Origin of the sequence: Thermopolyspora flexuosa (assembly GCF_006716785.1) — a bacterium.
In the GTDB taxonomy this organism is placed as follows: Bacteria; Actinomycetota; Actinomycetes; order Streptosporangiales; family Streptosporangiaceae; genus Thermopolyspora; species Thermopolyspora flexuosa.
Genome location: NZ_VFPQ01000001.1, coordinates 2,239,480 through 2,297,150 on the forward strand (window position 1 = coordinate 2,239,480; position 57,671 = coordinate 2,297,150).

The following is a 57,671-nucleotide window of genomic DNA, read 5'->3' on the forward strand; positions in this document are numbered from 1 at the left end:
CCACCCGGCGTCCGGCAGCGCGTCCGGCGTGGCCGCGTAGACGTCCACCCGGCCGTCCGCGTCGGCGAGGGCGAGCGCGGCGCCCGGGCCGACCGCGGCCGTGCAGTGCCCGGCCGCCCGCGCCGCGGCGCCGAGCGCGCCCGCGCTGTACCGGCCGCCGTCGCCGCGCAGCCGGTCGAAACCGGGGACGACCGCGCCCCCGCCCGCGGGCTCGGGAACCGGCGGCACGCCACACCGGCCCCCGGTCGAGGTGCGGATGCCCGCCGACACCGTGAGCCAGCCGTCGTACGGGCAGGTGGCGGTGGCCACCGCGCGCGGTGAGAGCGTGCCGATGGCGCTGCCCTGGGCGAGCCGCCACAGGTTCGGGGTGCGCCGCGGCCCGATGTCGTTCCAGTGCAGCCCGGGTACGCCGATCAGGGCCACCCGCCCGGGCGCCGGTGCGCCCTGCGGCGACCCGGCGGCGTGGGCCGCGGTGGCCAAGAGGCACACCCCAAGCACGATCACGGCCAGCAGTGCCGGCACGCGCCTCACGATTCGCCTCCCTCCCGCCCGTGGCCGTCCCCTTGCCGCGGGCGGCTCCGCCCCGTGGCCCGGGGCGGACGGCTCGCCGCGCCCCGCGGGCACGGCGAAGGGGAGTGCGGCCGCGCCCGTGGCCGATGTCACTGACACCTTGGCACAGAGATCACATATCCCGGGTGATTTGCCAATGGTTGTGCACAACGATTCGGCGAGTGCCCGGGATCGGCGGTCCGGGCCACGGGCGCGGGACGGGTACGGCACAGCCGCCGGGGGCGTGAGGGTACGGCGGCGCGCGCCGTCCGGCCCGCGCCGCCGTACCCGTGCGCCCAGGGCGCGGGCCGCGCCGCCAGGGCTCAGCCGACGTTCGCCACGGTGACCCGGGCCGCGGCGCTCTCGTTGTGCAGGCGGTCGAGGGCGGTCACGTAGTAGGTGCCGGTGGCGCGAATCGTGTAGGACTGCCGCGCCCCGCCGGTGGCCGGGACGACCGCGACGAGGTTGCGCGCCGAGGCGGTCGCGCACGCGTCGCCCTTGCCGCTCACCCGGTAGACCGCGTACGCGCGGGCGCCGGGCGAGGAGCGCCAGCTCAGCGTGGTGCCCTCGGCCGCCAGATCGGTCACCTTCGCGGGCTTCCCGCCGTCCAGGCCCTTGATCAGCGGGAGCAGCGCCGGGCGGCGGTAGTAATCGGCGACGATGCGGTCGAGCACGCCGAGCGGGTTGGTCAGCAGCTGCTTGGCGCTGAAGTAGACGTCGCCCTTCACCTCCGGCTGCTTGCGGTCGAGCGCGATGTGCGCGGGCAGCTCACCGGCCTTGGTCCAGGCCGGCTCGTCCTTGCTGCCCACCCGGTAGAGCGCCTGGCCGATGTACAGGTGCACGTCGGTGCCGCGCACCTCCTTCGCCCACCACGGCAGCAGCACCGAGTAGCTCGCCGCCTTGTGGCCGCGCGACCAGTAGAGCTGGGGCAGGATGTAGTCCACCGTGCCGGATTTGATCCAGTGCCGGGCGTCGGCGTGGATCGCGTCGTAGGCGGACATGCCGTTGGTGGCCGACCCGGTCGGGTCCTGCGCCTTGTTGCGCCAGATGCCGAACGGGCTGATGCCGAACTTCACCCAGCCCTTGGTGCGGTGCACGGCGTCCGACACCTCGGCCACGAGCCGGTTGACGTTGTCCCGGCGCCACTCGGCGAGCGGCTTGCCCTTGCCGTACTTCTTGTACGCGGCGGCGTCGTCGAACCTCGCCCCCTGGACGGGATAGGGGTAGAAGTAGTCGTCGAAGTGCACCCCGTCCACGTCGTAGCGCCGCACCACGTCCGTGACGACCTTGACGACGTGCTCGCGCACCTCCGGCAGGCCCGGGTTGTAGTAGGCGCGCCCGCCGTACTTGACGACCCACCCGGGGTTGCGCCGGGCCGGGTGGTTGGCGGGCAGCGCGGAGATGTTGGCGTCGTCCGCGGCCCGGTACGGGTTGAACCACGCGTGGAACTCCAGGCCGCGCTTGTGCGCCTCGCTGATGAGGAACGGCAGCGGGTCCCAGCCGGGGTCGCCGCCGGCCTTGCCGGTGAGGAACTGCGACCACGGCTCGAGGTCGGAGCGGTAGAAGGCGTCCCCGGCCGGCCGTACCTGGACGAAGACCGCGTTCAGCCGGCGCTTGACCGCCTCGTCGAGGATGCGCGTGTACTCGGCCTGCTGCCGCTGCACGGACAGGCCGGTCTTCGACGGCCAGTCGATGTTGCGTACGGTCGCGATCCACACCCCGCGCAGCTCACGCTTGGGGAAGGCGGCGTCGGCCGGGCAGTTCGGGGAGGACTCGGCCGAGGCGACGCGGGAGGTGGCCACGGCGGTGGCGGGTTTCTTCCCACCCTTCTCCTGCTCGGCCTGTGCCTTCGGTCCGAACACGTAGGCGGCCCCGGTCGTGGCGACGGCGATGACGGTGGCGACAAGCAGCGGACGGTGGTGCATGGTCCCCAAGTCTGGCACCGCGTCCGCCATGGCACGGTACGAAAACCCTATTGGTTGGTGATGACAAACCGGATCGTTGTCCAAAATTTGGGGCGAGCCGGGGCGGCCGCGTCCGGACACGGCCGCCCCTACCTGCCACATCCCGGACGAACCTGGACGGATCCGCCCGAGACCGGCGTCAGCTCGCGGCCTTCGCCTCGCCCGTCACCTTCTCGGCGAGGTGCTGCGGCAGCGGCTCGTAGCGCAGGAAGGACCGGGTGAAGGTCCCGGTGCCGTGCGACATCGACCGCAGGTCGATCGCGTAGCGGATGATCTCCAGCTCGGGGACCTCGGCCTTGATCAGCGTGCGGCCGGTGTTGCCGACCGGCTCGGTGCCGAGCACCCGGCCGCGCCGGGCGGACAGGTCCGACATGATCGTGCCGACGTAGTCGTCGGGCACGAGCACGGAGACCTCGTCCACCGGCTCGAGCAGCAGCATCGGCACCTTGTTCGCCGCCTCCTTCAGCGCGAGCTGCCCCGCGATCTGGAAGGCCATGTCCGAGGAGTCCACCGAGTGCGCCTTGCCGTCGTAGAGCGTCACCCGGATGTCCACCACCGGGTACCCGGCGACGAGCCCGCGCTCCATCTGGGTGCGCACGCCCTTCTCCACCGACGGGATGAACTGGCGCGGGATCACGCCGCCGACGATCTGGTCGACGAACTCGAAACCGCCGCCCGACGGCAACGGCTCGACCCGGATGTGGCAGATGGCGTACTGGCCGTGGCCGCCGGTCTGCTTGACGTTGCGGCCCATCGCCTCGGCCGTGCCGCCGAAGGTCTCCCGCAGCGGCACCCGCAGCTCGACCTTCTCCACCGCCACGCCGTGCCGCTTGGCCAGCCGCTCGAGCAACACGTCCGCGTGCGCCTCGCCCATGCACCACAGCACGAGCTGGCGGGTCTCGGCGTTGTTCTCCAGCCGCAGCGTCGGGTCCTCGGCCACCAGCCGGCCCAGCGCCTGGGACAGCTTGTCCTCGTCGGCCTTCGACCTGGCGCGGACCGCCACCGGCAGCAGCGGCTCGGGCATCGTCCAGGCGGTCATCAGCAGCGGGCGGTCCTTGTCGGACAGCGTGTCGCCGGTCTCCGCCCGGGACAGCTTCGCGATCGCCACCACGTCACCGGCGATCGCCTTCGAGATCGGCCGCTGGTGCTTGCCGAGCGGGCAGGACAGCGCGCCGATCCGCTCGTCGACGTCGTGGTCCTCGTGCCCGCGGTCGGCGAGGCCGTGCCCGGAGACGTGCACCACGGTGTCCGGGCGCAGCGTGCCGGAGAACACCCGCACCAGGCTGATGCGGCCGACGTACGGGTCGCTCGTCGTCTTGACCACCTCGGCGACGAGCGGGCCGTCCGGGTCGCAGGTGATGTCGGTGACCGGGGTGCCGTCGATCGTGGTGATCTCCGGCAGCGGGTGCTCCAGCGGCGACGGGAAGCCCTGGGTGATGCCGTCGAGCAGCTCGATCAGGCCGACCGCGGGGCCGGCGCCGGGGGCCGCGCAGACCGGCAGGACCGGGTAGAAGCCGCCGCGGGCCACCGCCTTCTCCAGGTCCTGGATGAGCATCTTGGGGTCGAGGTCCTCGCCCGCGAGGTAGCGGTCCATGAGGGACTCGTCCTCGCTCTCCTGGATGATGCCCTCGATGAGCTCGCCCCGGTACGTCTCGATCGCGTCGGCGTGCGCGGCGTCCGGCTCGCGCTCGGTGCGCTTGCCGCTCGTGTAGTCGTAGAAGGTCTGGGTGAGCAGGCCGATCAGGCCCTGCACCCGCTGGTCGCCGACGACCGGCAGGTAGAGCGGGGCGACGCCCTCGCCGAACGCGTCCTGGCAGGTGGCGAGGACCTCGTCGAAGTCGGCCCGCTGGTGGTCGATCTTGGTGATCACGACGGCGCGCGGCATGCCCACCGCCGCGCACTCCTCCCAGAGCATCCGGGTGAGCCCGTCGATGCCGTCCGCCGCCGAGACGACGAAGAGCGCCGCGTCGGCGGCCCGCAGCCCGGCCCGCAGATCGCCGACGAAGTCGGCGTAGCCGGGGGTGTCGAGCAGATTGATCTTGATGCCGTTGTGCACGACCGGCGCGAGGGAGAGGTTCACCGAGCGCTGCTGGCGGACCTCGACCTCGTCGTAGTCGCTGACCGTGGTGCCGTCCTCGACCCGGCCGGCGCGCGTGATGGTGCCGGTCGCGGCGAGCAGCGCCTCGACCAGCGTCGTCTTCCCCGCTCCGGAGTGGCCGACCAGCACGACGTTGCGTACCTTCTCGGGCCGGTCGGCCTCCGGTGCCCTGCCGGCGACTCCCGCTGCCCCTGACTTCTCCGCCACTTCGCCTCCTGGTGACTCGGAGGGTCGTGCCCGGTCGCGGAGCCTCGCCTCGCCGTGTGTTTCCCGGCCGTTCTCGTGGCCGCCGCCGCGCGTTCCGGTGGCGCCCGCTACACTTCCGGGAGTCCGCCTCCTTTCCCGTTGGTCCGGCTCGGCTCTTTCGCCCGGACGCGACCACGTTGTCTCGCTGCCACGCCCGGCGCCCCCAGCCGGACGCGCGCAGTGGGGGTATCGCTCGTGTGTCCCACCCTTTACCCATACGGCGGCTATCACAAGAGCCTGACGGTAAAAGTGCGGAATCAGACACGGATATCGGCCCGGCCGCGCGGTGTCCTACGATCGGACGGCAATGCTCAACGTCCTTCGTCCCACCGTGAGCCGCGTGCTGACCCCCCTGGGCCGGGCGCTCGCCGACCGTGGGGTCAGCCCCAACATGGTGACCGCCGTCGGCACCCTCGGCACGGTCGCCTCCGCGCTGTACTTCTTCCCGCGGGGCGAGCTGGTGTGGGGGGCTCTCGCCGTTGCCGTGTTCGCCCTCTCCGACATGATCGACGGGGCGGTGGCCCGCGCGAAGGGGGGAACCGGCAGCAGGTGGGGCGCCTTCCTCGACTCGAGCCTTGACCGCCTCGCGGACGCCGCCATCTTCTCCGCGCTCACCTGGCACTTCTTCACCGACGACCGGCCGGTGCTCGCCGGGGTGACGCTGTTCTGCCTGGTGGCCGGGATGCTCGTGTCGTACGTCAAGGCGCGGGCCGAGGGACTCGGCATGACCTGCAACGTCGGCATCGCCGAGCGCACCGAGCGGCTCGCCGTCGTGCTGCTGTCCGCGCTCCTCGGCGGCCTCGGCGTGCCGTACCTGCCCGACGCCGGGCTGTGGCTGCTCGCCGCGGCGAGCGCGTTCACCGTGGTCCAGCGGGTGCTCCATGTGCACCGTCAAGCGGTGACAGAATGAGGGTCAACTGAGGGTCACGCCGTCGCCGCCGACCACCGGGTACGGCGGCCTCGCCGCGCCGCCGGGGACGCCCGGGAGCGCGGTGCGCACGGCGGGGGAGAGCGCCGTAGGGTCGGACCTGAAAGCCCGCCCGTACGGCCCGGCCGGGCCGCCACGGCGGGCGGGCCGGGGCCGGGTGGACCGCCGGGTGGACAACTGTATGGGGTGAATCGCGCTGATCGATCGCATCGTCGCCGCCGCCCTGCACGCCGGATGGGTGCTGGTGCCGCGCCTCCCCGAGCGGGTGGCCGCCTGGATCTTCCGGCTCATCGCCGACTTCCTGTGGCTGCGCCAGGGCAGGTCCGTGCGCCGGCTGCAGTCGAACTACGCCCGGGTGCTCGGCTGCGCCCCGGACGACCCGCGGGTGCGCCGGCTCGGCCGCGCGGGCGTGCGCTCCTACATGCGCTACTGGATGGAGGCGCTGCGGCTGCCCGCGATGAGCCGGGAGCGCATCCTCGCGGGCACCGTCGCCCACGGTGACGAGATCATGTTCAAGTACCTCGACCGGGGGCAGGGCGCGGTGATGGCGCTGCCGCACATGGGCAACTGGGACCTCGCCGGCGCCTGGCTGGTGCACAAGGGCCACCCGTTCACCACCGTGATGGAGCGGCTCAAGCCCGAGTCGCTGTACGAGCGCTTCGTCGCCTACCGGGAGGGCCTCGGCATGGAGGTGCTGCCGCTCACCCGCAAGGAGGGCGGCAGCGCGGGCGCCTTCGGCGTGCTGGCGCGGCGGCTGCGCGAGGGGCGCCCGGTCTGCCTGCCCGCCGACCGGGACCTCACCGCGACCGGCGTGGAGGTGGACTTCTTCGGCGCCCGCACCCGCATGGCGCCCGGCCCGGCGCTGCTGTCCATCCAGACCGGCGCGCCGCTCATCCCGGCCGCGCTCTGGTTCGAGAAGGACGGCTGGGGGGTGCGGATCTTCGACGAGATCCCCGTCCCCGAGCACGGCACCCGGCAGGAGAAGGTCCAGATCATGACCCAGGCGATGGCGCGGGCCTTCGAGAAGGGGATCGCCGAGCACCTGGAGGACTGGCACATGATGCAGCGCCTGTGGCTCGACGACCTGGAGCCGCGCCCGGCGCCCGCCGGCGGGGCCGCCGAGGCCGCCGCGGACCCCAACCCCCCTGCGAGCGGGACATGAGGATCGGAATCGTCTGCCCCTACACCTGGGACGTGCCGGGCGGGGTGCAGGCGCACGTGCGCGACCTCGCCGAGGCGCTGATCGCCGACGGCCACCACGTGTCGGTGATCGCCCCCGCGGCCGACGACGCGCCGCTGCCGCCGTACGTGGTGCCCGCGGGCCGCGCCGTGCCGGTGCCGTACAACGGGGCGGTGGCCCGCCTGGCGTTCGGCTTTTTGTCGGCGAGCCGGGTGCGCAAGTGGGTGCGCGAGGGCCGCTTCGACGTGCTGCACGTGCACGAGCCGCAGGTGCCCTCGCTCGGCCTGCTCGCCTGCTGGGTGGCGCGCGGCCCGATCGTCGCCACCTGGCACTCGTCGATCCCGCGCTCCCGGATGCTCGCCGTCGGCGCGCCGATGCTGCAGAGCGCCCTGGAGAAGATCACCGGCCGGATCGTGGTCTCCGAGGCCGCCCGAAAGACCCTCGTCGAGCACCTCGGCGGCGACGCGGTGATCATCCCCAACGGGGTCACCGTGGACCGGTACGCGCACGGCGAGCCGCTGCCCGGCTGGCGGGACAAGGGCGAGGTGATCGGCTTCCTCGGGCGCATCGACGAGCCGCGCAAGGGCCTGCCGGTGCTGCTCGACGCGTTCGCCATGCTCGCCCCCGAGCGCCCCAGGCTGCACCTGCTCATCGCCGGGCCCGGCGACGGGGACGAGGTGCGCGAGCGGGTGCCCGCGGAGTACCGCGACCGGGTCGCCCTGCTCGGCATGGTGAGCGAGGAGGACAAGGTCCGGGCGTACCATTCGGTGGACGTGTTCTGCGCCCCCAACCTGGGCGGGGAGAGCTTCGGCATCGTGCTCGCCGAGGCGATGTCGGCCGGGGCCCCGATCCTCGCCAGCGACATCCCGGCGTTCCGCCGGGTGCTGGGGGAGGGGCAGGCCGGGGCGCTGTTCGAGACCGGCAACCCCGCCTCGCTCGCCCGCGAGGCCGCCCGGCTGCTCGACGACCCCGGGCGGCGGGCGAAGCTGTCCGACGAGGCGCGGATCGCGGTGCGCAGGTACGACTGGTCGACGGTGGCGCGGGACGTGCTGCGCGTCTACGAGACGGTGACCGCCGCGCAGGCGGGCGTCACCGAGGACGAGGACCGGTGAACGGGAACCGATGACGACCGCACTGGCCGGGGCACGGCCCCTGAGCGGGTTTGAGCGGGGGCGGCCGTGAACGCGACGCTGATCCTGGTGGTGGGCGTGCTCGTGGTGCTCACCGCCGTGTACATCTCCTGGCGGGCCGGGCGGCTCGACCGCATGCACATCCGGCTGGAGACCGCCCGCGAGGCGATCGACGCCGCCCTGGTACGGCGGGCCGCGGTCGCCCTCGAGCTCGCCGCCTCGCGCATCCTCGACCCGGCGACGAGCCTCGTGCTCGCCACCGCGGCCCACCACGCCCGCACCGCCGGGCCGGAGGAGCGCGAGCTCGCCGAGAGCGACCTGTCGAAGACCCTGCGCGCGGTGGTCGACCAGGACCGGTTCCGCGAGCGCATGGCCGAGGCCCCGGGCGGCCCGGAGCTCATGGCCGAGCTCGACGCCGCGGTGAAGAAGGTCGTCTACTCCCGCCGCTTCTACAACAACGCGGTCGCGGTGACCCGGGCCGCGCACCGGCGCTGGCTGGTGCGCACGCTCCGGCTCGCCGGTCATACCGAATTGCCGCAGTTCTTCGAGATGGACGACGATCCGCCCAAGACGTTTACGACAGAGAAGTAAGGGAACATCAGTAAACTTCTTCCCAATTTCCGAAGATTGGGAGGAGTTCTGCGGTGCGCTTGACCCGGATGGCCTGCGTCGTCCTGGCCGGTGGGGCGTTGCTCGCGCCTGCGGCCTGTTCGTCCGACGAGCCCGCGGCGGCCCCGCCGCAGGCGGCCACGGAGTCACAGACGCCGGCCCCGGAGCCGACGCCGCCGCCGTCCCACCCGTTCACCGGCGCGGCCACCGAGAAGCGCAACCCGGTGCTCGCCGTGAAGATCGAGAACACCGCGGCGGGCAAGCCCCAGATGGGCCTGAAGAGCGCCGACATCGTCTACGTCACCCAGGTCGAGGGCGGGCTCACCCGGCTGATCGCGATCTTCTCCTCGCGGTACCCGGCGAAGGTGGGCCCGGTGCGCAGCGCGCGCATCTCCGACCTGTACATCCTGTCGATGTTCGGCAAGCCCGCGCTGTCGTACTCCGGGGTCCAGACGAAGATGATCCCGTTCATGCAGCGCGCGTCGCTGTTCGACGTCTCCGACAGCGCCGCCCCCGGCGCCTACCAGCGCGAGCCCGGCCGGGTCGCGCCGTACAACCTGGTCGCCTCCCCGCGCAAGCTGCTCGCCAAGGCCCCCGACGCGACCGAGGCGAAGGACATCGGGTTCGTGTTCGGCGACGCCCCCGAGGGCGGCACCGAGCGCAAGACGTTCACCGTGCGCTATCCGGCCGCGCGGTTCACCTTCGGCTGGTCCGAGCGCCGCAAGCAGTGGCTCATCTGGCAGGACGGCAAGCGCAACATGGCGGCCGAGGGCGGCCAGCTCGGCGCGCCCACCATCGTGATCCAGTACGTCAAGACCACCCGGTCCCAGTTCCACGACGTCAACGGCAGCTACACGCCGCTGCTGCACACCGTCGGCAAGGGCCGGGCGGTGGTGCTGCGGGACGGCAAGGCCTACCAGGCCCGCTGGTCGCGGCCGAACCAGAGGTCCGGCACCACCTTCACCACCCCGGACGGCGAGCCGATGCCGTTCGCCAAGGGCCAGGTCTGGGTGGTGCTCGCCGCGCCCAAGCCGGTCGCGCCCTGACGCCCGCCGCGCGAGCCGTACCGCGGCGCCGGTACGGCGTGGCGGCCGGGCGGCCCCGTCGGCCGAGGATCGGCGACCACGTATCCTTGGTGCTTGAGCAAGCATGTCCGTGATGTGAGGTAGGACCGTGTCCAGCAGCCCCGAGACCACCGAGACCACCGACGCCCGCGGCACCGCTCCCGAGGTGGGCACCGCCCGGGTCAAGCGCGGCATGGCCGAGATGCTCAAGGGCGGCGTCATCATGGACGTCGTCACCCCCGAGCAGGCCAAGATCGCGGAGGACGCGGGCGCCGTCGCCGTCATGGCCCTGGAGCGGGTCCCCGCCGACATCCGGGCCCAGGGCGGCGTGGCGCGGATGAGCGACCCCGACCTGATCGAGGGCATCATCAACGCGGTCTCCATCCCCGTGATGGCGAAGGTGCGGATCGGGCACTTCGTCGAGGCGCAGGTGCTCCAGGCGATCGGCGTCGACTACATCGACGAGTCCGAGGTGCTCACCCCGGCCGACGAGGCGCACCACATCGACAAGTGGGCCTTCACCGTGCCGTTCGTGTGCGGCGCCACCGACCTGGGCGAGGCGCTGCGGCGGATCGCCGAGGGCGCCGCGATGATCCGGTCCAAGGGCGAGGCGGGCACCGGCAACGTGGTCGAGGCCGTCCGGCACATGCGCAAGATCCGCCAGGGCATCCGGTGGCTCACCACCCTCGACGAGGCCGAGCTGTACGCGGCTGCCAAGGAGCTGCGCGCGCCGTACGAGCTCGTCGCCGAGGTGGCCAAGACCGGCAAGCTGCCGGTGGTGCTGTTCACCGCCGGTGGCATCGCCACCCCCGCGGACGCGGCGATGATGATGCAGCTCGGCGCCGAGGGCGTGTTCGTCGGCTCCGGCATCTTCAAGTCCGGCGACCCGGCCAAGCGCGCCGCGGCGATCGTGAAGGCGACCACCTACTACGACGACCCCGACGTGATCGCGAAGGTGTCGCGCGGGCTCGGCGAGCCCATGGTCGGCATCAACGTCACCACGCTGCCGGAGAGCGAGCGCCTCGCCAACCGCGGCTGGTGAGATCCGGCGGGTGACGGGTAAAGCCGGGATCCGGGTCCGGTAAAGGTTCCGGAGGTCCCGTCCCGACGGGGCACGCACGGCGGCGATCTTCGAGAGGCTGCGGTCGTCCGACCGCAGCGATCGTCTCGGAGGTCGTGCCGTGCCCGCCCAGCCCTCCAGGAGGTCTTTGCTCCTCGCCGGCCTCGGCGGCGTCGCCGGACTCGGCGGGGTGGGGGCGCTGACCGGCGGCCCCGCCCGCGCGGCCCGTGCCCGGAGCGAGGACGGGTGCGGGCCGGACCCCGGCCCGCCGCCGCCCGCCGCGCCGGTGCGCCCCGACCCGTTCACCCTCGGCGTCGCGTCCGGTGACCCGGCCCACGACGGCTTCGTGATCTGGACCCGGCTCGCCCCCTGCCCGGACGCCGAGGACGGCCGCGGCGGCATGCCGTACCGGGCGGTGCCGGTGTTCTGGGAGGTCGCCGCGGACGGCCGGTTCCGCGACGTGGTGCGCAGCGGGATGTACCTCGCCCGGCCGGAGTGGGCGCACAGCGTGCACGTCGAGCTGCACGGCCTGCGGCCCGGCCGCGACTACTGGTACCGGTTCAAGGCCCTCGGGCACATCTCGCCGGTCGGGCGGGCGTGCACCGCCCCCCACCCGGGCACGTACGGCCCGCCGCTGGTCATGGCCTTCGCCTCGTGCGCCCACTACGAGCACGGGCTGTTCACCGCCTACCGCCGCCTCGCCGAGGACGAGCCCGACCTCGTGGTCCACCTCGGCGACTACATCTACGAGAACGCGGCCACCCGCAAGTGCACCGCGGTGCGCCGCCACGACGGCCCGGAGGCGGTCGACCTCGCCGGCTACCGGCTGCGGCACGCCCTCTACAAGCGCGACCCCGACCTGCAGGCCGCCCACGCCGCGGCCCCCTGGCTCGTGGTGTGGGACGACCACGAGGTCGACAACAACTGGGCGGGCGACATGCCCGAGGAGCGCTCGCCCACGCCGCCGGAGGAGTTCCCGCTGCGCCGCGCGGCCGCGTTCCGCGCCTACTACGAGCACATGCCGCTGCGCCGCTCCTCGCTGCCGCGCGGGCCGTACATGCCCGTCCACCGGCGGGTGCACTGGGGACGGCTCGCCGTCTTCCACGTGCTCGACACCCGGCAGTACCGGCACGACCAGTGCTGCGGCGACGGCTGGCGGCACTGCCCCGAGTCCGCCGACCCGGCCCGGTCGATCCTCGGCCCGGAGCAGGAGCGGTGGCTGCTCCGCGGCCTCGCCGCGGGCCTGGCGCGCTGGGACCTCATCGCCCAGCAGGTGTTCTTCGCCCAGCGGGACGCCGACGCCGGGCCGCTCAAGCTCACCAGCCAGGACGCCTGGGACGGCTACGCCGCCTGCCGCGACCGCATCACCCGGGGCTGGGTGCGCGCCGGGGTGCGCAACCCCGTGGTGCTCACCGGCGACGTGCACACCCACTGGGCCGCCGAGCTCAAGGCGGACTACGACGATCCCGGCTCGCCGAGCGTCGGCGTCGAGCTCGTCACCACCTCGATCAGCAGCGGCGGCGACGGCCGCGACATCGACCCGTCCGCCGACCCGTTCCTCGCGATCAACCCGCACCTGCGCTACCACGACGCGCGCCGCGGCTACGTGCGCACCCGGCTCACCCCCGAGACCCTCACCGCCGACTTCGTGGCCGTGCCGTACGTCAGCCGGCCGGGGGCCCCGGCCGAGGTGCGGGCGCGGTTCGTGGTGGAGGACCGCGTGCCCGCGCTGCACTGCGTCCACCGGAAGCCGCCGGCGCGCGGGGCGTTCCGGTCCGGCGAGGATCTGATCCGGTGGACGATCGAGGAGGAGACCCGGCCGTAGCGGTACGGCGCGGCATCCGATACGGCATCGGGGGACGAGACGCCGGGATGGTCCCGTTCGCCGGCCTCGCCGGGAGCGTCGCGATGTGCCCTCGGCGGCCGTGCGGGCGATACGCCGTTGCGGAGCACGCCCGGCGTGGCCTTAGGCTGTCTGGCGGATTTCATGACGGGCACAGGGCCCGCGGCGTGCCGTCGCACGCCCGGCCCTGGACGAGAGGTGAAGGGACCGTTTGTGGCGACTGCGCCTGCCATCGGGGTGCTCGCCCTCCAGGGCGACGTGCGCGAGCACGTGCGCGCGCTCGAGGCGGCCGGGGCCCGGGCCACGACCGTGCGCCGCCCGGCCGAGCTCGCCGCCGTGGACGCGCTGGTGATCCCCGGCGGGGAGTCCACCACGATGTGGAAGCTGGCCGAGGCGTTCGAGCTGCTCGAGCCGCTCCGGCTGCGGGTGAAGGAGGGCATGCCCGCGTACGGCTCGTGCGCCGGCATGATCATGCTCGCCGACCGGATCGAGGGCGGCATCGAGGGACAGCGCACGATCGGCGGCATCGACATGACCGTGCGCCGCAACGCGTTCGGCCGCCAGGTCGACTCCTTCGAGGCCGACATCGACTTCGCCGGCCGCGGCCCGCTGCGCGCCGTCTTCATCCGCGCGCCGTGGGTGGAGTCGGTCGGCGAGGACGTCGAGGTCCTCGCCCGGGTCCCCTTCGGCGGCCGCGCGCAGGCGGATTCAGGCCCCTTCGATGACGGTAGGATCGTCGCGGTCCGGCAGGGACCGCTGCTCGCCACGGCGTTCCATCCGGAGCTCACCGGGGACGGGCGAGTGCATTCGTACTTTGTCGAGATGGTAAGGGAGCTCTAGGCGATGGCCGGCCACTCCAAATGGGCGACGACGAAGCACAAGAAAGCCGCGCTCGACGCCAAGCGGGGCAAGCTGTTCGCCAAGCTCATCAAGAACATCGAGGTGGCGGCGCGGACCGGTGGTCCGGACCCCGACGGCAACCCCACGCTGTACGACGCGATCCTGAAGGCGCGCAAGAACAGCGTGCCGCTCGACAGCATCGAGCGGGCCCGCAAGCGGGGTGGCGGCCTGGAGGCCGGCGGCGCCGACTACCAGACGATCACCTATGAGGGCTACGGCCCCGGCGGCGTCGCCCTGCTCATCGAGTGCCTCACCGACAACCGCAACCGGGCCGCCTCCGAGGTGCGCACCGCGATGACCCGCAACGGCGGCTCGATGGCGGACCCCGGCTCGGTGGCGTACATGTTCAACCGCAAGGGCGTGGTGATCGTCCCCAAGGCCGGCGGCCTCACCGAGGACGACGTGCTCGCCGCGGTGCTCGACGCCGGCGCCGAGGAGGTCAACGACCTCGGCGAGTCCTTCGAGGTGATCAGCGAGGCGAGCGACCTGGTGCCGGTGCGCAAGGCGCTGCAGGACGCGGGCATCGAGTACGAGTCGGCCGACGTCTCCTTCCTGCCCTCGGTGACCGTGCCGCTCGACGAGGAGAACGCCCGCAAGGTGTTCCGCCTCATCGAGGCCCTCGAGGACAGCGACGACGTGCAGAACGTGTACGCCAACTACGACGTCAGCGACGAGGTCATGGAGAAGGTCAACGCCTGACCCGGCGGTCACCCGGCCGGGTGGCGGCCCGCGACCCCGGAGCCGCCGCGAAAAACCAGCGGGCCTGCCGATCTCCCGCCCCATCCCGTTGTAAGGTCGGGGTGGCGAACTGATGTTCGGAGGGTTGGGAGGGCTTGTGCGGGTGCTGGGCATCGACCCGGGATTGACCCGATGCGGGCTCGGTGCCGTCGAGGGGCGGCCCGGCAGCCCGCTCACCCTGGTGCGGGCGGGGGTGGTGCGCACCCCGGCCGGGGACGACATCGGCGCGCGGCTCGTCGCGCTCGAGGCGGGCGTCGAGGAGTGGCTGGAGGAGATCCGGCCCGACGTGGTCGCGGTGGAGCGCCTGTTCGCCCAGGTCAACATCCGCACCGTGATGGGGGTGGCGCAGGCCTCCGGCGTGATCATCGCCTGCGCGGCGCGGCGCGGGCTCCCCGTCGCGCTGCACACGCCGAGCGAGGTGAAGGCCGCGATCACCGGGTACGGCAACGCCGACAAGCGGCAGATCGGCGCCATGGTCACCCGGCTGCTGCGCCTCGACGCGCCGCCCAAGCCCGCCGACGCCGCGGACGCGCTCGCGCTCGCCATCTGCCACGTGTGGCGGGGCGGGGCGAGCGAGCGCCTCGCCGCCGCCGTCGCCAGGGCCCGCGAGGGCCTGCGGTCCGCCGGTCCGGGGGCCGGGGCGGGCACCGGGCGGGCGCCGTCACCGAGGAGGGCCGTGGAGTGATCGCCTCCGTCGAGGGCACGGTCGCCGCGATCCGGCCGGGCGCCGCCGTGATCGAGGTCGGCGGCGTGGGCATGCTCGTGCACTGCACCCCCGCCACCCTCGGCACGCTGCGCGTGGGGGAGCGGGCCCGGCTCGCCACCTCGCTCGTGGTGCGCGAGGACTCGCTCACCCTGTACGGCTTCGCCGACGAGGACGAGCGCGCCGTCTTCGACCTGCTGCAGACCGCGAGCGGCGTCGGCCCCCGCCTGGCGCTGGCGATGCTCGCGGTGCACACCCCGAACGCGCTGCGGGTCGCGGTGGCGAGCGCCGACGTCAAGGCGCTCACCCAGGTGCCGGGCATCGGCCCGAAGGGCGCCCAGCGCATCATCGTGGAGCTGAAGAACAAGCTCGGCACGCCCGAGGAGGCGGTGAACGCGGCCCTCGGCTCCGACGGCCGGGCGCGGCCGCCGTGGCGCGAGCAGGTGCACTCCGGCCTGGTCGGCCTCGGCTACTCGGCCCGGGACGCCGACGAGGCGGTCGCCGCGGTCGCCCCGCAGGCCGACGCCGAGATCGCGGCCGGCCGTACCCCCGACGTGGCCGCCCTGCTCAAGGCCGCCCTGCGGGTGCTCAGCGTCCGGTAGGCCGAGGGGACTGGTGATCGTGCATGAACGATGATCGCGAGCTGGTGTCGCCCGACGCCGCCGGGGACGAGCGGGCGATCGAGGCGGCGCTGCGCCCCAAGCGGCTGGACGAGTTCATCGGCCAGGCGCGGGTGCGCGAGCAGCTCTCGCTCGTGCTGCAGAGCGCGCTCGCCCGCGGCCGCCCGCCGGACCACATCCTGATGAGCGGCTCGCCGGGGCTCGGCAAGACCACCCTCGCGATGATCATCGCGGCCGAGCTGGGGGTGCCGCTGCGGGTCACCTCCGGCCCGGCGCTGGAGCGCGCCGGGGACCTCGCGGCGATCCTCTCCACGCTGTCGGAGGGGGAGGTGCTGTTCATCGACGAGATCCACCGCACCTCCCGGCCCGCCCAGGAGATGCTCTACCTGGCGATGGAGGACTTCCGCGTCGACATCGTCGTGGGCAAGGGGCCGGGCGCGACCGCGATCCCGCTCGACATCGCGCCGTTCACGCTGGTCGGGGCGACCACCCGGGCCGGGCTGCTGCCCGCGCCGCTGCGCGACCGGTTCGGCTTCGTGGCGCACATGGACTTCTACGACGTGGCCGAGCTGGAGCAGGTGCTGCACCGCTCGGCCCGGCTGCTGTCGGTGAACCTGCCGCCGGACGGCGCCCACGAGATCGCCCGCCGCTCCCGGGGCACGCCCCGTATCGCCAACCGGCTGCTGCGACGGGTGCGCGACTACGCCGAGGTGCGCGCCGACGGGGTGGTCTCCCGCGAGGTCGCCGCCGCCGCGCTCGACCTGTACGAGGTGGACTCCGAGGGGCTCGACCGGCTCGACCGCGCGGTGCTGCACGCGCTGCTGCACAGGTTCGGCGGCGGCCCGGTCGGGCTGTCCACGCTCGCCGTGGCGGTCGGCGAGGAGCCGGAGACGGTCGAGGTGGTCGCCGAGCCGTTCCTGGTACGGCAGGGCCTGCTCGCCCGCACCCCGCGCGGCCGGGTGGCCACCGCCGCCGCGTGGCTGCACATGGGCCTCACCCCGCCCCCGGACGCGGTCGGCGCGTCCCCGGCCGTCCCGGACGGCGAACCCGTCCCCGGAACCGATACGGCGGCGGCCGGTGACCCGGAGGCCGCGGCCGGGTAGGCCGGTGAGGTGACGGCGCAGGCGTGCCGGCCGTGCCGTACGCGACGAGCCGATACAGTTGTGATCACAAAACGGTCACCCGGTCTCGATCGGGGAACTTTCCCGCGCGCCGGAGCGTGGGTTCGTTGCCGGGTCTTGACCGGCTCGCCTACACTCCGTGCCTTGGTCGGCCACGGGGCGCTGGCGAGCGGCGGGCCGGCCACGCGATCCCGCGTAGTGACAGACCTCCGGCGCGAAGGCCGGTCATCCTCGTAGTGGAAGGACAGCCCCCGTGCAGGGCAATCCGATTGGGACATTTCTGCCGCTGATTCTGCTGCTCGTGGTGTTCTACTTCCTGCTCATCCGCCCCCAGCGGAAACGGCAGCAGGAACACCTGCGCATGCAGCAGAGCCTGACGCCCGGCACCCGGGTGATGACGACCACCGGTCTGTTCGGCACCGTGACCGCCGTCGACGACGACGAGATGGTGCTGGAGATCGCCCCGGGCGTCGAGACCCGCTGGCTCAAGGCCGCGGTCGGCCGGGTGATCACGCCCGGCGAGGAGCGGCCGGGCGGCGCATCCGCTTCCGCCGCCGAGGGTGAGGGCACCCAGGGCACCGGCGACGACGGGGAGGGGTCCGCCACGAAGTCCTGAGCGGACCCGCCGGAGCACCCCACGACCCGTGGCCTCCCCGCCGAAGAGCCCGTCGCGCACCCGGAGGGGACCGGGGCGGATCCTCCTGGTCCTGCCGGCGATCATGCTCGTGATGGCCGCGCTGGTCGCCCAGCAGGGGGCGTTCGTCCCCCGGTACGGCCTCGACCTGGCGGGCGGCACCACCGTGACGCTGTCGCCGGTCACGCCCGACGGGAGCAGGCCTTCCCGGGAGAGCCTCGACCTGGCCGTGGACATCATCCGCGACCGGGTGAACGGCTCCGGCATCTCCGACGCCGAGACCGTCCGCTCGGGGGACACCATCGTCGTCTCCGTGCCCGGCAGGGGCCGGCAGGAGATCCTCGAGCTCGTCGGCACCACCGCCGAGCTGCGTTTCCGGCCGGTGCTCGCGGTGGCCCCCGCGCGTGCGGACGCCGCCGGCGCACCGACCCCGCCGGGCACGCCGGCCGCCTCCGCACGCCCGGAGCCGTCCGCCCCGGCGTCCCCCCGGGCGTCCGGCCGGCCGTACCCGCCGGCGACCCCTGACCCCGCGGCGACCCCGGGCGCCCCGCCCGGCGGCGGGCAGGGCACCCCCGCCGCCCCCGACCCGCTCGCGGGCGTCGACCTCACCGGCATCGAGTCCGCCCTGGCCGAGGAGTTCCGCCGGATCGACTGCTCCGCCCGCTCCCGCGGCCAGGGCGTGCCCGACGACCCCGGCGCGCGGATCGTCGCCTGCAGCCAGGACGGCTCGTCCCGCTACATCCTCGACCGGGCGGCCGTGCGGGGCGTCGACGTCGCGGACGCCACCGCGGGCGTCGACCCGGCCAGTGGCGAGTGGATCGTCACCGCCGAGTTCACCGGCCTGGGCGCCACCGAGTTCGCCCGCGTCACCGGGCGGCTCACCGGCCTGCCCGAGCCGCGCAACCGGCTCGCCGTGGTCCTCGACGGCGTCGTGGTCTCCGCGCCCGCGATCCGCGAGGCGGTCCCCGGCGGCACCGCCCGCATCGGCGGCGACTTCACCCGGGAGACCGCCACCCGGCTCGCCCACCAGCTCCGGTACGGCGCGCTGCCGCTGCGGTTCGAGCCCGGCACGGTCGAGGAGATCTCCTCCACGCTCGGCGCCGACCAGCTCCGCGGCGGCCTGCTCGCGGGCGGCCTCGGCCTGCTCGCGGTCGTCGGCTACGCGCTGCTGTACTACCGGGGCCTCGGCCTGGTCGCGGTGTCGAGCCTCGCGGTGGCCGCGCTGCTCACCTACCTGAGCGTGGCCGTGCTCGGCGCGTACGCCGGGTTCCGGCTCTCGCTGCCGCACATCGTCGGCCTCATCGTCTCCATCGGCGTCACCGCCGACTCGTTCATCGTCTACTTCGAGCGCATCCGCGACGGGCTGCGGGCCGGGCGGCCGCTGCCGCTCGCCGTGGAGACCGGCTGGCGCCGGGCGCGGCGCACCATCCTCGTCGCCGACGCGGTCACCCTCATCGCGGCCGTGACCCTCTACCTGCTCGCGGTCGGCGGCGTGGCCGGGTTCGCGTTCGCCATGGGCCTCACCACGCTGATCGACCTCGCGGTGGTGTTCCTGTTCACCAGGCCCCTCGTCACCCTGCTCGCCCGGCTGCGGTTCTTCGCCGAGGGGCACCGGCTGTCCGGGCTCGCCCGGCCCCGCCGTACCGTGGGCGCCGAGCCCGCCCCGCGGGGGACGTGATGGGGCCGGGACGGCTGCGCCGCGACGGGGCGGACCTCGACATCCTCGGCCGCCGCAGGCTGTGGTACGGCCTGTCGCTGGCGCTGCTCGCGCTGTCGCTCGCCGGGCTGCTCGGCCGCGGGCTCAACCTCGGCGTGGAGTTCACCGGCGGCTCGGTCTTCACCTTCACCTCCGCCTCGGCCACGGTCGAGGAGGTGCGCGACGCGGTGGGCGGCGCGCTCCGCGGGAGCGGCGACGAGCAGGTGATCGTGCAGCGCACCGGCGCGCACGGCTGGCGCGTCACCACCGGGCTCACCGCCGGCGACCGCGCGTCCGACGAGCAGGTGGAGCGGGTACGGCGGGCTCTCGCGGCGCGGTTCGGCCTGCCCCCGGGCGAGGTCGGCGTCCAGGTGATCGGCGCCTCCTGGGGCGGCCGGGTCACCGAGCGGGCCGTGCTCGGCCTCGCCGTGCTGCTGATCGCGGTGATCGGCTACCTGTCGTTCGCCTTCGAGTGGCGCATGGCGCTCGCCGCGGTCGCCGCGCTCGGCCACGACCTGGTCGTCACCGCGGGCGTGTACGCCTGGTCGGGCTTCGAGGTGACCCCGGCCACCCTGCTCGGATTCCTCACCATCCTGGGATACTCGCTGTACGACGCGGTCGTCGTCTTCGACATGATCAAGGAGGTCACCGCCAGGCTCGGCAGCACCGGAAAGATGACCTACACCCAGGCCGCGAACCGCGCGCTCAACGCGACCCTGGTCCGCTCGCTCAACACCACGCTCGTGGCGATCCTACCGGTGGCGTCGATCCTGTTCATCGGCACCACGCTGCTCGGCGCGGGTACGCTGAAGGACCTGTCGCTCGCGCTGTTCGTCGGCATGATCGTCGGAACCTACTCCTCGCTGTGCGTGGCCACCCCGCTGCTGGTCGCGCTGAAGGAGCGGGAGCCGCGGTACGCCGCCCTCGCCAGGCGGGTGGCCGGACGCGACCGGGCGCTCGCCGGGGCGGGCAGGGCCGCTCCGGGCGACCGGGCGGCGCGGGCCGGTCGCGGCCCGGCGACCACGGCGCACAAACGCAGGAAGAGACAGAGTTGATCGGCCCGCTTCGGGTGCCCGTGCCGACCGGCCGCTCGCGGACGCCGGCGTACGGCGCGCGGGCGGCGCCGGATCGGGCCCCTGCGGGCCCTCGGTTGTGAAGGCAGGTGCCATCCCCCCATGGGTGCGACGGACGTCTCCGCGCTGATCCTCAGCCGGATCCGCGACGTGCCGGACTATCCGAAGCCCGGTGTGCTGTTCAAGGACATCACGCCGCTGCTCGCCGACCACGACGCGTTCTCCGTGGTGGTGGACGAGCTCGCCGCCGGGCTCGAGGTCGACAAGGTCGTCGGCATCGAGGCGCGCGGCTTCATCCTCGCCGCCCCCGTGGCGTACCGGTGCGGAGCCGGGTTCGTCCCCGTACGCAAGAAGGGCAAACTGCCCGCAGAGACGCTCTCGGCGTCCTACGATCTGGAGTACGGCTCCGCCGTCATCGAGGTGCACCGGGACGCCTTCGGCCCGGGCGACCGTGTGCTCATTGTCGACGACGTGCTCGCCACGGGGGGTACGGCCTTGGCGGCGGTGGAGTTGATCAGAGGTGCGGGCGCCGAGGTGGTCGGCGTCTCGGTGCTTCTGGAGCTGGCCTTCCTCAAGGGTCGCAGCCGGTTGAGCGATGTCGATCTGCGCTCTCTGGTGGTCGTCTGATCCCCCTGCGGGCGGGTCCGGCCGGGTGGCGGCCCGCCGGACGGCGGGCCGGCGTCATCCCCAAAGTGGATAAACTGGAAAAACAGGACTCGAGGGCAAGGAGTCTGCGTGTCCCGCGATGTCGTCGCACCCGGCGTACCCGCCGTCGCCGACGGGTCCGGTGGGTCCGGCCCGGACGGCGCGACCGAGCGTGAGCGCCCGGCCGAGCCGCAATCCTTGCCCGCCCTGCCCGGGCCGGCCGAGGAGAAACCTGCCGGGCGGCGGAGGAGGGGCCGGTTCGCGGGGCAGTGGGGTGGCACAGTGAATCCGGTACTCGAACCGCTCTTCAAGACCGTCCGCGCCACCCATCCCAAGGCGGACCTGCGGATCCTCGAGCACGCCTACGACGTCGCGGCCTACCACCACCGCGGCCAGAAGCGCAAGAGCGGCGACCCGTACATCACCCACCCGCTCGCCGTCGCCACCATCCTCGCCGAGCTCGGCAGCGACGTGGAGACGCTCGCCGCCGCGCTGCTCCACGACACCATCGAGGACACCGCCTACAGCCTGGAGGAGCTGCGGGCCGACTTCGGCCCCACCATCGCGGCGCTCGTCGACGGCGTCACCAAGCTCGACAAGGTGAAGTTCGGCGACGCGGCCCAGGCGGAGACCGTCCGCAAGATGGTCGTCGCGATGTCCAGGGACATCCGGGTGCTGGTGATCAAGCTCGCGGACCGGCTGCACAACATGCGCACCATGCGCTACCTGCCGCCGCACAAGCGCGAGCAGAAGTCCCGGGAGACGCTGGAGATCTTCGCGCCGCTCGCCCACCGCCTCGGCATGAACACCATCAAGTGGGAGCTCGAGGACCTGGCGTTCAGCATGCTCTACCCCAAGCGGTACGCCGAGATCTCCCGCATGGTGTCCGAGCGCGCGCCCCGCCGGGACCTGTACCTCCAGGAGGTGATCGAGAAGGTCTCCGCCGACCTCCGCGAGGCGAAGATCAAGGCGACGGTCATGGGCCGTCCCAAGCACTACTACTCGATCTACCAGAAGATGATCGCCCGCAACGTCAGCTTCGACGAGATCTACGACCTGGTGGGCATCCGGGTCCTCGTCGACACGGTGCGGGACTGCTACGCGGCGCTTGGGACGATTCACGCGCGATGGAACCCGGTGCCCGGCCGGTTCAAGGACTACATCGCGATGCCCAAGTTCAACATGTACCAGTCGCTGCACACCACGGTGATCGGGCCCGGGGGCAAGCCGGTGGAGCTGCAGATCCGCACCCGGGCGATGCACCACCGGGCCGAGTACGGCGTGGCCGCGCACTGGAAGTACAAGGAGGAGATGAACTCCGGCGGCGGCCAGAAGGTCAAGCCGGTCACCGACATGGCCTGGCTGCGCCAGCTCCTCGACTGGCAGAAGGAGACCTCCGACCCGGGCGAGTTCCTCGAGTCGCTCCGCTTCGACCTGTCGGTCTCCGAGGTCTACGTCTTCACCCCGCGCGGCGACGTGATCGCGCTGCCCGAGGGCGCGACCCCGGTGGACTTCGCCTACGCGGTGCACACCGAGGTCGGGCACCGGTGCATCGGCGCCCGGGTGAACGGCCGGCTCGTGCCGCTGGAGTCCCGGCTGAACACCGGCGACACCGTGGAGATCTTCACCTCCAAGTCGCCGGACGCCGGGCCGTCCCGGGACTGGCTGAAGTTCGTCAAGAGCGGCCGGGCCCGCAACAAGATCCGCCAGTGGTTCTCCAAGGAGCGCCGGGAGACCGCGATCGAGGCGGGCAAGGAGGCGATCGGCCGGGCGATGCGCAAGCAGGGCCTGCCGCTGCAGCGCATGATGTCCGGCGAGACCCTGCTCGCCCTCGCCCGCGACCTGCGCTACCCCGACGTCTCCGCGCTGTACGCGGCGGTGGGGGAGGGCCACATCGCGGCCCAGACGGTCGTGCAGAAGCTCGTCCAGTCGGTCGGCGGCGTCGAGGGCGCCGAGGAGGACCTCGCCGAGACCTCGGTGCCGACCCGGTTGCGCAAGCGCGACCGGTTCCGGGAGCGCCCGCACAACGCGGGCGTGGTGGTCGCCGGCGATCCGGACGTGTGGGTACGGCTGTCGCGCTGCTGCACCCCGGTCCCCGGCGACGAGATCATCGGCTTCGTCACCCGCGGCCACGGGGTGTCGGTGCACCGCACCAACTGCCCCAACGTCCAGCAGCTCAAGGAGCAGAAGGACCGCCTGGTCGAGGTCACCTGGTGCCCGACCGAGGACTCGGTGTTCCTCGTCGCGATCCAGGTGGAGGCGCTGGACCGGCCGCGCCTGCTGTCGGACGTCACCCGCACGCTGTCCGACCACCACGTGAACATCCTGTCGGCCTCGGTCACCACCTCCCGCGACCGGGTGGCGATCAGCAGGTTCACCTTCGAGATGGGCGACCCCAAGCACCTCGGCCACGTGCTCAAGGCGGTGCGCGGGGTGCAGGGCGTCTACGACGTCTACCGGGTGAGCGGCGCCGGCTCCTGACCCGGCCCCGCCGTACCCCTCCCGCGCTCTCCTCTGATCCGTGCTCGACCGTGACCGCGCCCCCGGCGGCGCGTGGCGGCCGGGGGCGCGGACGTGGCCTCGACGGTGGCCGTGACGGCTCAGACCGGGCGGCTCAGACGGAGCCTCCGGAGAACTCCGCGAGCGTGCGCTCGGCCTCGACCAGCCAGGAACGGCGGGCGGCGAGCGCCTCCTCGGCCTCCTTGGCCTCCTTGGCGTTGCCCGCGGCCTGGGCCTTGGCGAGCCGCTGCTCGAGCTGCTCGATCGACCTGCGGAGCTGCTCGACCGTCGCCTGCGCCCGGGCCCGGGCCTCGGGGTTGGTCCGCTTCCACTCGGCCTCCTCGGCCTTGCGCAGCGCGTCGTCGACGCGCCGCAGGCCGCCCTCGAGCCGGTCCCGGACGTCGCGCGGCACCGGCCCGATCGCCTCCCACCGCTCCAGGATCGAGCGGAAGTGCTGGCGCGCGGCCCGCGCGTCGGTCACCGGCAGCAGCTTCTCCGCCTCGGCGAGCAGCTGCTCCTTGGCCGCGGCGTTCTCCCGCAGCTCGGCGTCACGCTCGGCGTAGACCGCGGCGCGCGCCTGGAAGAACCGGTCCTGGGCCGCCTTGAAGCGCGCCCACAGCTCCTCCTCGACCTCCCGGGAGGCGCGCCCGGCGGCCTTCCACCGGCGCATCAGCTCACGGTAGGCGGCGGCGGTGCCGCTCCAGTCGGTGGAGTCGGCGAGGGCCTCGGCCTCGGCGACGATGCGCTCCTTCTCCTGCCGGATCGCCTCGCGCTGCTGGTCGAGACCGGCGAAGTACGCCTTGCGGCGCTTGGCGAAGGCGGTGCGGGCGGCGGAGAGCCGCTTCCACAGGGCGGCCTCGGTGGCCCGGTCCACGCGCTCGGCGGCCTTCCACTCCTCGACGAGCTGGCGCAGCCGCTCGCCGCCCGACTTCCAGTGAGTGGTGTGCTCGGCGATGCGCTCCGCCTCGGCGACGATGCGCTCCTTCACTTCACGGGCGGCCGCGCGCTGGAGCTCGCGGGCGGCCTTGAGCTCCTCGCGGCGCTTGGCGACCAGCTCCGACAGGCCGGTGAGCCGCCGCTGGAGGGAGTCCAGGTCGCCCACCGCGTTCGCGGTGGCGACGGCCTCGCGCAGTTTGAGGATGGAAGCCTCGGCCTGCGCGGGGGGCAGATCGGTGCCGCGTACCCGCTGCTCGAGCAGCTCGACCTGGGTGGCGAGTTCCTCGAACTTGCGGCGGTAGTACGCCAGCGCCTCCGCGGGATCACCCGCCTGCCAGGACCCGACGGCCCGTTCTCCCTCGGCCGTACGCACGTAGACGGTGCCGTCGTCGTCTACCCGGCCCCACGGGTCGGTGCTCACCGTGTCCTCCCGCACTGTCATCAGATCCTTCGGGGGGTACCCTGCCCCTCGTTGTATTACGTCAGCTCTTGCCAGAGATTGTCACGTCTTTGAGTTCGACGGCCAGCTTGGGGGCACCGTCGCCTCCGCCGCCCTTGACGCCCGCTTTGGCGACTTTGTCCACAATGCTCATACCCTTCGTGACCGTACCGAACGGCGTGTAGTTGGGAGCAAGGTTGTTGGTGTCGTCACCATAGACGATGAAGAACTGGCTGCCGCCGGTGTTGGGGCCGCTGTTCGCCATCGCCACCACGCCCCGCTTGTACTCCATGCCGCCGAGGTTCTCGTCGGCGATGCGGTAGCCCGGCCCGCCGGTGCCGTCGGTCTCGGTCTCGCCGTCGGCCTTCGCCAGCGGGTCGCCGCACTGGAGCACGTGCAGCCCGCCGGTGGTCAGCCGGTGGCACTTGGTGCCGTCGAAGTAGTCCTTGCTCGCCAGATGGACGAACGAGTTCACCGTGCACGGCGCCTTCGCCGGCTCCAGCTTGATCTCGATCTTGCCGTGATTCGTGGTGAGCGTCATCGTCCTCGGCGTGTCGGGGTCGGCCTGCGCCGGAGGCAGCCCGACGTCCTTCACCTGCCCGCTCGAGTCGGCGACGTAACCGCAGGTCCGGGTCGCCGGATCGAACGGCTTGGGCTCGGGAGCCGCGGACGGGGAGGCCTGCGCGCCGGTCTGTGCGCTGGTCACGTCACCGGAGCCGGAGACCACGACCGAGGTGGCGACGACCGCGCCCACGACCACCACACCGAGGACGGAACCGATGATCCGCCGGCGCCGGGCCTTGGCCATCCGCTCGGCTCGGCGCGCCATCTGTCGCTCGTAATGCCGGCGGGCGAGCTCCCTCTGGCGGTCTTTGCCGGTGGCCACCGTACTCCTCCCGAGTGTCGGTAATCACTAATGAGGTGGGCGAAATCGTATCGGCCCCAGGGCAATGGTTCGCAGCCCGCCGAGGCTCACCGGTACCCTTCGGTTACATTCCCATCCGCTTTCCTTGACGAGATCCATCAGACCGAGGACCGCTTGTCGTGCTCATCGCCGGGTTTCCCGCAGGGTCGTTCCAGGCCAATTGTTACGTCGTCGCGCCCGCAGCGGGCGAGGAGTGCGTGATCATCGATCCGGGGCAGGACGCCGTGCCCGGCCTCGACGAGCTGCTCCGCGAGCATCGGCTCAAGCCGGTCGCGGTGCTGCTCACGCACGGTCATCTCGACCATATGTGGTCGGTGGTCCCGGTCTGCGGGGCGCGGGACATCCCCGCCTGGATCCACCCGGAGGATCGCGAGCTGCTGTCCGATCCGGGCAAGGGCCTCGGGCTCGCCGCCCGCCGGCAGCTCTTCGGCGGGCTGGAGTTCACCGAGCCCGACGACGTGCGCGAGCTCCGCGACGGCGAGACGCTCAAGCTCGCCGGTCTGGAGCTGCGCGTCGACCACGCCCCCGGCCACACGCCGGGGTCGGTCACGTACCTGCTGCCGCCGGAGCACGGCGCCGACCGCGAGGGCGGCGTGATCTTCACCGGCGACCTGCTGTTCGCCGGGTCCATCGGACGGACCGACCTCCCGGGCGGCGACTACCCGACGATCCTGCGCAGCCTGGCCTCGGTGTGCCTGACGCTGCCGGACGACACGGTGGTGCTGCCCGGCCACGGACCACAGACGACGATCGGCCGCGAGCGCGTCGGCAACCCGTTCCTGCAGGGACTGACGCCGCCGAGCGGCCCCACCAGGGGACTGTGATGATGTTTCAAGCGCCCAAAGGCGTACCCGAGTACTATCCGCCACGCTCGGCGATCTTCCTCGCGGTCCGCGAGGCGTTCGCCAAGGCCGCGGCCAACGCCGGCTACTCCTACATCGAGGTGCCGGTGTTCGAGGACACCGCGCTGTTCGCCCGCGGCGTCGGCGAGTCGACCGACGTGGTGACCAAGGAGATGTACACGTTCACCGACCGCGGGGGCCGGTCGGTCACGTTGCGCCCGGAGTTCACCGCCGGGGTGCTGCGGTCCACCCTCGAGCACAACCTCCACCAGGGGCAGCTCCCGGTGAAGCTGTGGACCACCGGGCCCGCGTTCCGCTACGAGCAGCCGCAGGCCGGCCGCTACCGCCAGCTCCAGCAGTTCAACGTGGAGGCGATCGGCACCGAGGACCCCGCGGTCGACGCCGAGACGATCGCGATCGCCTGGAGCGGCTACCAGGCCCTCGGCCTGACCAGGGTCCGGCTGCTGCTCAACTCGCTGGGCTGCCGGAACTGCCGCCCGCAGTACCGCGGCGCGCTCCAGGAGTTCCTGCGCCGCCTCGACCTCGACGAGGCGACCCGGCAGCGCGTCGAGATCAACCCGCTGCGGGTGCTCGACGACAAGCGCCCCGAGGTGCGCGCCCAGCTCGCGGACGCCCCGCTCATCCCCGACCACCTGTGCGCCTCGTGCAAGTCCCACCACGACAAGGTCCGCACCCTGCTTGAGGACCTGTCCATCCCGTGGGAGGACAACCCCCGCCTGGTGCGCGGCCTCGACTACTACACCCGCACCACCTACGAGTTCGACCACCCGCTGCTCGGCGCCCAGTCGGGCATCGGCGGCGGCGGCCGGTACGACGGGCTGTCGGAGGACATCGGCGGCCCGCCGCTGCCCGGCATCGGGTTCGCCGTCGGCGTCGACCGCATCATCCTCGCCATCGAGGCCGAAGGGCTCGCCGTACGGACGCCGCCGCGGGTGGCGGTGTACGGCGTGCCGATCGGCGAGGAGGCGGCGCGCCGCATGTTCACGCTCGTCCACGAGCTGCGCGCGGCCGGGATCGCCGCCGACATGGCGTACGGTTCCAAGGGCCTCAAGGGCGCGATGAAGGGCGCCGACCGCTCCGGGGCGAGCCTCGCGGTGATCCTCGGCGAGCGCGACCTCGCCGCCGGGACCGCCCAGGTGAAGAATCTGGCGACGGGCGAGCAGAGCGCCGTGCCCCTGGCCGAGATCGTCACGACCCTGAAGGAGAGACTCACCTCATGATCCGCACCCACGAAGCCGGATCGCTTCGCCGGGAACACGCCGGGCAGCACGTCACCCTCGCCGGCTGGGTGGCCCGCCGCCGGGACCACGGCGGCGTGGTCTTCATCGACCTGCGCGACGCCTCGGGCATCGTCCAGGTGGTGTTCCGGGAGGAGGAGCACGCCCACGACCTGCGCTCGGAGTACTGCGTCAGGATCGTCGGCGAGGTGCGCCTCCGCCCGGCCGGGAACGAGAACCCCGACCTGCCCACCGGCGAGGTCGAGGTGGTCGCCTCCGAGGTGGACGTGCTGAGCGAGTCCGCGCCGCTGCCGTTCCCGATCGAGGGCAAGGTGGACGTCTCCGAGGAGGTCCGGCTCAAGTACCGCTACCTCGACATCCGCCGCCAGGAGGTGGCGCGGGCGATGCGCATCCGCTCCCAGGCCACCTACCTGGCGCACGAGGTGATGCGCGAGCACGGGTTCGTGTACGTCGAGACGCCGAGCCTCACCCGGTCCACCCCCGAGGGCGCCCGCGACTTCCTCGTCCCGGTGCGGCTGCAGCCGGGCAACTGGTACGCGCTGCCGCAGTCGCCGCAGCTGTTCAAGCAGCTGCTCATGGTGTCCGGGCTGGAGCGCTACTACCAGCTCGCCCGCTGCTTCCGCGACGAGGACCTGCGCGCCGACCGGCAGCCGGAGTTCACCCAGATCGACGTCGAGATGTCGTTCGTCGACCAGGACGACGTGATCGCGATCGGCGAGGCGCTGATCGCCCGGCTGTGGAAGGAGATCCTCGGCTACGAGATCCCGCTCCCGCTGCCGCGGATGAGCTACGCCGAGGCGATGGCCCGGTACGGCTCGGACAAGCCCGACCTGCGCTTCGGCTGCGAGCTGGTCGACCTCACCGAGTACTTCAAGAACACCCCGTTCCGGGTGTTCCAGGCCGAGTACGTCGGCGCCGTGGTCATGCCCGGCGGCGCCTCCCAGACCCGCAAGCAGCTCGACGGCTGGCAGGAGTGGGCCCGGTCGCGCGGCGCCAAGGGCCTGGCGTACGTGCTCGTGCAGCCGGACGGCGAGCTCGGCGGCCCGGTGGCGAAGAACCTGTCCGACTCCGAGCGGGCGGGTCTCGCCGCGGCGACCGGGGCCAAGCCGGGCGACGCGATCTTCTTCGCCGCCGGCGCCCGGAACGCGAGCCGCGAGCTGCTCGGCGCGGCCCGGCTGGAGATCGGCCGCCGCTGCGGCCTGATCGACGAGTCCGCCTGGTCGTTCCTCTGGGTCGTGGACGCCCCCATGTTCGAGGAGGACGGCGAGGGCGGCTGGACCTCGGTCCACCACCCGTTCACCGCCCCCAAGCCGGAGTGGGCCGACAACTTCCAGGACAACCCCGGCGAGGCGCTCGCCTGCGCCTACGACATGATCTGCAACGGCATGGAGATCGGCGGCGGGTCGATCCGTATCCACCGTGCCGAGATGCAGCAGCGGGTCTTCGACGTGCTCGGCATCTCCAAGGAGGAGGCCGAGACGAAGTTCGGCTTCCTGCTCGAGGCGTTCAAGTACGGCCCGCCCCCGCACGGCGGCATCGCCTACGGCTGGGACCGCGTCTGCATGCTGCTCGCCGGCGGGGAGTCGATCCGGGACGTGATCGCGTTCCCCAAGACCGCCTCCGGCTTCGACCCGCTCACCGGCGCCCCGACGCCGATCACCGCGCAGCAGCGCAAGGAGGCGGGCGTGGACGCCAAGCCCGCCGCCCGGGAGGCGGCCGCGCCGAAGGCCGGCTGACGCCGCCCCGGCGGCCGGGCCACGGCCGCGTACGCCAGGACACGACGACGCCCCGGCGCGCATCCCGCGCCGGGGCGTTTCGTCGTACCGGGCGGTTCCCCGCCCGCCGCGCCGGGACGCGGCGGGTCACTGCAGCGTGATGGTCCTCACCTTGACCCGCATCTTCGGGGCGGTGGCACCGCCCTCGGAGCTGGTGATGTCGCCCGGGTTGATGATCACGCCGCCCTTGGAGACCCGGTCGATGATGTCCATGCCCTTGACGACCCGTCCGAAGGCCGTGTAGGTGCCGCCGGTCTCCGCGAGCTGGACGTTGTCGTCGTGCCAGGAGATGGCGAACTGGCTGCCGTTGGCGTTGCGGTCCTCCATCCCCTGGGCCATGAACACGATCCCGCGGCGGTAGTCGCTGCCGCCGAGGTTCTCGTCGTTGAACAGGTAGCCGGGCCCGCCCGTACCGTCGGTGGGGTTCTTCCCGTCGCCCTTGGCCTGCCAGTCGCCGCACTGCAGCAGCCCCAGGCCCGCGGTGTCCGGCGTGGCGAGCCGGTGGCACACGGTGTTGTCGAAGAAGCGCTTCTTGGCGAGGAAGGCGAACGAGTTGATGGTGCAGGGCGCCTTATCGGGCCACACCTCGATGACGATGTCGCCGTGATTGGTCTTGATGGTCATCGTCTTCAGCGCGAGCACGGCCTTGCTCACCTTGGCCGGAGGCCTGCCCACGTTCTTCGCCGGGGCACCGCTGTCGTCGTCGCGGTACTCGCAGGTGATGGCACCGCCCTTGGTGGTGGGGCTGGGCGACGCCAGGGGGTCCTCGGCGGACGCGGACGGGGACGGCGAGGCGGCGGCGTTCGCGTCCCGGCCGTCCCCACCGCCGCCGATCAGGGTGGTCGCCGCGATGATGCCGCCGAGGACCACGACCGTGCCCACGCCGGCGCCGATCGCGACGTTGCGCTTGCTCCTGGCCTCCTGCTGGGCACGCCTCTGCTGCCTCTCGGCGTGCTCGCGTGCCAATTGCTCCCGGCGGTCCGTGTCGGTCACCGCTTCGTCCTTCCCTAGTTCTGGTGGCGCGATCCCGTCATGGCGCTCACTGTGTGGTCGGCGCCTTCGGCGCGCACCGGGCCGCGTGCCGTGCAGGGTCGCGCTCGCCCGTCCCGTACGCTCGCCAAATCTAGCGGTCATCGCGAGGTGGCGAGTGTCATGTCCGTATAAGGAGCGCCTTGAGCTGAGATGTTACGAATGAGGTTCCTGCTGCTGGCGAGGTGGGGAAGGGGCGCCGACGGGCCTTCAGAACTCTTTCAGATCCGTCTGGGAACCTCCTCGGCGGCACGTACGTAACCAGACCAAGCGTGAAGCCCACCCGTCCTCGGGAGCTGAGTCATGTTCGACGAGATCCTGGGCCTTCCGGCCCACCCGCTGGTGATCCACGCCGCGGTCGTGTTCGTCCCGCTGCTGTCGCTGCTCTCCATCGCCTACGCGGTGCTGCCGCGGCTGCGCGCCCGGCTCGGCTGGGCGGTGGTGCTGCTCGCCGTCGCCGCGCCGGTCTCCGCGGCAGCCGCCCTGCTGAGCGGCCAGGCGCTGCTGGACGGCCGGTTCGGTGGCCGGATACCGCCGGGCGTGGTCGGCGAGCGCATCGCCGAGCACGAGAGCCTCGGCCTCCCGCTGGTGAACACCACGGCCGCGCTCGGCCTCGCCGCGGTGCTGCTCGTCGTGGCCGCCCGCAAGGCCGCCCCCGCGGCCGAGTCCGGGACCGGCGCGCGCCGCCGCGCCGCCGCCGGCGCCGGGACGACCACGGTGACCATGGTGCTCGCCGGCGTGACGATCCTGCTCGCCGTGGCGGCCTGCTACCTCGTGGTGCGCATCGGCCACACCGGCGCCCTCGCCGTCTGGGGCTAGCGTCCCCGGCCCGTGGTGAGCCGGGCGGGCGGGCCCCCGGACGGGCGGTAGGGTCGGCGGTGTGGAGAGCCTGTTCGATTCGGCGGCCGCGGAGGCGCACCGGTCGCAGGAGCCGCTCGCGGTGCGGATGCGCCCGCGCACCCTCGACGAGGTGATCGGCCAGCGCCACCTGCTCGGCCCCGGCACCCCCCTGCGGCGCCTGGTGGAGAGCGAGGCTCCCATGTCGCTGTTCCTCTGGGGCCCGCCCGGCACCGGCAAGACCACGCTCGCCTACGTGGTGGCGAACGTCACCAAACGCCGCTTCGTGGAGATCTCCGCGGTCTCCGCGGGGGTCCGCGAGGTGCGGGCGGCGATCGAGGCCGCGCGCCGCGAGCTCGGCATGTCCGGCCGCCAGACCGTGCTGTTCGTCGACGAGGTGCACCGGTTCAACAAGGCCCAGCAGGACGCGCTGCTGCCCGCCGTGGAGAACCGCTGGGTCACCTTCATCGGCGCCACCACCGAGAACCCGTACTTCTCGGTCGTCTCCCCGCTGCTGTCGCGCTCGCTGCTGCTCACCCTGGAGCCGCTGTCCGACGAGGACATCCGCGCGGTGCTGGAGCGCGCGCTGCGCGACGAGCGCGGCCTCGGCGGCCGGGTACGGCTCGCCCCCGACGCCGCCGACCACCTGGTCCGGCTCGCCGGCGGGGACGCCCGGCGCTCGCTCACCTACCTGGAGGCGGCCGCGCTGCTGGTGACCGACACCGGCCCCGGCGGGGCCGCGGAACCGCCCGAGATCACCGTCGAGGTGGTGGAGCGGGCCGTGGACCGCGCCGCGGTGCGCTACGACCGGCAGGGCGACCAGCACTACGACGTGGTGAGCGCGTTCATCAAGAGCATGCGCGGCTCGGACGCGGACGCCGCCCTGCACTACCTCGCCCGGATGATCGAGGCGGGGGAGGACCCGCGGTTCATCGCCCGCCGCATTGTGATCTTCGCCTCGGAGGACGTCGGCATGGCCGACCCCACCTGTCTGCAGACCGCGGTCGCCGCGGCCCAGGCGGTGCAGCTCATCGGCCTGCCCGAGGGCGCGATCAACCTCGCCCACGCGGTGATCCACTGCGCGCTCGCCCCCAAGTCGAACGCCGTGATCAAGGCGATCTCCGCGGCCCGGGACGACGTACGGCGGGGCCTGATCGGCCCGGTCCCCGCCCACCTGCGGGACGCGCACTACCCGGGCGCGAAACGGCTCGGCCACGGCGAGGGCTACCGGTACCCGCACGACTACGAGCACGGCCTGGTCCGCCAGGAGTACGCTCCCGCGCAGGTGCGCGACCGGTGTTACTACGAACCCACGCGGCACGGCGCCGAGGCCGCGTTCGCGGACCGATGGGCGAAGATCCGGAGTTTTCTGCGCGGCCGACGGCCCGAGTCACGGTAGGGTCATGCCCACTACCTCCACCGGTCGTGCCAGGACGGTGGGCCGGACGGAGGCGAGGGCGGACTCACCGGCGCGCGCCGGGCAACCGATGAGGGCCACCACGAGGGGAACGGAAGACCGCACATGCTTACCGCGGGAGAGGTCGCAGGGCTGATCGTCGCGATGTTCTGGGCGATCCTGACCTGCTTTCTTGCCATGGTGCTGGTGAAGCTGGCGCGGCTGCTCACCGAGACCACGAAGATGGTGTCGGAGCTGAGCGACCGGGTGCTGCCGCTGCTCGACGACGTCTCGGTGACGATCGGCGAGGCGAACCGGCAGCTGGTCACCGTCGAGGCCATCGCCGGTAACGTTAAAGAGGTGAGTGACCACGCGGCCAAGGTCTCGCGGGTCGCCTCCGGTCTGGTGACGGGCTCCTTCGTGAAGGCGTCGGCCTTCCGGTACGGCGTGCGGCGCGCCCTGGAGGGGCGGCGGCGCTCGTGATCCGGCGGCTGTTCTACTTCTCCCTGGGCTTTGTGACGGCGGTGTGGGCGATGCGCAAGATCCGCTCGCTGCATCCCGACCACGTCGCCCGCAGGGCGGTCACCGCCGCCGCAGGAGCCGGGACGGCGCTGCGGGAGTTCGTCGCCGACGTGCGCCACCTCGCCGCGGTCCGGGAAATGGAGTTGCGCGCCGAGTACGGGCTCGACAGCGTGGAGTTCGGTGCCGGCGGCAGGGCGGGCGACCTCCGGGCCCTGCCGGAGTACCGGCGTCGCGCCGAGCTCGGCCCCGCGCGATCCTTCGAGGCCCGCCGCGGCACAATCCACCCAACCGAGACCCACGACGAAAAGGACGGCCGCTGAGATGGAGTCGGCAGAGATCGCCCGCCGCTTCCTGCGCTACTTCTCCGAGCGCGGGCACCTGGTCGTGCCCTCGGCCAGCCTGATCGCCGAGGACCCGACGCTGCTGCTCGTGCCCGCGGGCATGGTGCCCTTCAAGCCCTACTTCCTCGGGCAGCGCAGGCCCCCGGCACCCCGGCTGGTGAGCGTGCAGAAGTGCATCCGTACCCCGGACATCGACGAGGTCGGCAAGACGACCCGGCACGCCACCTTCTTCCAGATGCTCGGGAACTTCTCCATCGGGGACTACTTCAAGGAGGAGGTGATCCCGTACGCCTGGGAGCTGCTCACCACCCCGCAGTCCGAGGGCGGCTTCGGCTTCCCGGAGAGCAAACTGTGGGTCACCGTCTTCCAGGACGACGACGAGGCCGCCGACATCTGGCACAAGAAGGTCGGCCTGCCGCGTGAGCGCATCCAGCGCCGGGGCCTGAAGGACAACTACTGGCACATGGGCGTGCCCGGCCCGGGCGGGCCGTGCTCGGAGATCTACTTCGACCGCGGCCCCGAGTACGGCCGCGAGGGCGGCCCGGTCGCCGACGAGGACCGCTACCTCGAGGTCTGGAACCTGGTGTTCATGCAGTTCCAGCTCGGCGAGGTGCGCGCCAAGGACGACTTCGACGTCCTCGGCGAGCTGCCGAGCAAGAACATCGACACCGGCATGGGCCTCGAGCGCATGGCGGCGATCCTGCAGGGCGTCGACAACATCTACGAGATCGACACCACCTCCAGGATCCTCAACCGGGCGGCCGAGCTCACCGGCAGCCGGTACGGCGCCGACCCGCGCGCCGACGTGTCGCTGCGGGTGATCGCCGACCACATGCGCGCCGGCGTGATGCTCGTCGCCGACGGCGTCATCCCGTCCAACGAGGGCCGCGGCTACGTGCTGCGCCGCATCCTCCGCCGGACCATCCGCAACCTGCGGCTGCTCGGCGCGGGCGACGAGCGGTACATGCACGACCTCACCGAGACCACGATCGGCGTGATGGGGGACCTGTACCCCGAGCTGAAGACCGAGGCCGCGCGCATCCACACGGTGATCGACGCCGAGGAGGCCTCGTTCCTCGGCACGCTGCGCACCGGCACCGCGATCTTCGACGCCGCGGTGGAGGAGACCAAGCGCGCCAAGGGGACGGTGCTCTCCGGCGAGAAGGCGTTCCAGCTGCACGACACCTACGGCTTCCCGATCGACCTCACCCTCGAGATGGCCGCCGAGCACGGCCTCACCGTCGACGAGGAGGGCTTCCGCCGCCTGATGAAGGAGCAGCGGGAGCGGGCCAAGCGGGACGCCGCGGCGAAGAAGACCGGCCACGTCGACGCCTCGGTGTTCGGCGAGATGCTGGAGAAGGCCGGCAAGGTCGACTTCCTCGGCTACGAGCTGACCAGCGCCGAGGCGAACGTCATCGGCCTGATCAAGGACGGCGCGTCGGTGCCGGCCGCGGGGGCGGGCACCGCGATCGAGCTCGTGCTCGACCGCACCCCGTTCTACGCCGAGGGCGGTGGCCAGCTCGCCGACCAGGGCGTGGTCCGCACCACCGGCGCCGAGATCGAGATCCACGACGTGCAGCAGCCGGTGCCCGGGCTCATCGTGCACCGCGGCACGGTGCGCTCCGGCGAGGTGGTCGTCGGCGACCAGGCGCACGCCGAGATCGACGTCGAGCGGCGGCGGGCGATCTCCCGCAGCCACACCGCGACCCATATGGTGCACCGCGGCTTCCGCAACTTCCTCGGGGAGAGCGCGGCGCAGGCCGGTTCGGAGAACTCCCCGGGCCGCTTCCGGTTCGACTTCACCGCCTCCGGCGCGGTGCCGGACAGCGTGCTGCGCGAGGTCGAGGACCAGGTCAACGAGGTCCTCATCCAGGACCTGCAGGTGAACGCCTTCCACACCTCGCTGGAGGAGGCGCGGGCGATGGGCGCGCTCGCCCTGTTCGGCGAGAAGTACGGCGACGAGGTGCGCGTGGTCGAGGTCGGCGACTACTCGCGTGAGCTGTGCGGCGGCACCCACGTGTCCCGCTCCGGCCAGCTCGGCCTGGTCAAGCTCATCGGCGAGTCGTCGATCGGCGCCGGGGTGCGCCGCGTCGAGGCGCTCGTCGGCATCGACGCGTTCCGCTTCCTCGCCCGGGAGAGCGTGCTCGTCTCCCAGCTCTCCGACCAGCTCAAGGCGCGCCGCGAGGAGCTGCCCGAGCGGATCGAGACGATCGTGACCCGGCTGCGCGCGGCCGAGAAGGAGCTGGAGCGGCTGCGCTCGGCCCAGGTGCTCGCGGTCGCCGGCGAGCTCGCCGCGAACGCCCGCGACCTCGGCGGCGTCTCGCTCGTCACGCACCGCGCCCCGGACGGCACGACAGCCGACGACCTGCGCAAGCTCGCCCTCGACGTGCGCGGCAGGTTCCCCGGCGACCGCGCCGCGGTCGTGGTGATCGCGGGCGTGCCCGCCGACCGGCCCGTGGTGGTGGCCGCGGTGAACCCGGCCGGGCGCGAGCGCGGCCTGAAGGCCGGCCGCCTCGTCGGCGTGGCCGCCAAGGCGCTCGGCGGCGGCGGTGGCGGCAAGGACGACATCGCCCAGGGCGGCGGCTCGCGGCCCGAGGCGATCGGCGAGGCCCTCAACGCGGTCGAGGCCGCGGTCCGCGAGGCGCTCGGCTGATCCCCGCCCCGCACGAGGATCGGGACGCGACGACCGCATGAGAAACGGCGTACGCCTCGGCATCGACGTCGGCACGGTGCGCATCGGCGTGGCGCGCAGCGACCCCGCGGGCCTGCTCGCCACGCCGGTGGAGACGGTACGGCGCGGCAAGGGCGACCTGGCCCGTATCGCGGCGCTCGCCCGCGAGCACGAGGCCGTCGAGGTGGTGGTCGGCCTGCCCACGTCGCTGTCGGGCCGGGAGGGCCCGGCGGCGGCCGCCGCGCGGGAGTTCGCCGCGCGGCTCGCCGCGCGCCTCGCCCCGCTGCCGGTACGGCTCTACGACGAGCGGCTCACCACGGTCACCGCGGAGCGGCGGCTGCGCGCGGGCGGCGTGCGCGGCCGCGACCGGCGGCGGGTCATCGACCAGGAGGCGGCCGTGGTGCTGCTCCAGGCCGCCCTCGACGCCGAGCGCGCCGCGGACCGGCCGCCCGGCCGGCTCGTCACGCCCGCCGCGGCCCCGCCGCGGCGTGGCCCGGGCGAGGGCGGCCCGGACTCCGCCGGCGGCGACGGGCGCGCGACATGACCGCCGCCTGCGCTCCCTCCCGCCGGGCGGGGTCCCGCCCGGCCGTCTCCGCGGCCGGTCGCCACGGGCGGCCGGCCGTATTCGCGGTCCCGCCGGTGACGGCGGGCCCCGGCCCCGGGCGCGGTGCCCGCAGCGCCCGCGGCGCCCACCCCGGTCGGCGTTGCCGCGCCCGCCCCGCACACCACCGGGCCCGCGGCATCCCCCGCCGCCCTGCCCGCCGTACGGCGCCCTGCGGCCGCGCCGGTGGCGCGGAGTGCCGGACGTGGCGCAAGGTGCGCGCTTTGCCCCTGAATTGCCGCCTATCTGGACAAACATCCCTCCTTGTGGGCCTGTGCGGAATACACTCAGGGAACTCCCTGAAGAAACGAGTGAGATCGTGGAATTCCGGGAAGACTTGCAGAGATGCCCCTGGTCGCCCCGAGGACCAGGAGGGCCACCGACGTTCCCGCGCGGGCGATGACGCACACAGGGAGCAACGTCCGGCTCGTGCCGGCGGTTCATCCCTCCACCGCCGCCCTCCCGAAGAAGATCACGAAATCGGGGGTTCCGCTTGACGCCGGACGGGACAAACGGGGAGATTGGCCAGCGCACCTATGAACGATCTCGACATGGACGCCCTGCTCGGCACCGGCGATGACGGGTCGTACCGCCGCCGGCCGAGCGGACCGTCGCGAACCGCCCGCAACCGCATGCGTCGCCGGCGCCGCCGTACCCGGCGCAAGGGCTTCGCCGCCTCGATCCTCGCCATCGCCATCGTCGTGGGCATCCTCGGCGGAGGCGGCTTCTACGCCTACCGGTGGCTCAACGACATCCTCGTCCCCGACGACTACACCGGCCGGGGGACCGGGGAGGTGACCATCGAGATCAAGGAGGGCCAGAGCGCCACCGAGATCGCCCAGACGCTGCTCGGCGAGGACGTGATCAAGAGCACGCGGGCGTTCACGGACGCCGTGGCGGCCGCGGGCAAGAGTGGATCGCTACAGCCCGGCGTGTACAAGCTGCGGCGGAAGATGGCCGCCAAGTACGCCGTGGAGGCCCTCGACCCGGCCAACCGGCTGCGCACGCGGATCACCATCACCGAGGGACTGCGGCTCTCCCAGGTGCTGGAGCGGCTCGCCACCGCCACGGGGCGCCCGGTCGAGGAGTTCCGGCAGGCCGCCAAGCGGCCCAAGGCGCTCGGCCTGCCCTCCTACGCCCGCGGCCTGGAGGGGTACGTCTTCCCGGCCACCTACGAGATCTCTCCGACCAAGTCCCCGCAGGACATCCTCACCGAGATGGTGGACCGGTTCCGCGTCGCCGCCGAGCAGAACGACCTGATCGCCGGGGCGAAGCGGATGGGCATGACCCCGCACCAGATCATGACGATCGCCAGCATCGTCCAGGCCGAGTCCGGCAAGAAGAGCGACATGGGCAAGGTCGCCCGGGTGATCTACAACCGTCTGAAGCGGCCGATGCCGCTGCAGATGGACAGCACGGTGCTGTACGGCGTGGGCAAGTTCGGCCTGCACGCCAGCGAGGCGGACCGTGCCAGCGACTCGCCGTACAACACCTACAAGCACTCCGGCCTGCCGCCCGGGCCGATCTGCAACCCGGGCGACGACGCGATCGAGGCCGCGCTCAACCCGGCGAAGGGCAACTGGCTGTTCTTCGTCACCGTCGACCCCAAGCGGGGCATCACCAAGTTCACCGACTCGCAGGCGGAGCACGACAGGAACGTGGCCGAGTACAACCGCAACCGGGGGGCGGGCGGATGACGGAGATCCGGTACCGGGCGGCGGTGCTCGGGTCGCCGATCGCCCACTCGCTCTCCCCGGTGCTGCACCGGGCGGCGTACGCGGCGCTCGGCCTGACCGACTGGCACTACGACCGGTTCGAGTGCGACGAGACCGGCCTCGCCGCGTTCCTCGAGGGGCTCGACGCCTCGTGGCGAGGGCTGTCGCTGACCATGCCGCTGAAGCGGGCCGTGCTGCCGCTGCTCGACACCGTCACCCCGCTCGCCGAGCAGGTCGGCGGGGCGAACACGGTGGTGCTGCGGGACGGCGCCCGGCACGGCGACAACACCGACGTGTACGGCATCGTGGCGGCGCTGCGCGAGGTCGGGGTGACCGCGCCCGGCTCGGCCGCGATCATCGGCGGCGGCGCCACCGCCGCCTCGGCCGTGGCCGCGCTGCGCGAGCTCGGCCTCGACAAGGCCGTGATCGCGGTGCGCAACGTCGCCCGGGCCGGCGGCGTGGTGGAGGCGGCCAGGCGCCTCGGCGTCGGGATCGAGGTGCGCACGCTGGACCGGTTCGAGCCGGACGCCGAGCTGGTGATCTCCACGCTGCCCGCGGGCGCGGCCGACCCGCTCGCGCCCCGGCTCGCCGGCGTCCCGGCGCTGCTCGACGTGGTCTACGCGCCCTGGCCGACCGTGCTGGGCCGTACCGTGGCCGAGCACGGCGGGACCGTGGTCGGCGGGCTGGCGATGCTGCTGCACCAGGCGGTGCGCCAGGTGGAGCTGATGACCGGGCGCAGCGACGTGCCGGTCGAGGCGATGCGGGCGGCGGGGGAGGCCGAGCTCGCCCGGCGCGCAGCCGCCGAATCGTAACCTTTCCGGCAAACTGGAAGATTCTGCTGTCGCGCGGTGTTGTGGTATTGTGACTGCTTGATCGGTCCGGCACGCCTGCCGGACGCGCAAGCGGAGGTCCTCCTCCCACCTGGCCCGCCGAAGGCGGGCGGGTCAAGGATCACGCCGGACTTTTCCGGCCCGTCGGCGACGATGGCCCGGTGAAGCCGGGAGAGCTCCGGTCAGTGAGCTCGGTGGCCCCGCATGCGCGACGTGCGGGGCTTTTCGCTTCCGCGGAGGGTCCCCGGCACGATCATGCAGTGTGGCGGCCGTCCGAGGGGGCGGCCGAGGAGCGCAACCGTAGGAGGTCCCATCAGCGCCGAGCCCCGCATCAACGAACGCATCCGGGTGCCTGAGGTTCGCCTCGTCGGCCCGAACGGCGAGCAGGTCGGTATCGTTTCGATCAGCGATGCGCTGAAGCTCGCCCAGGAGGCCGACCTCGACCTGGTCGAGGTCGCGGCCACGGCGCGTCCGCCCGTGTGCAAGCTCATGGACTACGGCAAGTACAAGTACGAGTCCGCCATGAAGGCACGCGAGGCGCGCCGCAACCAGGCACAGACGGTCGTCAAGGAGATCAAGCTCCGACCGAAGATCGACCCGCACGACTACGAGACCAAGAAGGGTCACGTCGTGCGGTTCCTGAAGGCGGGGGACAAGGTCAAGGTCACCATCATGTTCCGCGGCCGCGAGCAGTCCCGGCCCGAGCTGGGGTTCCGGTTGCTGCAGCGCCTCGCGGAGGACGTCCAGGACCTGGGATTCGTCGAGTCCCAGCCGAAGCAGGACGGCCGCAACATGATCATGGTGATCGGGCCGCACAAGAAGAAGGCCGAGGCCAGGGCCGAGCGCGCGGCTGCACGCGCGCGGCGGAACGACGGCGCTTAGTCGGCACCGCGGGAGTAGTGGCCGCGCGATGGTAGTCGGGGGCCGCCCGAGCGATTCGGGCGGCCCACAATAGGGCAAAGCCGGACCGGGCAGCTGCCCAGCCCGCTGTCAGGGCGTGGGCAACGGGGGTGTGCCGTCCATGACCGGGCGGAGCCCGCCCGGTCGACGGCACGACGAACGAGGGAGAGACGGCTGACATGCCGAAGATGAAGACGCACAGCGGCACGAAGAAGAGGTTCCGGTTGACCGGATCCGGCAAGATCATGCGCCGCCGCGCCAACCGCGCCCACTACAACGAGCACAAGCCTTCGACGCTGACGCGTCGTCTCAAGTCCGAGATCGTCATTGCCGACGCCGACGTCAAGCGCGTCAAGAAGCTGCTCGCCAAGTAACCAACCCCGGGGAGACTGATACACCATGGCACGCGTGAAGAGGGCGCTCAACGCCAGGAAGAAGCGCAGGGTCGTTCTCGAGCGGGCGAAGGGCTACCGGGGCCAGAGGTCGCGGCTGTACCGCAAGGCCAAGGAGCAGATGCTCCACTCGCTGACCTACGCCTACCGCGACCGCAAGGACAGGAAGGGCGCGTTCCGTCGGCTGTGGATCCAGCGGATCAACGCCGCGGCACGGCAGAACGGCATCACCTACAACCGGTTCATCCAGGGCCTCAAGCTCGCCGGCGTCGAGGTCGACCGGAAGATCCTCGCCGACCTGGCGGTGACCGACGGCGCGGCCTTCGCCGCCCTCGTGGAGACCGCGCGCAAGGCCCTGCCCAGCGACGTCAACGCCCCGGTGGCGGGCTGACGGACGAAGGCACATGCCCGACCGTCCACCTTCGCGGATTCCGCCGCGGGGTGGACGGTTCGTTTTTTCCCGCGCGCGATTCCGGCCGCGGGACGAACAACCGGTACCTTTCGGTAGGGAGTCGAAGGGGGTGAGATGGCAGCCGGTCCGGAGCTGACGAACATCAGATCGCCCAGGGTGAAGGCGGCGAGACGGCTCGCCAAGCGCGCCTTCCGGGAACGGGACCGCGCGTTCCTCGCCGAGGGACCGCAGGCGGTACGCGAGGCCGTCGCGCTCGGCGGCGTGGTCACCGAGATGTTCGTCACCGCCGAGGCGCGGGCACGGCACGCGGAGATCGTCGAGCAGGCGATCCGGGCGGGCGTCCCGGTGCTGAGCGTCAGCGGAGAGGTGATGGCGGAGCTGGCGCAGACGGTGACCCCGCAGGGGCTGCTCGCGGTCTGCCGGTTCGTCCACGTTCCGCTGACCGAGGCGGTGGGCCCGGGTGCGCGGCTCGTCGCCGTGATGGCCCACGTGCGCGACCCGGGGAACGCCGGCACCGTGCTGCGCACCGCGGACGCGGCCGGGGCCGACGCGGTCGTGTTCACCGACGCGTCCGTCGACCCGTACAACGGCAAGTGCGTGCGGGCCGGCGCCGGCAGCCTGTTCCACCTCCCGGTCGCGATCGGGGTGAACGTGCGCGACGCCGTGGCCCACATGCGCGCCACCGGACTGCGCGTGCTCGCCGCGGACGGCGCGGGCACGGCGACGCTCGACGACGTGGACCTTGGCCACCCCACGGCGTGGATCTTCGGCAACGAGGCCTGGGGACTGCCCGACGACGTGCTCGCCCTCGCCGACGAGGTGGTGCGGGTGCCCATCTACGGGCGGGCGGAGAGCCTCAACCTCGCCACCGCGGCGGCGGTGTGCCTGTACGCCTCGGCGCAGGCGATGCGCGCGAGCCCGCGGGCGGTCGCGTCCGGGGGGTGAGGGGCGTGCCCTCGGCCCCGCACCGGCGACGCCGGGTGACATCACCCGCGGTCATCCACGGGATGACGGCGATGCGACCCGGGTGTTTCGCGGCGGAATCATCAAGTTTGGTGCGTTTTGCCGTGAAAGTAAGGCTGCCACTGGGCCCGGGAAACCCGCTATTGTCGGCGTTGTAGCGGCGAGGAGGCGGTTGTGCACGGCGAAGGGACCCGTCAGCCGAACGCTGATGCGGTGTGCGCGATACCGGTCGACGAGTTGCCCGACGGTGTGGTCGTCACCGACCGTGACGGGTACGTGGTCGTCTACAACAAGGCGGCCGAGCGGATCACCGGGGTTCGCGCCGTGGACGCGATCGGCCGTCCCATTGCCGACGCGCTCCCGTTCCGCGACGCGGACGGCCGTGAGTGGTGGAAGTGGCTCGACCCGCAGGGCGGGCTGCGCATCCGCACCCGGATGCCGGAGCGTTCGCTGCACCTGCCCGGCGGCCAGGAGGTGCTCGTCGCGGCACGGTTCGTGCGCGAGCCCGCCCGGTGCGGCGACGTGGTGCGGGTGGTGGTGACCCTGCGGGACGCGCTGGCCCGCGCCCGCCTGGAACGCAGCCGGGCCGACCTGGTCTCCACCGTCGCCCACGAGCTGCGCTCCCCCCTCACCAGCGTCAAGGGCTTCACCGCGACCCTGCTCGCCAAGTGGGACCGGCTCACCGACGACCAGAAGCGGGTCATGCTCGAGACGGTGAACGCCGACACCGACCGCGTCACCCGGCTCATCACCGAGCTGCTCGACGTGTCCCGCATCGAGTCCGGGCGGCTGGAGATCCACCGCCAGGTCGTGGACATCCCCGAGCGCGCCCGCAGGCTCATCGAGGGCCGGGTCGCCGCGGGCGAGCCCGCGGACCGGTTCCGGCTCGTGGTCCGCGGCGAGTTGCCGGAGATGTGGTGCGATCAGGACAAAATCGACCAGATTCTCGGCAATCTGCTGGAAAACGCGGTTCGCCACGGGCGCGGCACGGTCACCATAGAGATCGAGCCGATCGAATGGGGGGTGGCCGTGTCCGTGCGTGACCAGGGTGAGGGCGTGGCGCCCGAGCTCGCCGCACGGGTGTTCCGGCAGTTCTGGCGCGGCAACAAGCGGCGCCGGGGCGGCACCGGCCTTGGCCTGTTCATCGTCAAGGGCCTGGTCGAGGCGCACGGCGGCACGATCACCGTGCAGCAGGCGCCCGGCGGCGGGGCCGAGTTTCGATTTACCTTGCCCACCGGGGCACCCGATTTCGCCTGATTTGTAGTTGCCGGACCGTTCCCGACACGGCACGGCGACGCGGCGATTTGGGCCGGTGGGCTGCTCGGACACTAGACTCATGCCGCTTAGCCCTGATATCGGAGCTCTCGATTCCTCATGTCGAACACCTATGACCCCGTCGAGGTGACGCCGCTGCACGCCGAAGAGGTGGCACGCATGCAGTCCGAAGCCCTGGCGGCGATCGCCGCGGCCAAGGACCTCGACGAACTCAAGCAGGTACGGCTGGCCCACGCCGGCGACCGGTCGCCGATCGCCCTGGCCAACCGTGAGATCGGCGCGCTGCCGCCGCACGCCCGCGCCGAGGCGGGCCGCCGCGTCGGCGCCGCCCGCAAGGCCATCAACGAGGCCCTCGCCGCCCGCCAGGCCGAGCTGGAGGCCGAGCGCGACGAGCGGGTCCTCCGCGAGGAGACCGTCGACGTCACGCTGCCCTGGGACCGCCGCCCGCGCGGCGCCCGGCACCCGCTCACCGCCCTGATGGAGCGCATCGCCGACGCGTTCGTCGGCATGGGCTACGAGGTGGCCGAGGGGCCCGAGCTCGAGGGTGTGTGGTTCAACTTCGACGCCCTCAACATCGCGGCCGACCACCCGGCCCGCTCCGAGCACGACACGTTCTTCGTCGGGTCGCCCGACTCGGGCATGGTGCTGCGCACCCAGACCTCCCCGGTGCAGATCCGCGCGCTGCTCGGCCGCAAGCTGCCGGTCTACGTGGTCGCGCCCGGCAAGACGTTCCGCACCGACGAGCTCGACGCCACCCACACGCCGGTCTTCCACCAGGTCGAGGGCCTCGCCGTGGACGAGGGCCTGACCATGGCGCACCTGAAGGGCACCCTCGACCGGTTCGCCGAGGTGATGTTCGGCGAGGGCATCACCACCCGGTTCCGGCCGAACTACTTCCCGTTCACCGAGCCGTCGGCCGAGATGGACCTGCGCTGCTTCGTCTGCCGCGGCGACTCGGCCCGGCCGGGCGGGGCGCCGTGCCGTACCTGCAAGTCCGAGGGCTGGATCGAGTGGGGCGGCTGCGGCATGGTGAACCCGCGGGTGCTCGTCGCCTGCGGGGTCGACCCGGCGCGGTACTCCGGTTTCGCGTTCGGCATGGGCATCGAACGGACGCTCATGTTCCGCCACAACGCCGCGGACATGCGCGACATGGTCGAGGGAGACGTGCGCTTCACGCTCCCGTTCGGGATGGAGGTCTGATGAGGGTCCCGCTTTCCTGGGTGCGGGAGTACGTCGACCTGCCCGCCGTCTCCACGCACGAGATCGCCGAGAGGCTCACCGCCGCCGGGCTCAAGGTCGAGGCGATCGAGTCGGTCGGCCACGAGATCAAGAACGTGGTCGTCGGCGAGGTGCTCGCCATCGAGGAGCTCACCGGCTTCAAGAAGCCGATCCGGTACTGCCAGGTCGAGGTGGGCGAGGCCGCGCCGCGCGGCATCATCTGCGGCGCGCGGAACTTCGTCGCCGGCGACCGGGTGCCGGTGGCGCTGCCCGGCGCGGTGCTGCCCGGCCCCAAGCCCGGCGAGCTGTTCGAGATCACCTCGCGCAAGACCTACGGGCGGATCTCCGACGGCATGATCTGCTCGGCGCGCGAGCTCGGCGTCGGCGACGACCACAGCGGCATCCTCGTGCTGCCCGCCGACACCCCGATCGGCACCGACGTGGTCGAGCTGCTCGGCCTGCGCGACGACGTGCTCGAGGTCGAGGTCACCCCCGACCGCGGGTACGCGCTCTCGATCCGCGGCATCGCCCGCGAGCTGGCGATCGCCTTCGGCGTGCCGTTCCGCGACCCGGCCGACATCGAGCTGCCCGCGGACACCGGCGGGTCGTACCCGGCCGAGATCGCCGACCCGACCGCCTGCGACCGCTTCGTGCTGCGCACGGTCACCGGGCTCGACCCGCAGGCGCCGACGCCGATGTGGATGCAGGTACGGCTCATCCGCGCCGGCATGCGCCCGGTCTCGCTCGCGGTCGACGTGACCAACTACGTCATGCTCGAGCTCGGCCAGCCGCTGCACGCGTTCGACGCCGACAAGCTGCAGGGCACGATCGTCGTCCGGCGGGCCCGGGAGGGGGAGACCCTCGAGACCCTCGACCACGTCACCCGCAAGCTCGACCCGGAGGACATCCTCATCACCGACGAGTCCGGGCCGATCTCGCTCGCGGGCACGATGGGCGGCGTCAGCACGGAGATCTCCGACACCTCCACCAACCTGGTGATCGAGGCGGCGCACTTCTCCGCGACCGGGATCGCCCGCACCTCGCGGCGGCACAACCTGGTGAGCGAGGCGTCCCGGCGGTTCGAGCGGGGCGTCGACCGGGAGCTGCCGCTGTACGCCTCCTGGCGCGCGGTGCAGCTGCTGGTGACGTACGGCCGGGCCACCGCCCAGCCGGGCGTGACCCACGTGAGCTACGACGTCGAGCCGCTGACCATCACCATCCCGGTGGACTACCCGGGCCGGGTCGCGGGCGTGCCGTACGACCGGGACACCGTGATCCGCTGCCTGGAGCAGGTCGGCTGCCTCGTCGTGCCGGGCGGCCCGGAGGAGGGCGCCAAGGACGCCGCCGGGGGCACTGCCGAGGGCACGGTGCGCCGGGCGGACCCGTCGCTCAACACCGCGACCGTGTCGGGCGGGGCGCTCGCCGACAAGCTCTCGGTGATCGGCGACTCCACCGACCTGATCACGGTGACCCCGCCGTCGTGGCGGCCCGACCTGACCGACCCCAACGACCTGGTCGAGGAGGTCGTCCGGCTGGTCGGCTACGAGAACCTGCCGTCGGTGCTGCCCCCGGCCCCGGCCGGGTCCGGGCTCACCGAGGCGCAGCGGCTGCGCCGCCGGGTCGGCCGGGCGCTCGCCGCGGCCGGGTTCGTCGAGGTGCTGTCCTACCCGTTCATGTCCGGCAGGGACCTCGACAACCTCCAGCTCGAGCAGGACGACGACCGGCGCGTCGCGGTACGGCTCGCCAACCCGCTCAGCGAGGACGAGCCGTTCATGCGCACCACGCTGCTGCCGGGCCTGATCAAGACGCTCGTGCGCAACGTGGGCCGCGGCTTCACCGACGTGGCGCTGTTCGAGAGCGGCACGGTGTTCCTGCCGCGCCCCGGCGCCCCGGAGACCGCGCCGATCCTCGCCGTCGACCGCCGGCCCACCCCGGAGGAGCTCGACCGCATCGAGTCGGCGCTGCCCGCCCAGCCGCTGCGGGTGGCGGCGGTGCTCGCCGGCGAGTTCGAGCGGTCCGGCTGGTGGGGCAAGGGCCGCCAGGCGAGCTGGGCGGACGCGGTCGAGGCCGCGCGCACGGTGATCCGCGAGGCCCGGATCGAGCCGCGGGTCGAGGCGGCCCGGACCGCGCCGTGGCACCCGGGCCGGTGCGCCGCGTTGTACGCCGGTGACCGGCTGCTCGGCCACGCGGGCGAGCTGCACCCGCGGGTGATCGAGGCGTACGGCCTGCCGCGCCGTACCTGCGCGCTGGAGCTGGAGCTGTCGGTGCTGGAGGAGCTGCTGTCCGGGCCGGCGCAGGCCCCGGCGGTCTCCTCGTTCCCGGTGGCGACCCAGGACGTGGCGCTCGTGGTGCCCGCCGACACCCCGGTGGCCGAGGTGGAGGCGGCGCTCCGCGAGGGCGCGGGCGAGCTGCTGGAGTCGATCCGGCTGTTCGACGTCTACACCGGCGCGCAGGTGGGGGAGGGCAAGAAGTCCCTCGCCTACACGCTGCGGTTCCGCGCGCCCGACCGCACGCTGACGGTCGAGGAGACCACCGCGGCGCGCGACGCCGCGGTCGCGGTCGCCGCGTCCCGGTTCGGCGCGACCCTGCGCGGCGCCTGATCCCGGCCTCCGGCCTCCGCCGAAGAGGACGTATCGGGGCGGCCGACCCCTCGCCGGTCGGCCGCCCCTCGCGTGCCCGTACCTTCCGTGCGAGGTACGGCCGGCACGCGCGTATCACCTGGGCACGATCTGCGTCGCGATCGTGCTGATGTTGAACAGCGCCTCGTCCGGGGACGGCTCGCCGTCCCCGCCGGCCGGCTCGATCTGCGTGGTCTGCGGCGTGGCCGGTTCGGCCTGGGCGTTCCCGGCGTCCTCCACGACGATGGAGGCCCCCGCGTCGTCGGCCGCCGCGTCGGTCTCGCTGTCGCAGTTCAGGCTGACCCGGATGCCGTCGACGCGGTTGATCGTCCACACCACCTGGTCCTGCCGGGGCGCGCCCTCGGCCGTGGTGCCGACGCCCTGAACCGTCGTCGTCCGCGTCGTCTCGCCGGTCACCGGCCCGTGACAGCGTGGCGCGGCGGCCTGCGCGGCACCCACGGTGACGAGCCCGGTGACCAGGCCTGCCAGGGCCCCCACCGTCAGCGCCCTTCCCCACATGGCGATCCCCCCGATCTGATGTGCTCTGCGGCCCGGTGAGGCCGAACAAAAGTAGATCGGCGGCGGCCCCGGGCGTACAAGCTTGAAAGGCCAAGAACAGCGTCAGGATTACCGAAGGTTCACCAAATGGATCACGTCGCCTGTCAGGTGGCAATTCTCCCTATGGCGGGCCGTCGCGGCCCCGCGGCGGCGATGGACCGGCCAAGCGCTCCGGTGGGCGGGCGCCCACGTGCGCGGTGATCGCCGGGCGGCGACCCGATCGTGCGGTTCGGGCGGAGGACTGCTACGGTGCCCTTTTGACGCGGGGTGCCCGGCATGTCCGGGCTGAGATCACACCCGTTGAACCTGATCTAGTTAGGACTAGCGGAGGGAACGTCACGTGGCAGGGGCCACCGCATTCTGCGATGAGGTGTGGGCGCGCGCGGCCAAGCTGGTGCGGGCCATTCACGAACACCCCTTCAACACCGAGCTGGAGGCAGGCACGCTCGACCGCGACCGGTTCGCGTTCTACATCGTCCAGGACTCCCGCTACCTGATCGCCTTCGGCAAGGCGCTCGCCACCGCCTCGACCCGGGCGACCGACGTCGACGAGGCCGCGTTCTTCGCCCAGGCCGCGCACACCGCGCTCGTCGTGGAGCGGAGCCTGCATGCCGGGTACATCGAGGAGTTCGGCCTGTCCGCCGCCGACCTGGAGGGCATCGTCACCTCGCCGACCTGCCTCGGCTACTCGTCGTATCTCCAGGCCACCGCGCTCGCCGAGCCGTACCCGGTGCTCGTCGCCGCGCTGCTGCCGTGCTTCTGGGTCTACGAGGACGTCGGCTCGGCCATCTTCGAGCGCACCCGGGACGTGGAGAAGCACCCCTACCGCGCGTGGATCAACACCTACGCCGACCCCGAGTTCGCCGCCTCGGTCGAGCGCGTCAAGCAGATCGCCGACCGCCACGCGGCCACGGCCGAGCCGCCGGTCCGCGAGGCGATGACGGAGGCGTTCCTCCGCGCCACCGAGTACGAGTGGCTGTTCTGGGACAGCGCCTACCGCCGGGAGACCTGGCCCACCGCCCAGTGGCTCTCCTGACCTGACGTCCGGTACGGCAGGGCCGGGCCGCCCCGCGCGGCCTGGCCCACCGGCCACGGCAGCTGCGTGGCCTTCCTGGCCGCGCTGCTCTCGGCCCCCGGGAGCCGCCGGCCCTGGATTGTCGCCATCGCGCGACGGGACGATTTCGTCGGTGGCGCCCCTCACCGACCGGTCGTCACGGCCGGTTCGGGAGAGACGGCGGCTCCGGTGTGCGGGTGACGCCTCAGCGCGGTGGGCCGGTCAGGTGTCGGCAGGGGACGACCCGGCGTCCGGCAGCACACACGGTGACCCGATGTCGATGGACAGGACACCGTCGCCGGTCTCCGCGAGTCCCAGGCGGAACCCCGTCGATCGCGAGCGTGCGATCAAATCGCGGCCGTCCGCCGTGGACGTTTCGATGACATATCCCTGCCCCTCCCAGAACCGGCGAATCTGGTGGGCTACGTCCGTCAGCCGTTCCTTCGGAATGCCGCGCAAGTAATACGCGCGATAAACATAGATGGGATCGCCGGGACCGTTATGGTCAGGGTCGCAGTAGCGCGTGTTCAGGCTCGGCCGATAGAGGTCGAGTTCGGGCTCGGGGTCGATTGCCTCGGCGGTCGCCCTCGCGATGCGTTCGACCTCGGCGCGCGCCTCCTTCTCGGTCATCGTCGGTTGGGTCGTGCTGATGGCCGGCCTTTCTTCCGGAGAATTCCCGCGAGCGGTGCATGCGGCCGCGAGGAGGGCGACCAGGAATACGACGGCTAACCGAGGCATCTATCCTCCTGCCGGTGTCGGTGAAGGAGTCGGTGTCGCTGAGGGCGCCGGAGCGGGCGAGGGGGCCGGTGTGGGCGACGGGGTCACGGTCGGTGGCGGTGCCGATGGTTTTGGGAACGGCACCAGCCTGTCGTACTGCCCGTTCACCAGGCGAGCGATGTTCCGCAGCGAAGCCGAGGGCGTGAGGGTGGCCGGGTCGATGTCCCAGTAGCTGGAGTGCGCCTTGAACGTGTAGGCGGGATCGCCGGTGTCCTCGACGTAGAACTGGTTGGCGCCGAATCGGGGGTGGCTGGGGTCGGGGCCGAGAGGACCACCCCATTCGGGCAGCCCGGTGAGCGGGTCGAAGGTGCCGGTGGGTTCCAGGGGTAGCGAACCGACGTCGCCCACCGGGTCATTGGGAGCCTCGCCCACCCAGACCGAGCCGACGCCGAGATCCCTCGCGGTCGCTGCGGCGAGGCCGGGGCTGCCGACCGCGATGAGCTGGTCGGCGAAGGTCTTCGGCCGGGCCTGGGCGGCCAGGCCCGCCAGCGTGGAGCCGTAGCTGTGTCCCAGCACGGTCAGGCGGACGCCGGCGGCGGCCTTGTGGGCGGCGTGCAGGCCGTCCGTGAAACTCACCAGCGCGGGCACGCCCGCCTTGGCGGCGTTCTGGTTCACCACGGTTCGATCGATGTAGTGAGTCTTGTCCCACTGCGGCGCGTCGTACCCCAGCCAGGCGATGGACGCGATCTTCTTGCCCCGCTCGACCAGGCGGTCGGCTTCGTCCCACAGGGTTACGGCGCGGAGGGCGTCCCCGGCGAAGCCCTCGAGCGTGGTACCGGTGCCGGGGACGTAGGCGACGACGTTGTCGGCTTCGTCAGGGTCGCCGTAGGAGATGGCGGCCTTGCCGTCCTTGCCGAGGTACAGGTCGAGCAGGAGGGCAGGCGGGCGGTTGCCCCGCCCGCCCAGGGCGAGCGCCCGGTCCACGGCCGCGATCTGGCGCATCTTCAGCTCCAGCTCGGCGATCCGGGCCTCGGCGTCGGCGGCCGAGGCGCGCAGGCGGGCGAGCTCGGCGGTGATCGCCTGCCGCTGGGCCTCCAGGTGGCGGCGGTTCGCCTGGTCGCGTACGGCCGAGGGCAGCCCGTTGAGGCGGCCGATGAGGTCGGGCGCGGTGGCGATGAGCCGGTCGCGGGCCTGCTCGTCGAGTCCGCGCCACCACGCGTTGAGCCGGAACGCCAGCGTGGCGTCCTTCCCGGTCGCCTGGAGCTCGAGCAGCCTGCCCAGGGCCGCGCGGTCGCCGGTGGCCGCGGCGGCGGTGAGCGCGCCGACGCCGTCCGGGTCGGGGGCGTGGCCGCCGAACAGGCCGAACGCGGCCGACGCCCGGGAGGCCGTGCCGTCGGGGTGCTCCCGCTGCAGTACGGCGAGCCGCCGGCGCAGGTCGGTCACCTGCTGCTGCGCCCAGAGCCCGGCCTCGGCGACCTGCCGCCCGGGGGTGGCGACGACGCTGAGCGCGGTCAGCTCCTCGACGAGCCGCTGCCCGGCCCGGGGAAGCTCCCGGGCGGCCCGGTCGAGGTCGGCGACGAGCCGGGTCATGACGCCGACGTCCATGCCGGAGAAGCGGCCGGGCACCGCCGAGGCGACGCTGATGTGGCTGACGAACCGTGGCGCGGACGCCTGCCCGCCGAGGCGGCGGATCTGCTCGGCGACCGCCTCCGCGGCCGCGGTGAACGCCTGCTGCAGCCCGGTGCGGCGTCCTTCGAGCGCCTGGGCGAAAACGGGGGCGCCGCCGCCGACCCACGCGTTCGCCGCCATCGCCCGCGCGGGGTTGTCGAGCGCGTAGGCGTGCTCCTCCGCCAGCTTGACAATTCGCGATAACCCGGCCTCCAGCTCCTGGGTCACCCTGTCCGCCACAATTTGTCAGGCTCTCACCTCGATACGGCTTGTGACCACGACTTTGATAAGTGGGCATTGAACATCGAGGTAAATGGTGAATATCCGGGAATTGCGGCCCGACCGAATCCGGCATTTGATTCCCGCCGTGGGCAAGGGTGAAGCGGCGCGGGCGGTGGGGGAGCGGCGGCGAAAAGTGGCGGCGGCCCCATCCCCGGCGCTCGCCCGTCCCGCCGCGAAAACGCCGAAGGCGGCGCGGCGAGGTGCCGCGCCGCCTCAGGTCGCGTTCGCCCGGGCTCAGCGCAAGGCCGGGGCCGCCGCCACCGGGGCGTCCCAGTCGATCACGTAGCGCTGCTCGGGCGCGAGCATCTTCTCCGGGTTGAGCACGGTCTTCAACATGAGCCGCATGAGCACCGGCATGATCGCGCCGACGATGGGGCCGGGGGCCTTGGTGCGGTTGATGCGCGCCGCGCGGGCCGCCACCCCCTCGACGCGGCCGCGCCGCAGCCGCTCGTACTCGGCGAACGCGGCGGGCACGTCCGGCAGGTCGCGCAGGCAGCGGGCGAGCTGCACCGCGCTCTCCACGGCGAGCGAGGCGCCCTGGCCCGAGCTGTTCGAGGGCGCGTGCACCGCGTCGCCGACGAGCACCATCCGGCCGCGGTGCCAGTGCGGGACGCGCGGCATGATGTGCAGCGATCCGGTGACCAGCAGGTCCTCGGGGCGGGTGGAGAGCATCAGCTCGGCGCCGGGGTCGTCGTCCGCGAAGGTGGCGCGCAGCTTCTGCAACCACGCGGTGCGGGGCACCTGCCGCGCCTCGGTGAGCGACATCGGCCGCTCCTGCGGCAGGTTCACGCCCCACCGGGTGCCGCCGCCCGGCTCGCGCCAGTACAGGTAGTAGCCGCCCTTGCCGTACGCGAAGGTCATCGTGCCGGGCGGCACGTCCACGGTGTGGCGCGCCACCGACTCGAAGCCGAGCAGGCCGGTGAAGCCCGGGCCGGGCGCGTCCGGGTCGATGAGCCGGCGCACGGTGGAGTGGATGCCGTCCGCCCCGACGAGGATGTCGCCGGTGGCGGTGGTGCCGTCGGCGAACATCGCGGTCACGCCGGTCGGCGTCTGGTGGGCGTCGACCAGGCGCCTGCCGTACGTGATCTCGATGCCCTGGGCGAGCGCCAGGTCGTGCAGGATGCGGTAGAGGTCGCTGCGGTGCACCACCTGCAGCGGCGGCAGGTCGGGCAGCATCGGCAGCTCGATCCGGCTGCGCCCGAGCGCCATCACGGTGCGCGTGATCGGGGTGGCGACCGCGCGGACCGCCTCGTCCGCGCCGAAGATGCGCAGGGCCGCCAGGCCGTTCGGGGCGAGCGCGAGCGTGCCGCCGACGCCGTCGGCCGTGCTCGGGTACGCCTCGTACACGGCGGCCTCGATGCCGGCCTTGCGCAGGGCGAGGGCCGTCACCGGCCCGGCGATGCCGCCGCCGACGACGATCGCCTTTCTGATCGCGGTCATGTTCCGTCTCCCTGTGGTCGGTCGTGTGGGGACGAACCGACCCGGGAGAGGCCCCGGCTATCCTCGTGGGTGCCAGCCTCGGGCCGGGAGCCTTCCCAGGCTCGGTTCGGGGACCGGGCCCCGGCGGGTGTTGCCGCACCGCGCCGGGGCCCTTTCTCGTCACTCGTCGGAGCGGGTGCGCTCCGCGAGGGCGCTGAGCTCGGCCGGCATCTCGCCGGTCTCGTGCACCGCCCGCCAGGCGTCGAGCCCGGGGAAGGCGCCCGACTCCAGGTCGGCGAGCAGCGCGCGGATCCAGGCCGCCTCCGCCTCCTTGAGCGCGAGGTCGTACTCGTTCTCGACGAGGAACAGGCGGGGGATGGCGCGGGCCTCCTCGGCGAGCGACGCGCGGTCGGCGGCGATGCCCGCCTCCAGCAGCCCCAGCCGCCGCCGCAGCAGCCCGGCGGCCTCGTCGGGGTGGAGAGCGGCGATCACCGACAGGCCGGCCCGGAAGCGCGGCCGCTCGTGCATCGGCGTCGAGATCAGCTCGCGTGTCCAGTCCACCAGCTCCTCGCGGCCGGCCTCGGTGATGCGGTACACGGTGCGCTCGGGGCGGCGGCCTTCGCGGGCGCTCTCCACGGCCACGATCAGGCCGTGCTTGGCCATGTTCCGGATGACCGTGTAGAACGACCCCCACTTGAAGTCCATGTCCTGCTCTTTGCCCCAGCCGCGCAGGGCCGTGGCGATCTCGTAGGGGTGCATCGGCCGTTGCACGAGCGCGGCGAGCACCGCGAGCGCGAGCAGGTTGCCGACCTTCCGCCGCTTCGCCATGTGCCGCCTCTTCCTGGATCACTCGTCAGCGATTACTTGCTTGCGAGTATACGTACGCAAGTATGGCGGGCGCAACGGCATGCGGACGCGGAGGCGCGCGGCCGGGAGACGCCGATGCTCCGCCGGCGGCGAGCGGGCCGGGGGAGCGGCCCGCGGTGGGCCGTAGCGCGAGCCCGTGGCGAGGGTGCGGTCGCATGCCCCCCGGCGGAGGGTCGCGGCGCGGTCGCGCAAGGAGACCGTGGTCAGGAGGCCGTTGGGCCCTCGAAACCGCCGTCCGGGGGGCCTACGATCGGCTCACTCCGCGTGTGCTCCCGGGGTGCGGTTGGGTCTGTGCTGGTCAGGGGCGGATCCTGAGCGGTCGATCAGAAAGTTGGCGAGATTATGGACAATCTTGTCGGCGAAAAGTACGCTCGCCCCATATGAGAACGAAAGCGGCGGTTATCCGCAAGCCTGGCGAACCTTGGGAGATCACCGAACTCGAGCTGGACGAGCCCCGGGAGGGCGAGGTCCGGATCCGGTTCCACGCCTCCGGCATGTGCCACTCCGACGAGCACCTGCGCACCGGCCACAGCGCCGGACGGCTGCCGATGGTCGGCGGGCACGAGGGCGCCGGTGTGGTCGAGGCGGTGGGCCCCGGGGTGACCAGGGTGAAGGTGGGCGACCACGTGGTCTGCTCGTTCATCCCCGCCTGTGGAACGTGCCGGTACTGCTCCACCGGGCGGCAGAACCTGTGTGACCAGGGCGCCGAGATGGTCACCGGGAAGCTCTCCGACGGCGGCTTCCGGTTCCACGACGACTCCGGCGAGGACCTCGGCGGGTTCTGCATGCTCGGCACCTTCTCCGAGCGCGCCGTGGTGTCGCAGGCCTCCTGCGTGCCGATCGACCGCGACATCCCGTTCGAGATCGCCTGCCTCGTCGGGTGCGGCGTGCCGACCGGGTGGGGCACGTCGGTCTACGCGGCCGGCGTCTCCGCCGGGGACACCGTGGTGATCTTCGGCGCCGGCGGCGTGGGCATGAACGCCGTGCAGGGCGCGGCGTTCGCGGGCGCGGCGAACATCGTCGTGGTCGACCCGGTGAAGTTCAAGCGCGACAAGGCGCTCGAGTTCGGCGCGACCCACGTGTTCGAGCGGGCCGAGGAGGCCCACGAGGCCGTGGTCGAGATGACGTGGGGGCAGCTCGCCGACCACGCGATCTGCACCGTGGGCGTGCTCACCCACGAGGTGGTGGCGCAGGCCGCGGCGATCGTCGGCAAGGGCGGCCAGGTCACGATCACCTCCGTGGGCGACCACAAGGAGGACCACATCCGGCTCGCCGCCAACGGGATGGTCGTGGGCTGGCAGCGGCGCATCCAGGGCCACGTCTTCGGCATGTGCAACCCGCTCTACGACATCCCGCGGCTGCTCCGGCTGTGGCGGCAGGGGCGGCTCAAGCTCGAGGAGCTGATCACCCGCAGGTTCCGCCTCGAGGAGATCAACGAGGGGTACCAGGCGCTCGACCGCGGCGAGCTGATCCGCGGCGTGATCATCCACGACGTCTGACCCTCGGGTGCGCGGCGCCACCCGGGCGGCGCGCCGCGCACCCGGCCGGCCGGGTCCGGGGTACGGCGGGCGTACGGCCGGCGCGGCGGGCGGGCCGGCGCGGCGGGAAACGCCTCGCGTGCGGCAAGTCGGCCGACCATGTCGGCGGCGCTCAGTAAGATGCCCAGGTCCAGATCAAGACCCGGAACCCTGGAAAGGGCAGCACGTGGCGCAGAAGGTGATTCTGGTTGACGACCTCGACAGCTCCGAGGGCGACGATGTGGCGAGACGCGAGTTCTCGCTGCTGAACCGGACCTTCGCCATCGATCTATCCGAGGCCAACCAGCGGCGGCTGACCGAGGCACTCCAGTTCATCGAGGAGGTGCTGGAGCGCTCCCGCGAGGTGAAGAAGCCATCGCGGTCGAGGAAGGCCGCCGACACCTCTCCGCGGCTGCGTGGCTACACGCTCACCGACGTGCGCACGTGGGCGCGTGAGCAGGGGATCGATGTCCCCGAGCGGGGCAAGCTCCCCGACGAGGTGATCGACAAGTTCATCGCCGCCCACCCCGACGCCGCCGCCGACGGCCCGGAGGCCGACGGGGCGGAGGCCGATGGGGCGGAGGGGACGGCCACTCAGCCGCAGCCCGAGGCGTGACCGGGCCCGCCCCGCCGGCCGGCGGGGCGGCCGCGTCCGGGGGGAGGCACGGCGCGGGCCGTGCCTCCCCCGGTTCGCGCGTCAGCGCGCGTAGACCTCGAACTCGTAGAGGGAGTAGCCGTAGGAGGTGCCGCGCCGCACCCCCTGCATGCGCACGTACCGGGCGTCCACCGGGGCGAAGGACACGTTGTCCGTCCCGCCGTCGCCGGTCTCCGTGGCGTACACCGTCGTCCAGGTGGCGCCGTCGACGGAGGTCTGGATCCGGTACGCCCTGCCGTACGCGGCCTCCCAGCGGAGGATGACCCGGGCCACGGTGCGGACCGTGCCGAGGTCCACCTGGAACCACTGATTGTCGCGGTACGAGCTCGACCAGCGGCTCGACAGGTCGCCGTCGACCGCCTTGCCCGGCGGGTAGAGCAGGTTCTCCCGGCTGGACGCGGTGGCGGTGGCGCCCTTGGCGAGGTTGCCGACCGGGTCGCCGCGGCGGGCCGGGAACGAGACCACCTGCTGGTAGGTCGGCCGGTTCTGCCAGGAGATCAGCGGGTGGCCGATGCCGCCGAGCGGCGACTGCCGTACCGCGTCGGCGCACCACTGGTCGCCCGCCGCGCACACGTCGTCGCCCGGGTAGGTGGTCGTGGCCGGCTCGGCGAGCGCGTCCGCGAGGCTGTCGAGCAGCACCGCCCGGCACCCGGCCACGGTGCCGTCCCCGCAGTACCGGCGCGGCAGCGGCGCCTGCACCGGGTCGCCGAGCACCGCGCGCAGGTCCTTGCTCACATAGCCCCACCAGCCGAACTGGAACGCCGACCCGCGGTGCGGCTGCGACTCGTTCGCCGACACCGGAAGGTCGGTCACGTCGCCCCGCATCAGGCCCGACGGCGGCTCGTCGATCTGCAGCGCGTCGACCAGCGCCCGGTACAGCTCGTCGCCGAGTCCCGGCCGGAACTGGGCGGCGACCAGCTTCGGCCACCAGGCGTCCATGATGCGGATCGCGTCCGCGTGGGCGTACCTGCGGCTGCCGGGCGAGGTCTCCTCCCGCTTGGCGCCCGCCCGCTCCCAGGCGCGGAGCTTGGCCACCGCGTCGGCGAGCGCCGGGTCGGTCACCGGGGCGGAGTCGATCACGCGCAGCAGGTCGGGCAGCACCCGCCTGCCGCGCAGGTCCACGACCGCGGCCTCGGCGACGATCCGCGCGGTCTCGGCCCGGTCGAGCCTGCCGCCGTTCGCCAGGGCCTCGCGGATCGGCCGGTCGAGCAGGTCGCCGCGGTGCACCGCGCCGAAGCTGAAGTTGCCGTCCGCCGCGCCGTAGTCCTTGGCCTGCTTGTTGTTCCAGCTCACCAGGTAGTCCTGGTCGACCGCCTGCGGGTGGGTGGACGGCGGGTGGTAGTCGGCGGTGTTGGTCTCCGGGTCGTACCCGGACCACTCGTGCGCCTTGTCGGCGACCATCGGCAGGTTCGGGTCGGAGACCGGGGAGCGGACCGGGTTGCCGCCCGACATGAAGTACGCCGACTCGGTGGCGTTCACGTAGAACCAGTTGAACGCGAACGCGATGTGCGACGCCGACTCGATGAAGCCGGCCGCGGTGCCCATCGCGTCCGGGTCGTTGAACATCTGGAAGCCGATCGCCGAGTCGGCCTCGTGGCGGTAGGTGGAGCGCAGCGTGGTGAACGCGGTCGGCACGCCGTTCACCGTGCCGCGCCAGGTCACCAGGCCGTACCGGGTGCGCTTGATCACCAGGTCGTACGAGCCCGCCGGGGTGGGGTCGGCGACGGTCGGCTTCCAG

50 protein-coding genes and 1 riboswitch (2 of these 51 only partly in view) are annotated in these 57,671 nt (G+C 72.7%); of the genes, 38 read left to right on the top strand and 12 right to left on the bottom strand.

Translation table 11 applies throughout. The features are described 5' to 3' along the window. The 3 genes from FHX40_RS09430 to FHX40_RS09440 all read right to left on the bottom strand — a co-directional run. Nucleotides 1-522: the beginning of a hypothetical protein gene (locus FHX40_RS09430; RefSeq protein ID WP_189136279.1), read on the bottom strand. 1,701 nt of this gene lie to the left of the window's left edge; 522 of the gene's 2,223 nt are visible here — the first part of the coding sequence; its start codon is at nt 520-522; its stop codon lies off the left edge, out of view. Between the two features lie 350 nt (nt 523-872). Beyond that, complete coding sequence (locus FHX40_RS09435; protein WP_142259258.1) at nt 873-2,474, bottom strand: glycoside hydrolase family 10-like protein; 1,602 nt, start codon at nt 2,472-2,474, stop codon at nt 873-875. 178 nt (nt 2,475-2,652) lie between these two features. Continuing rightward, entirely contained in the window at nt 2,653-4,818 is a 2,166-nt protein-coding gene (locus FHX40_RS09440) for an elongation factor G-like protein EF-G2 (RefSeq protein WP_142259259.1), read from the bottom strand. 346 nt (nt 4,819-5,164) lie between these two features. Here FHX40_RS09440 and pgsA point away from each other — a divergent pair, with 346 nt between their 5' ends. The 17 genes from pgsA to FHX40_RS09525 all read left to right on the top strand — a co-directional run bounded on the left by pgsA (nt 5,165) and on the right by FHX40_RS09525 (nt 23,282). Beyond that, entirely contained in the window at nt 5,165-5,767 is a 603-nt protein-coding gene (pgsA, locus tag FHX40_RS09445) for a phosphatidylinositol phosphate synthase (protein ID WP_142259260.1), read from the top strand. A gap of 226 nt (nt 5,768-5,993) precedes the next feature. Further along, nucleotides 5,994-6,947, top strand: a complete 954-nt coding sequence (locus tag FHX40_RS09450; protein WP_342353869.1) for a phosphatidylinositol mannoside acyltransferase — start codon at nt 5,994-5,996, stop codon at nt 6,945-6,947. Beyond that, nucleotides 6,944-8,077 carry a glycosyltransferase family 4 protein gene (locus FHX40_RS09455; protein WP_142259262.1) on the top strand — a complete coding sequence of 378 codons (1,134 nt, stop codon included), beginning with the start codon at nt 6,944-6,946 and terminating at the stop codon, nt 8,075-8,077. Before FHX40_RS09450 ends, FHX40_RS09455 begins: the two co-directional genes overlap by 4 nt. Nucleotides 8,078-8,143: 66 nt before the next feature. Next, nucleotides 8,144-8,686 carry a hypothetical protein gene (locus tag FHX40_RS09460; RefSeq protein ID WP_142259263.1) on the top strand — a complete coding sequence of 181 codons (543 nt, stop codon included), beginning with the start codon at nt 8,144-8,146 and terminating at the stop codon, nt 8,684-8,686. 53 nt (nt 8,687-8,739) lie between these two features. Then, a complete protein-coding gene (locus FHX40_RS09465; RefSeq protein WP_229789117.1) occupies nt 8,740-9,750 on the top strand; it encodes a DUF3048 domain-containing protein in 1,011 nt (336 codons plus the stop codon). A 127-nt stretch (nt 9,751-9,877) separates the two neighbouring features. Further along, nucleotides 9,878-10,810: a pyridoxal 5'-phosphate synthase lyase subunit PdxS gene (pdxS, locus tag FHX40_RS09470; RefSeq protein ID WP_142259264.1), complete on the top strand. Its 933-nt coding sequence runs from the start codon at nt 9,878-9,880 to the stop codon at nt 10,808-10,810. A gap of 166 nt (nt 10,811-10,976) precedes the next feature. Then, a complete protein-coding gene (locus FHX40_RS09475; protein WP_229789116.1) occupies nt 10,977-12,653 on the top strand; it encodes an alkaline phosphatase D family protein in 1,677 nt (558 codons plus the stop codon). 231 nt (nt 12,654-12,884) lie between these two features. After that, a complete protein-coding gene (gene pdxT / locus FHX40_RS09480) occupies nt 12,885-13,511 on the top strand; it encodes a pyridoxal 5'-phosphate synthase glutaminase subunit PdxT (protein WP_229789115.1) in 627 nt (208 codons plus the stop codon). Between the two features lie 3 nt (nt 13,512-13,514). Then, the gene (locus FHX40_RS09485; protein ID WP_142259266.1) at nt 13,515-14,270 is read left to right on the top strand and encodes a YebC/PmpR family DNA-binding transcriptional regulator; all 756 of its coding nucleotides are present in this window, start codon (nt 13,515-13,517) and stop codon (nt 14,268-14,270) included. 136 nt (nt 14,271-14,406) lie between these two features. Beyond that, nucleotides 14,407-14,994, top strand: coding sequence for a crossover junction endodeoxyribonuclease RuvC (gene ruvC, locus FHX40_RS09490; protein ID WP_142261659.1), 588 nt, complete (start codon nt 14,407-14,409; stop codon nt 14,992-14,994). Next, nucleotides 14,991-15,614 (top strand): Holliday junction branch migration protein RuvA, encoded by a 624-nt coding sequence (gene ruvA / locus FHX40_RS09495; RefSeq protein WP_142259267.1) that lies wholly within the window; start codon nt 14,991-14,993, stop codon nt 15,612-15,614. The genes ruvC and ruvA overlap by 4 nt, the downstream gene beginning before the upstream one ends. A gap of 23 nt (nt 15,615-15,637) precedes the next feature. Further along, entirely contained in the window at nt 15,638-16,735 is a 1,098-nt protein-coding gene (gene ruvB, locus FHX40_RS09500; RefSeq protein WP_142259268.1) for a Holliday junction branch migration DNA helicase RuvB, read from the top strand. A gap of 271 nt (nt 16,736-17,006) precedes the next feature. Continuing rightward, the gene (yajC, locus tag FHX40_RS09505; protein ID WP_142259269.1) at nt 17,007-17,369 is read left to right on the top strand and encodes a preprotein translocase subunit YajC; all 363 of its coding nucleotides are present in this window, start codon (nt 17,007-17,009) and stop codon (nt 17,367-17,369) included. 112 nt (nt 17,370-17,481) lie between these two features. Further along, nucleotides 17,482-19,065, top strand: coding sequence for a protein translocase subunit SecD (gene secD / locus FHX40_RS09510; protein ID WP_244941587.1), 1,584 nt, complete (start codon nt 17,482-17,484; stop codon nt 19,063-19,065). Beyond that, nucleotides 19,065-20,138 carry a protein translocase subunit SecF gene (gene secF / locus FHX40_RS09515; RefSeq protein ID WP_142259270.1) on the top strand — a complete coding sequence of 358 codons (1,074 nt, stop codon included), beginning with the start codon at nt 19,065-19,067 and terminating at the stop codon, nt 20,136-20,138. Before secD ends, secF begins: the two co-directional genes overlap by 1 nt. Nucleotides 20,139-20,258: 120 nt before the next feature. After that, nucleotides 20,259-20,783 (top strand): adenine phosphoribosyltransferase, encoded by a 525-nt coding sequence (locus FHX40_RS09520; RefSeq protein ID WP_142259271.1) that lies wholly within the window; start codon nt 20,259-20,261, stop codon nt 20,781-20,783. A gap of 300 nt (nt 20,784-21,083) precedes the next feature. Further along, complete coding sequence (locus FHX40_RS09525) at nt 21,084-23,282, top strand: RelA/SpoT family protein (RefSeq protein ID WP_280525109.1); 2,199 nt, start codon at nt 21,084-21,086, stop codon at nt 23,280-23,282. A 133-nt stretch (nt 23,283-23,415) separates the two neighbouring features. Here FHX40_RS09525 and FHX40_RS09530 read toward each other — a convergent pair whose 3' ends face one another. Further along, the gene (locus FHX40_RS09530; RefSeq protein WP_189136278.1) at nt 23,416-24,678 is read right to left on the bottom strand and encodes a DUF349 domain-containing protein; all 1,263 of its coding nucleotides are present in this window, start codon (nt 24,676-24,678) and stop codon (nt 23,416-23,418) included. Between the two features lie 40 nt (nt 24,679-24,718). Next, entirely contained in the window at nt 24,719-25,561 is an 843-nt protein-coding gene (locus FHX40_RS09535; protein ID WP_280525110.1) for a peptidylprolyl isomerase, read from the bottom strand. 158 nt (nt 25,562-25,719) lie between these two features. On the opposite strand from FHX40_RS09535, the gene FHX40_RS09540 reads away from it, so the two are divergent. The 3 genes from FHX40_RS09540 to aspS are packed head-to-tail and all read left to right on the top strand — an operon-like array spanning nt 25,720 to nt 29,437. Further along, complete coding sequence (locus FHX40_RS09540) at nt 25,720-26,424, top strand: MBL fold metallo-hydrolase (RefSeq protein WP_142259272.1); 705 nt, start codon at nt 25,720-25,722, stop codon at nt 26,422-26,424. Continuing rightward, nucleotides 26,424-27,683, top strand: a complete 1,260-nt coding sequence (gene hisS / locus FHX40_RS09545; RefSeq protein ID WP_211350224.1) for a histidine--tRNA ligase — start codon at nt 26,424-26,426, stop codon at nt 27,681-27,683. The genes FHX40_RS09540 and hisS overlap by 1 nt, the downstream gene beginning before the upstream one ends. After that, nucleotides 27,680-29,437, top strand: coding sequence for an aspartate--tRNA ligase (aspS, locus tag FHX40_RS09550; RefSeq protein WP_142259274.1), 1,758 nt, complete (start codon nt 27,680-27,682; stop codon nt 29,435-29,437). The genes hisS and aspS overlap by 4 nt, the downstream gene beginning before the upstream one ends. A gap of 126 nt (nt 29,438-29,563) precedes the next feature. Here aspS and FHX40_RS09555 read toward each other — a convergent pair whose 3' ends face one another. Further along, complete coding sequence (locus FHX40_RS09555; RefSeq protein WP_170198784.1) at nt 29,564-30,469, bottom strand: peptidylprolyl isomerase; 906 nt, start codon at nt 30,467-30,469, stop codon at nt 29,564-29,566. Nucleotides 30,470-30,808: 339 nt separating this feature from the next. On the opposite strand from FHX40_RS09555, the gene FHX40_RS09560 reads away from it, so the two are divergent. The 15 genes from FHX40_RS09560 to pheT all read left to right on the top strand — a co-directional run bounded on the left by FHX40_RS09560 (nt 30,809) and on the right by pheT (nt 47,178). Further along, nucleotides 30,809-31,324: a DUF2231 domain-containing protein gene (locus tag FHX40_RS09560; RefSeq protein ID WP_142259276.1), complete on the top strand. Its 516-nt coding sequence runs from the start codon at nt 30,809-30,811 to the stop codon at nt 31,322-31,324. A 61-nt stretch (nt 31,325-31,385) separates the two neighbouring features. Beyond that, nucleotides 31,386-32,741: a replication-associated recombination protein A gene (locus tag FHX40_RS09565; protein WP_170198785.1), complete on the top strand. Its 1,356-nt coding sequence runs from the start codon at nt 31,386-31,388 to the stop codon at nt 32,739-32,741. Nucleotides 32,742-32,864: 123 nt separating this feature from the next. Beyond that, entirely contained in the window at nt 32,865-33,221 is a 357-nt protein-coding gene (locus tag FHX40_RS09570; RefSeq protein WP_142259277.1) for a DUF948 domain-containing protein, read from the top strand. Further along, entirely contained in the window at nt 33,218-33,580 is a 363-nt protein-coding gene (locus FHX40_RS25470) for a hypothetical protein (RefSeq protein WP_189136277.1), read from the top strand. Before FHX40_RS09570 ends, FHX40_RS25470 begins: the two co-directional genes overlap by 4 nt. Before the next feature lies 1 nt (nt 33,581). After that, nucleotides 33,582-36,254 (top strand): alanine--tRNA ligase, encoded by a 2,673-nt coding sequence (gene alaS, locus FHX40_RS09580; protein ID WP_142259278.1) that lies wholly within the window; start codon nt 33,582-33,584, stop codon nt 36,252-36,254. Between the two features lie 37 nt (nt 36,255-36,291). Further along, on the top strand, nt 36,292-36,816 hold the full coding sequence (gene ruvX, locus FHX40_RS09585) for a Holliday junction resolvase RuvX (protein ID WP_142259279.1): 525 nt from the start codon (nt 36,292-36,294) through the stop codon (nt 36,814-36,816). Between the two features lie 593 nt (nt 36,817-37,409). Continuing rightward, nucleotides 37,410-38,570, top strand: a complete 1,161-nt coding sequence (gene mltG / locus FHX40_RS09590; RefSeq protein WP_142259280.1) for an endolytic transglycosylase MltG — start codon at nt 37,410-37,412, stop codon at nt 38,568-38,570. Beyond that, a complete protein-coding gene (locus FHX40_RS09595) occupies nt 38,567-39,400 on the top strand; it encodes a shikimate dehydrogenase (protein ID WP_142259281.1) in 834 nt (277 codons plus the stop codon). Before mltG ends, FHX40_RS09595 begins: the two co-directional genes overlap by 4 nt. A 366-nt stretch (nt 39,401-39,766) precedes the next feature. Continuing rightward, a complete protein-coding gene (infC, locus tag FHX40_RS09600) occupies nt 39,767-40,300 on the top strand; it encodes a translation initiation factor IF-3 (protein ID WP_229789113.1) in 534 nt (177 codons plus the stop codon). Nucleotides 40,301-40,497: 197 nt separating this feature from the next. Continuing rightward, a complete protein-coding gene (gene rpmI, locus FHX40_RS09605) occupies nt 40,498-40,692 on the top strand; it encodes a 50S ribosomal protein L35 (RefSeq protein ID WP_142259282.1) in 195 nt (64 codons plus the stop codon). A gap of 25 nt (nt 40,693-40,717) precedes the next feature. Further along, complete coding sequence (gene rplT / locus FHX40_RS09610) at nt 40,718-41,101, top strand: 50S ribosomal protein L20 (RefSeq protein ID WP_142259283.1); 384 nt, start codon at nt 40,718-40,720, stop codon at nt 41,099-41,101. Between the two features lie 135 nt (nt 41,102-41,236). After that, entirely contained in the window at nt 41,237-42,067 is an 831-nt protein-coding gene (locus FHX40_RS09615) for a TrmH family RNA methyltransferase (protein ID WP_142259284.1), read from the top strand. Nucleotides 42,068-42,298: 231 nt separating this feature from the next. After that, the gene (locus FHX40_RS09620; protein ID WP_229789112.1) at nt 42,299-43,342 is read left to right on the top strand and encodes a sensor histidine kinase; all 1,044 of its coding nucleotides are present in this window, start codon (nt 42,299-42,301) and stop codon (nt 43,340-43,342) included. 117 nt (nt 43,343-43,459) lie between these two features. After that, nucleotides 43,460-44,560: a phenylalanine--tRNA ligase subunit alpha gene (gene pheS, locus FHX40_RS09625; RefSeq protein WP_142259286.1), complete on the top strand. Its 1,101-nt coding sequence runs from the start codon at nt 43,460-43,462 to the stop codon at nt 44,558-44,560. Next, complete coding sequence (pheT, locus tag FHX40_RS09630; RefSeq protein WP_142259287.1) at nt 44,560-47,178, top strand: phenylalanine--tRNA ligase subunit beta; 2,619 nt, start codon at nt 44,560-44,562, stop codon at nt 47,176-47,178. Before pheS ends, pheT begins: the two co-directional genes overlap by 1 nt. A 114-nt stretch (nt 47,179-47,292) precedes the next feature. On the opposite strand, the gene FHX40_RS09635 is transcribed toward pheT, so the two are convergent. Continuing rightward, nucleotides 47,293-47,694, bottom strand: coding sequence for a hypothetical protein (locus FHX40_RS09635; protein ID WP_142259288.1), 402 nt, complete (start codon nt 47,692-47,694; stop codon nt 47,293-47,295). A 313-nt stretch (nt 47,695-48,007) separates the two neighbouring features. Then, nucleotides 48,008-48,105: riboswitch (TPP riboswitch) on the top strand. Here FHX40_RS09635 and tenA point away from each other — a divergent pair. Then, a complete protein-coding gene (gene tenA / locus FHX40_RS09640; RefSeq protein WP_142259289.1) occupies nt 48,095-48,790 on the top strand; it encodes a thiaminase II in 696 nt (231 codons plus the stop codon). (Overlaps the previous riboswitch by 11 nt.) A 240-nt stretch (nt 48,791-49,030) precedes the next feature. Here tenA and FHX40_RS09645 read toward each other — a convergent pair whose 3' ends face one another. The 4 genes from FHX40_RS09645 to FHX40_RS09660 form a co-directional block, all read right to left on the bottom strand. Beyond that, the gene (locus tag FHX40_RS09645) at nt 49,031-49,438 is read right to left on the bottom strand and encodes a hypothetical protein (protein WP_142259290.1); all 408 of its coding nucleotides are present in this window, start codon (nt 49,436-49,438) and stop codon (nt 49,031-49,033) included. A gap of 108 nt (nt 49,439-49,546) precedes the next feature. Beyond that, nucleotides 49,547-51,433 (bottom strand): alpha/beta hydrolase, encoded by a 1,887-nt coding sequence (locus tag FHX40_RS09650; RefSeq protein ID WP_229789111.1) that lies wholly within the window; start codon nt 51,431-51,433, stop codon nt 49,547-49,549. A gap of 276 nt (nt 51,434-51,709) precedes the next feature. Beyond that, nucleotides 51,710-52,915, bottom strand: coding sequence for an FAD-dependent oxidoreductase (locus FHX40_RS09655; RefSeq protein ID WP_142259291.1), 1,206 nt, complete (start codon nt 52,913-52,915; stop codon nt 51,710-51,712). Nucleotides 52,916-53,074: 159 nt separating this feature from the next. Beyond that, nucleotides 53,075-53,722, bottom strand: a complete 648-nt coding sequence (locus FHX40_RS09660; protein ID WP_142259292.1) for a PadR family transcriptional regulator — start codon at nt 53,720-53,722, stop codon at nt 53,075-53,077. Between the two features lie 419 nt (nt 53,723-54,141). Between FHX40_RS09660 and FHX40_RS09665 the strand changes: the two genes are divergently transcribed. Together FHX40_RS09665 and FHX40_RS09670 are read left to right on the top strand one after the other, a co-directional pair. After that, complete coding sequence (locus FHX40_RS09665) at nt 54,142-55,260, top strand: NDMA-dependent alcohol dehydrogenase (RefSeq protein ID WP_142259293.1); 1,119 nt, start codon at nt 54,142-54,144, stop codon at nt 55,258-55,260. A gap of 205 nt (nt 55,261-55,465) precedes the next feature. After that, complete coding sequence (locus tag FHX40_RS09670) at nt 55,466-55,894, top strand: histone-like nucleoid-structuring protein Lsr2 (protein WP_142259294.1); 429 nt, start codon at nt 55,466-55,468, stop codon at nt 55,892-55,894. A gap of 81 nt (nt 55,895-55,975) precedes the next feature. Here FHX40_RS09670 and FHX40_RS09675 read toward each other — a convergent pair whose 3' ends face one another. After that, a protein-coding gene (locus tag FHX40_RS09675) for a penicillin acylase family protein (RefSeq protein ID WP_142259295.1) crosses the window boundary here: on the bottom strand, nt 55,976-57,671 show its 3' portion. Its footprint extends 1,562 nt past the window's final position; the window shows 1,696 of its 3,258 coding nt (coding positions 1,563-3,258); the start codon falls outside the window, past its right edge — the gene reads right to left on this strand; its stop codon occupies nt 55,976-55,978.

Bases quoted from the DNA above. Each gene is read 5' to 3' on its own strand.
- FHX40_RS09435 (WP_142259258.1), bottom strand. From the start codon at position 2,474: ATGCACCACCGTCCGCTGCTTGTCGCCACCGTCATCGCCGTCGCCACG.
- pgsA (WP_142259260.1), top strand. From the start codon at position 5,165: ATGCTCAACGTCCTTCGTCCCACCGTGAGCCGCGTGCTGACCCCCCTG.
- FHX40_RS09455 (WP_142259262.1), top strand. From the start codon at position 6,944: ATGAGGATCGGAATCGTCTGCCCCTACACCTGGGACGTGCCGGGCGGG.
- FHX40_RS09485 (WP_142259266.1), top strand. From the start codon at position 13,515: ATGGCCGGCCACTCCAAATGGGCGACGACGAAGCACAAGAAAGCCGCG.
- ruvB (WP_142259268.1), top strand. From the start codon at position 15,638: ATGAACGATGATCGCGAGCTGGTGTCGCCCGACGCCGCCGGGGACGAG.
- secD (WP_244941587.1), top strand. From the start codon at position 17,482: ATGGCCGCGCTGGTCGCCCAGCAGGGGGCGTTCGTCCCCCGGTACGGC.
- secF (WP_142259270.1), top strand. From the start codon at position 19,065: ATGGGGCCGGGACGGCTGCGCCGCGACGGGGCGGACCTCGACATCCTC.
- FHX40_RS09520 (WP_142259271.1), top strand. From the start codon at position 20,259: ATGGGTGCGACGGACGTCTCCGCGCTGATCCTCAGCCGGATCCGCGAC.
- FHX40_RS09530 (WP_189136278.1), bottom strand. From the start codon at position 24,678: ATGACAGTGCGGGAGGACACGGTGAGCACCGACCCGTGGGGCCGGGTA.
- hisS (WP_211350224.1), top strand. From the start codon at position 26,424: ATGATGTTTCAAGCGCCCAAAGGCGTACCCGAGTACTATCCGCCACGC.
- aspS (WP_142259274.1), top strand. From the start codon at position 27,680: ATGATCCGCACCCACGAAGCCGGATCGCTTCGCCGGGAACACGCCGGG.
- FHX40_RS09560 (WP_142259276.1), top strand. From the start codon at position 30,809: ATGTTCGACGAGATCCTGGGCCTTCCGGCCCACCCGCTGGTGATCCAC.
- FHX40_RS09570 (WP_142259277.1), top strand. From the start codon at position 32,865: ATGCTTACCGCGGGAGAGGTCGCAGGGCTGATCGTCGCGATGTTCTGG.
- alaS (WP_142259278.1), top strand. From the start codon at position 33,582: ATGGAGTCGGCAGAGATCGCCCGCCGCTTCCTGCGCTACTTCTCCGAG.
- ruvX (WP_142259279.1), top strand. From the start codon at position 36,292: ATGAGAAACGGCGTACGCCTCGGCATCGACGTCGGCACGGTGCGCATC.
- mltG (WP_142259280.1), top strand. From the start codon at position 37,410: ATGAACGATCTCGACATGGACGCCCTGCTCGGCACCGGCGATGACGGG.
- FHX40_RS09595 (WP_142259281.1), top strand. From the start codon at position 38,567: ATGACGGAGATCCGGTACCGGGCGGCGGTGCTCGGGTCGCCGATCGCC.
- rpmI (WP_142259282.1), top strand. From the start codon at position 40,498: ATGCCGAAGATGAAGACGCACAGCGGCACGAAGAAGAGGTTCCGGTTG.
- rplT (WP_142259283.1), top strand. From the start codon at position 40,718: ATGGCACGCGTGAAGAGGGCGCTCAACGCCAGGAAGAAGCGCAGGGTC.
- FHX40_RS09615 (WP_142259284.1), top strand. From the start codon at position 41,237: ATGGCAGCCGGTCCGGAGCTGACGAACATCAGATCGCCCAGGGTGAAG.
- pheS (WP_142259286.1), top strand. From the start codon at position 43,460: ATGTCGAACACCTATGACCCCGTCGAGGTGACGCCGCTGCACGCCGAA.
- pheT (WP_142259287.1), top strand. From the start codon at position 44,560: ATGAGGGTCCCGCTTTCCTGGGTGCGGGAGTACGTCGACCTGCCCGCC.
- FHX40_RS09645 (WP_142259290.1), bottom strand. From the start codon at position 49,438: ATGACCGAGAAGGAGGCGCGCGCCGAGGTCGAACGCATCGCGAGGGCG.
- FHX40_RS09655 (WP_142259291.1), bottom strand. From the start codon at position 52,915: ATGACCGCGATCAGAAAGGCGATCGTCGTCGGCGGCGGCATCGCCGGG.
- FHX40_RS09660 (WP_142259292.1), bottom strand. From the start codon at position 53,722: ATGGCGAAGCGGCGGAAGGTCGGCAACCTGCTCGCGCTCGCGGTGCTC.
- FHX40_RS09665 (WP_142259293.1), top strand. From the start codon at position 54,142: ATGAGAACGAAAGCGGCGGTTATCCGCAAGCCTGGCGAACCTTGGGAG.